This window comes from Streptomyces sp. NPDC001401, from assembly GCF_042895385.1.
Lineage (GTDB): Bacteria > Actinomycetota > Actinomycetes > Streptomycetales > Streptomycetaceae > Streptomyces.
This window is the reverse complement of the sequence record NZ_JBIAWI010000010.1, coordinates 167,169-224,238: the sequence shown is the minus strand read 5'-3', so window position 1 is coordinate 224,238 and position 57,070 is coordinate 167,169. Positions and strand designations below refer to the sequence as shown.

The 57,070-nt window shown below is 70.6% G+C and carries 54 protein-coding genes and 1 tRNA gene (2 of these 55 only partly in view); 13 read left to right on the top strand and 42 right to left on the bottom strand.

Annotation, left to right across the window (positions count from 1 at the left end; translation table 11 throughout):
• The 13 genes from ACFY10_RS30690 to ACFY10_RS30630 all read right to left on the bottom strand — a co-directional run.
• Positions 1-82, bottom strand: the 5' portion of a protein-coding gene (locus ACFY10_RS30690) for a hypothetical protein (RefSeq protein ID WP_390668444.1). Its footprint begins 467 nt before the window's first position; 82 of the gene's 549 nt are visible here — the first part of the coding sequence; the start codon lies at positions 80-82; its stop codon lies off the left edge, out of view.
• Positions 83-176: 94 nt separating this feature from the next.
• A complete protein-coding gene (locus ACFY10_RS30685) occupies positions 177-695 on the bottom strand; it encodes a hypothetical protein (RefSeq protein ID WP_390668443.1) in 519 nt (172 codons plus the stop codon).
• Positions 696-722: 27 nt separating this feature from the next.
• On the bottom strand, positions 723-2,162 hold the full coding sequence (locus ACFY10_RS30680; RefSeq protein WP_390668442.1) for a ParB N-terminal domain-containing protein: 1,440 nt from the start codon (positions 2,160-2,162) through the stop codon (positions 723-725).
• The gene (locus tag ACFY10_RS30675; RefSeq protein ID WP_390668441.1) at positions 2,159-2,932 is read right to left on the bottom strand and encodes a ParB/RepB/Spo0J family partition protein; all 774 of its coding nucleotides are present in this window, start codon (positions 2,930-2,932) and stop codon (positions 2,159-2,161) included. The genes ACFY10_RS30680 and ACFY10_RS30675 overlap by 4 nt, the downstream gene beginning before the upstream one ends.
• 60 nt (positions 2,933-2,992) lie before the next feature.
• Positions 2,993-3,976 (bottom strand): DUF2637 domain-containing protein, encoded by a 984-nt coding sequence (locus tag ACFY10_RS30670; protein ID WP_390668440.1) that lies wholly within the window; start codon positions 3,974-3,976, stop codon positions 2,993-2,995.
• Between the two features lie 208 nt (positions 3,977-4,184).
• On the bottom strand, positions 4,185-4,595 hold the full coding sequence (locus ACFY10_RS30665; RefSeq protein WP_390668439.1) for a hypothetical protein: 411 nt from the start codon (positions 4,593-4,595) through the stop codon (positions 4,185-4,187).
• On the bottom strand, positions 4,592-4,933 hold the full coding sequence (locus tag ACFY10_RS30660; protein ID WP_390668438.1) for a hypothetical protein: 342 nt from the start codon (positions 4,931-4,933) through the stop codon (positions 4,592-4,594). Before ACFY10_RS30660 ends, ACFY10_RS30665 begins: the two co-directional genes overlap by 4 nt.
• Positions 4,930-5,343: a hypothetical protein gene (locus ACFY10_RS30655; RefSeq protein ID WP_390668437.1), complete on the bottom strand. Its 414-nt coding sequence runs from the start codon at positions 5,341-5,343 to the stop codon at positions 4,930-4,932. The genes ACFY10_RS30660 and ACFY10_RS30655 overlap by 4 nt, the downstream gene beginning before the upstream one ends.
• 11 nt (positions 5,344-5,354) lie before the next feature.
• Complete coding sequence (locus ACFY10_RS30650; RefSeq protein ID WP_390668436.1) at positions 5,355-5,690, bottom strand: hypothetical protein; 336 nt, start codon at positions 5,688-5,690, stop codon at positions 5,355-5,357.
• Between the two features lie 259 nt (positions 5,691-5,949).
• Positions 5,950-6,318, bottom strand: coding sequence for a hypothetical protein (locus tag ACFY10_RS30645; RefSeq protein WP_390668435.1), 369 nt, complete (start codon positions 6,316-6,318; stop codon positions 5,950-5,952).
• A 63-nt stretch (positions 6,319-6,381) separates the two neighbouring features.
• On the bottom strand, positions 6,382-7,521 hold the full coding sequence (locus ACFY10_RS30640) for a ParB/RepB/Spo0J family partition protein (protein ID WP_390668434.1): 1,140 nt from the start codon (positions 7,519-7,521) through the stop codon (positions 6,382-6,384).
• A 172-nt stretch (positions 7,522-7,693) separates the two neighbouring features.
• Positions 7,694-7,870: a hypothetical protein gene (locus ACFY10_RS30635; protein WP_390668433.1), complete on the bottom strand. Its 177-nt coding sequence runs from the start codon at positions 7,868-7,870 to the stop codon at positions 7,694-7,696.
• Between the two features lie 101 nt (positions 7,871-7,971).
• A complete protein-coding gene (locus tag ACFY10_RS30630) occupies positions 7,972-8,217 on the bottom strand; it encodes a hypothetical protein (RefSeq protein ID WP_390668432.1) in 246 nt (81 codons plus the stop codon).
• A 139-nt stretch (positions 8,218-8,356) separates the two neighbouring features.
• Here ACFY10_RS30630 and ACFY10_RS30625 point away from each other — a divergent pair, with 139 nt between their 5' ends.
• Positions 8,357-9,388, top strand: coding sequence for a hypothetical protein (locus tag ACFY10_RS30625; protein WP_390668431.1), 1,032 nt, complete (start codon positions 8,357-8,359; stop codon positions 9,386-9,388).
• 18 nt (positions 9,389-9,406) lie between these two features.
• Here the strand turns inward: ACFY10_RS30625 and ACFY10_RS30620 are convergent, their stop codons facing one another.
• Together ACFY10_RS30620 and ACFY10_RS30615 are read right to left on the bottom strand one after the other, a co-directional pair.
• A complete protein-coding gene (locus ACFY10_RS30620; protein WP_390668430.1) occupies positions 9,407-10,360 on the bottom strand; it encodes a recombinase zinc beta ribbon domain-containing protein in 954 nt (317 codons plus the stop codon).
• A gap of 22 nt (positions 10,361-10,382) precedes the next feature.
• The gene (locus ACFY10_RS30615) at positions 10,383-10,607 is read right to left on the bottom strand and encodes a DNA-binding protein (RefSeq protein WP_390668429.1); all 225 of its coding nucleotides are present in this window, start codon (positions 10,605-10,607) and stop codon (positions 10,383-10,385) included.
• Positions 10,608-10,815: 208 nt separating this feature from the next.
• Between ACFY10_RS30615 and ACFY10_RS30610 the strand changes: the two genes are divergently transcribed.
• Entirely contained in the window at positions 10,816-12,345 is a 1,530-nt protein-coding gene (locus tag ACFY10_RS30610) for a tyrosine-type recombinase/integrase (protein ID WP_390668428.1), read from the top strand.
• Positions 12,346-12,499: 154 nt separating this feature from the next.
• On the opposite strand, the gene ACFY10_RS30605 is transcribed toward ACFY10_RS30610, so the two are convergent.
• From ACFY10_RS30605 to bldG, 11 genes are all read right to left on the bottom strand, one after another.
• A tRNA-Thr gene (locus tag ACFY10_RS30605) sits at positions 12,500-12,573 on the bottom strand.
• 107 nt (positions 12,574-12,680) lie between these two features.
• On the bottom strand, positions 12,681-14,264 hold the full coding sequence (locus tag ACFY10_RS30600) for an alpha/beta hydrolase (RefSeq protein WP_390668427.1): 1,584 nt from the start codon (positions 14,262-14,264) through the stop codon (positions 12,681-12,683).
• A 98-nt stretch (positions 14,265-14,362) separates the two neighbouring features.
• Entirely contained in the window at positions 14,363-15,568 is a 1,206-nt protein-coding gene (locus tag ACFY10_RS30595) for a DNA polymerase III subunit delta' (protein WP_390668426.1), read from the bottom strand.
• Between the two features lie 251 nt (positions 15,569-15,819).
• The gene (gene tmk / locus ACFY10_RS30590) at positions 15,820-19,011 is read right to left on the bottom strand and encodes a dTMP kinase (RefSeq protein ID WP_390668425.1); all 3,192 of its coding nucleotides are present in this window, start codon (positions 19,009-19,011) and stop codon (positions 15,820-15,822) included.
• A gap of 124 nt (positions 19,012-19,135) precedes the next feature.
• The gene (gene topA / locus ACFY10_RS30585; RefSeq protein ID WP_390668424.1) at positions 19,136-21,973 is read right to left on the bottom strand and encodes a type I DNA topoisomerase; all 2,838 of its coding nucleotides are present in this window, start codon (positions 21,971-21,973) and stop codon (positions 19,136-19,138) included.
• A gap of 247 nt (positions 21,974-22,220) precedes the next feature.
• Positions 22,221-22,418 (bottom strand): hypothetical protein, encoded by a 198-nt coding sequence (locus ACFY10_RS30580; RefSeq protein WP_390668423.1) that lies wholly within the window; start codon positions 22,416-22,418, stop codon positions 22,221-22,223.
• A gap of 369 nt (positions 22,419-22,787) precedes the next feature.
• Entirely contained in the window at positions 22,788-24,323 is a 1,536-nt protein-coding gene (locus tag ACFY10_RS30575) for a methyltransferase (protein ID WP_390668422.1), read from the bottom strand.
• Between the two features lie 43 nt (positions 24,324-24,366).
• Entirely contained in the window at positions 24,367-24,957 is a 591-nt protein-coding gene (locus tag ACFY10_RS30570; protein WP_390668421.1) for a small secreted protein, read from the bottom strand.
• Between the two features lie 193 nt (positions 24,958-25,150).
• Complete coding sequence (locus ACFY10_RS30565) at positions 25,151-27,559, bottom strand: sodium-translocating pyrophosphatase (protein WP_390668420.1); 2,409 nt, start codon at positions 27,557-27,559, stop codon at positions 25,151-25,153.
• A gap of 298 nt (positions 27,560-27,857) precedes the next feature.
• Entirely contained in the window at positions 27,858-28,289 is a 432-nt protein-coding gene (locus ACFY10_RS30560) for an ATP-binding protein (RefSeq protein ID WP_390668419.1), read from the bottom strand.
• Between the two features lie 119 nt (positions 28,290-28,408).
• The gene (bldG, locus tag ACFY10_RS30555) at positions 28,409-28,750 is read right to left on the bottom strand and encodes an anti-sigma factor antagonist BldG (protein ID WP_003975386.1); all 342 of its coding nucleotides are present in this window, start codon (positions 28,748-28,750) and stop codon (positions 28,409-28,411) included.
• Positions 28,751-28,911: 161 nt separating this feature from the next.
• Between bldG and ACFY10_RS30550 the strand changes: the two genes are divergently transcribed.
• A complete protein-coding gene (locus tag ACFY10_RS30550; RefSeq protein ID WP_390668418.1) occupies positions 28,912-31,350 on the top strand; it encodes a DEAD/DEAH box helicase in 2,439 nt (812 codons plus the stop codon).
• On the opposite strand, the gene ACFY10_RS30545 is transcribed toward ACFY10_RS30550, so the two are convergent.
• The 7 genes from ACFY10_RS30545 to ssd form a co-directional block, all read right to left on the bottom strand.
• A complete protein-coding gene (locus tag ACFY10_RS30545) occupies positions 31,250-31,690 on the bottom strand; it encodes an Rv3654c family TadE-like protein (RefSeq protein ID WP_390668417.1) in 441 nt (146 codons plus the stop codon). The genes ACFY10_RS30550 and ACFY10_RS30545 overlap by 101 nt on opposite strands.
• Positions 31,687-32,052 (bottom strand): TadE family type IV pilus minor pilin, encoded by a 366-nt coding sequence (locus ACFY10_RS30540; RefSeq protein ID WP_390668416.1) that lies wholly within the window; start codon positions 32,050-32,052, stop codon positions 31,687-31,689. Before ACFY10_RS30540 ends, ACFY10_RS30545 begins: the two co-directional genes overlap by 4 nt.
• Positions 32,039-32,248: a DUF4244 domain-containing protein gene (locus ACFY10_RS30535; RefSeq protein WP_390668415.1), complete on the bottom strand. Its 210-nt coding sequence runs from the start codon at positions 32,246-32,248 to the stop codon at positions 32,039-32,041. The genes ACFY10_RS30540 and ACFY10_RS30535 overlap by 14 nt, the downstream gene beginning before the upstream one ends.
• Before the next feature lie 99 nt (positions 32,249-32,347).
• Entirely contained in the window at positions 32,348-33,136 is a 789-nt protein-coding gene (locus ACFY10_RS30530; RefSeq protein WP_390668414.1) for a type II secretion system F family protein, read from the bottom strand.
• Complete coding sequence (locus tag ACFY10_RS30525) at positions 33,133-33,993, bottom strand: type II secretion system F family protein (protein ID WP_390668413.1); 861 nt, start codon at positions 33,991-33,993, stop codon at positions 33,133-33,135. The genes ACFY10_RS30530 and ACFY10_RS30525 overlap by 4 nt, the downstream gene beginning before the upstream one ends.
• Positions 33,986-35,155: a TadA family conjugal transfer-associated ATPase gene (locus ACFY10_RS30520; RefSeq protein ID WP_390668656.1), complete on the bottom strand. Its 1,170-nt coding sequence runs from the start codon at positions 35,153-35,155 to the stop codon at positions 33,986-33,988. The genes ACFY10_RS30525 and ACFY10_RS30520 overlap by 8 nt, the downstream gene beginning before the upstream one ends.
• 104 nt (positions 35,156-35,259) lie before the next feature.
• Positions 35,260-36,387, bottom strand: coding sequence for a septum site-determining protein Ssd (ssd, locus tag ACFY10_RS30515; RefSeq protein WP_390668412.1), 1,128 nt, complete (start codon positions 36,385-36,387; stop codon positions 35,260-35,262).
• 557 nt (positions 36,388-36,944) lie between these two features.
• On the opposite strand from ssd, the gene ACFY10_RS30510 reads away from it, so the two are divergent.
• The gene (locus ACFY10_RS30510) at positions 36,945-37,790 is read left to right on the top strand and encodes an HAD family hydrolase (RefSeq protein ID WP_390668411.1); all 846 of its coding nucleotides are present in this window, start codon (positions 36,945-36,947) and stop codon (positions 37,788-37,790) included.
• Positions 37,791-38,161: 371 nt separating this feature from the next.
• Here the strand turns inward: ACFY10_RS30510 and ACFY10_RS30505 are convergent, their stop codons facing one another.
• Entirely contained in the window at positions 38,162-38,986 is an 825-nt protein-coding gene (locus ACFY10_RS30505) for an oxidoreductase (protein WP_390668410.1), read from the bottom strand.
• Positions 38,987-39,087: 101 nt separating this feature from the next.
• On the opposite strand from ACFY10_RS30505, the gene ACFY10_RS30500 reads away from it, so the two are divergent.
• The gene (locus ACFY10_RS30500; RefSeq protein ID WP_390668409.1) at positions 39,088-40,068 is read left to right on the top strand and encodes an ATP-binding protein; all 981 of its coding nucleotides are present in this window, start codon (positions 39,088-39,090) and stop codon (positions 40,066-40,068) included.
• A gap of 3 nt (positions 40,069-40,071) precedes the next feature.
• On the opposite strand, the gene ACFY10_RS30495 is transcribed toward ACFY10_RS30500, so the two are convergent.
• Complete coding sequence (locus ACFY10_RS30495) at positions 40,072-41,343, bottom strand: hypothetical protein (protein ID WP_390668408.1); 1,272 nt, start codon at positions 41,341-41,343, stop codon at positions 40,072-40,074.
• 285 nt (positions 41,344-41,628) lie between these two features.
• On the opposite strand from ACFY10_RS30495, the gene ACFY10_RS30490 reads away from it, so the two are divergent.
• From ACFY10_RS30490 to ACFY10_RS30465, 6 genes are all read left to right on the top strand, one after another.
• A complete protein-coding gene (locus ACFY10_RS30490) occupies positions 41,629-44,058 on the top strand; it encodes a SulP family inorganic anion transporter (protein ID WP_390668407.1) in 2,430 nt (809 codons plus the stop codon).
• A 280-nt stretch (positions 44,059-44,338) separates the two neighbouring features.
• Positions 44,339-46,339 carry an acetate--CoA ligase gene (gene acs / locus ACFY10_RS30485; protein WP_390668406.1) on the top strand — a complete coding sequence of 667 codons (2,001 nt, stop codon included), beginning with the start codon at positions 44,339-44,341 and terminating at the stop codon, positions 46,337-46,339.
• A 158-nt stretch (positions 46,340-46,497) separates the two neighbouring features.
• Entirely contained in the window at positions 46,498-47,934 is a 1,437-nt protein-coding gene (gene nhaA / locus ACFY10_RS30480; protein WP_390668405.1) for a Na+/H+ antiporter NhaA, read from the top strand.
• Between the two features lie 56 nt (positions 47,935-47,990).
• On the top strand, positions 47,991-48,494 hold the full coding sequence (locus ACFY10_RS30475) for a phage holin family protein (protein ID WP_390668404.1): 504 nt from the start codon (positions 47,991-47,993) through the stop codon (positions 48,492-48,494).
• The gene (locus ACFY10_RS30470) at positions 48,491-49,459 is read left to right on the top strand and encodes an alpha/beta fold hydrolase (protein ID WP_390668403.1); all 969 of its coding nucleotides are present in this window, start codon (positions 48,491-48,493) and stop codon (positions 49,457-49,459) included. Before ACFY10_RS30475 ends, ACFY10_RS30470 begins: the two co-directional genes overlap by 4 nt.
• A gap of 127 nt (positions 49,460-49,586) precedes the next feature.
• Complete coding sequence (locus tag ACFY10_RS30465) at positions 49,587-49,769, top strand: hypothetical protein (RefSeq protein WP_078912721.1); 183 nt, start codon at positions 49,587-49,589, stop codon at positions 49,767-49,769.
• 26 nt (positions 49,770-49,795) lie between these two features.
• Here the strand turns inward: ACFY10_RS30465 and ACFY10_RS30460 are convergent, their stop codons facing one another.
• From ACFY10_RS30460 to nth, 3 genes are all read right to left on the bottom strand, one after another.
• Positions 49,796-50,995, bottom strand: a complete 1,200-nt coding sequence (locus ACFY10_RS30460; RefSeq protein ID WP_390668402.1) for a MarP family serine protease — start codon at positions 50,993-50,995, stop codon at positions 49,796-49,798.
• A gap of 119 nt (positions 50,996-51,114) precedes the next feature.
• Positions 51,115-51,810, bottom strand: coding sequence for an NUDIX hydrolase (locus tag ACFY10_RS30455; protein WP_390668401.1), 696 nt, complete (start codon positions 51,808-51,810; stop codon positions 51,115-51,117).
• 94 nt (positions 51,811-51,904) lie between these two features.
• Positions 51,905-52,891 (bottom strand): endonuclease III, encoded by a 987-nt coding sequence (gene nth, locus ACFY10_RS30450; RefSeq protein WP_390668400.1) that lies wholly within the window; start codon positions 52,889-52,891, stop codon positions 51,905-51,907.
• Between the two features lie 318 nt (positions 52,892-53,209).
• Here nth and ACFY10_RS30445 point away from each other — a divergent pair, with 318 nt between their 5' ends.
• Positions 53,210-53,884: a Crp/Fnr family transcriptional regulator gene (locus tag ACFY10_RS30445; protein WP_115906767.1), complete on the top strand. Its 675-nt coding sequence runs from the start codon at positions 53,210-53,212 to the stop codon at positions 53,882-53,884.
• An 88-nt stretch (positions 53,885-53,972) separates the two neighbouring features.
• On the top strand, positions 53,973-54,833 hold the full coding sequence (locus ACFY10_RS30440) for a nucleotidyltransferase domain-containing protein (RefSeq protein ID WP_390668399.1): 861 nt from the start codon (positions 53,973-53,975) through the stop codon (positions 54,831-54,833).
• Here the strand turns inward: ACFY10_RS30440 and ACFY10_RS30435 are convergent.
• The 4 genes from ACFY10_RS30435 to ACFY10_RS30420 all read right to left on the bottom strand — a co-directional run.
• Positions 54,806-55,636 (bottom strand): MBL fold metallo-hydrolase, encoded by an 831-nt coding sequence (locus tag ACFY10_RS30435; RefSeq protein WP_390668398.1) that lies wholly within the window; start codon positions 55,634-55,636, stop codon positions 54,806-54,808. The two genes, ACFY10_RS30440 and ACFY10_RS30435, sit on opposite strands and share 28 nt — an antisense overlap.
• Positions 55,633-56,526: an NUDIX hydrolase gene (locus tag ACFY10_RS30430; protein WP_390668397.1), complete on the bottom strand. Its 894-nt coding sequence runs from the start codon at positions 56,524-56,526 to the stop codon at positions 55,633-55,635. The genes ACFY10_RS30435 and ACFY10_RS30430 overlap by 4 nt, the downstream gene beginning before the upstream one ends.
• 70 nt (positions 56,527-56,596) lie before the next feature.
• The gene (locus tag ACFY10_RS30425; protein ID WP_390668396.1) at positions 56,597-57,061 is read right to left on the bottom strand and encodes a RidA family protein; all 465 of its coding nucleotides are present in this window, start codon (positions 57,059-57,061) and stop codon (positions 56,597-56,599) included.
• Positions 57,058-57,070, bottom strand: the final stretch of a protein-coding gene (locus tag ACFY10_RS30420) for a DUF4177 domain-containing protein (protein ID WP_003967454.1). The gene runs 146 nt beyond the window's last position; the window shows 13 of its 159 coding nt (coding positions 147-159); the start codon falls outside the window, past its right edge — the gene reads right to left on this strand; it ends in the stop codon at positions 57,058-57,060. The genes ACFY10_RS30425 and ACFY10_RS30420 overlap by 4 nt, the downstream gene beginning before the upstream one ends.

Here is a 57,070-nt window from a genome sequence, read left to right as displayed (position 1 = left end):
CCACGCCGGCCAGGCGTAGGTCGATGGCGTCCGCTCGCCGCCGCGCGATGGCGGCGCGCGCGGCCTTGTCGGGGCGTCCCACCGGCAGGATTCCTCTCGCTGCTGCGCGCCCCCACGCCGAGAAACATGATGGCACCACGGCCCGGCGACCTGACCTGATCGCCGGGCCGCCTGGCCTACGGGAGGGTCAACTGCTGGGGTGCGTCAGGATCGTCTGGCGGTGTCCAGCTGGAGGGCGGGGCGTCGGGTGCTCCCCGATTGGTTCGCAGCCACCATGCGAACTGCCAGTTGCGGCAGGTCCGGTACTTCCACTGACCCCGCCTGTGGGCAGAGGCAGGTATCGAGTGCTCGCCCCATCCGGTGATAGGGCGGGCGTTTTCGAGGGTCACCTGGAGGCCGCGCACCAGAGCGGGGCCTTCCCAGTGGTGGCCTTCGGCGTACTCGAAGGCCAGGTGCGCGTTCTTCGACCAGTCCCAGGGGTGGGGAAGAGCGCACAAGTACCAGGCCAGCGGCGGGTTCTCCGCTGGCAAGGTGGCGCTTTGCTGGGGGGCCTGCGGGTTGAGCTTGTAGCGGTCAGACCAGCCGAACGATTCCAGGCAGTGCCGGTCGAGATTCACGTGGCGAACCCCGGCCAGCCACATGATCAGGTACGGCGCGGCTGCTTTGATACCAACCCTTGCGGGCGGCTGTGGCATTACTTGAATCCCCCCTCTATATGAGACCTAGGGACTTTCCCTTTCTTTCACCAATTTTACCAAATTTTCCACGAGTTGCTTATGGCGGTCATGCCGGAATTCGTTCGGGTACGGCATATTAAATTCCTCACCGAGAGCCTTCTCATAATCGAGACCGGAAAGCCTGAGGGGCTTTTTGCAGACGGCGCGGAGCGTGGCGTTGGAGCGGCCGGCGACGGTCACCTCACCGAAGTACGCCTCCAGTAGCTCGGCCAGCGACTCGGGGGTGTGGAAGCGGATCCGCATCCACTTGCCCTGCATGAACCGCATGTCAACGTTCTCGCCGTCGAGGAACGTCAGGCGCGAGGATTCCCGACTGGTGGAATGCTGCGAGTTCTCGAACGCCTGCTCGGCCAGCAGGTTGCGGGTGCCGATGCACACGGTTCCGTCGGCTGCGCACAGCGCATTCACGGCGGTGAGCACCCAGTGCTGGTAGTCCAGCGACGTGGTGGCGTTGATAACGGAGTCGAGGACCACCATGTCGTACAGGCCGTGCTGGGCAAGCCGCTTCTCGATGGTGCGGATCATCGACACGACGCCCTTGATGTCGACGGCGTATTTGCCGGGCGTGGTGCGGTAGGGCTCGTAGTCGTCTATGAGGTAGCCCTCGGGGCGCAGCTTCTTCGCGTAATCGCCGTGCCCTGCGCCGAAGTCGACCACCCGCATGTCGGGGCGCTGCCGCAGCCGAGGCAGGGCCAGCTTCTCCCACACCTCAGACTTGTAGGCCAGCTTCCCCTTCTTGCGCAGCGAGGTGTACTGGCGTAGCCGCTTGGGCTGCACGATGTGCTGGTTGTAGACGGGAGCCTGGTCCTCCAGGCCGGTCCAGTCGTACACGCCGTACTCGCCGGTGAGGTCGGCGACCAGCTGCGCGGCGTCCAGGGACGGGCAGGTCCAGGCGAGGACGTCGAAATGGTTCTTCGCGGCGACGACCGCGTACTCGGCGTTGAGGGCGATGCGGCCTTGGTCGTCGATGACGACGCTGCCCCACGCGCCGTGCCCGCCGGTCATGAATGAGATGGCCTGTTGGAACGGCTTGTTGCGGGACTCGGAGACCTCGATCGTCTGCCACGGGATCCACGACCACTCGCCGATGGGGCCGGGCTCCGCGTACACGACGCTCGCCTCGGTCTCGACCCTGTTGTGGAGGAGGTTGAACTGGATTTCGTCGGACAGGCGGACCTTGGTGCCCAGCATCACCGCCGGCGTGTGCGTCATGCCGAGCGCGGTCATGGCCTTGGTTCGCTGGTGGCCTGCGACCAGGGTGCCGTCGGCGTTGAGGATGACCGGCTTGACGATGCCGTGCCGACCGATGGACGCCTGCAGCCGCTGGAAGGCCTCTTCGGACAGGTGGCGCGGGTTGTAGTCGGCGGGCCGCAGGTCCTTGAGCGGGTACGCCTCGTAGAAGGTTGTCGTGGGGGCGTCGCTCATACGTCCTCGTTCTCCTCGTCCTCGTCGTCTTCGTCCTCCACACCCTCGTCCTCGTCGGCCTCGCCGGCGGGCTCGTCCTGGCCGAGTGCGGGCTCGACGGCTACGGCCGGGGCCTCGGCGGTCTCGGTGTGGGCCTCCTGCAGCAGGTGCCAGCCGAAGCCGAGGTCGGAACGGGACTCGCCGACGTACTTCTCGTAGATGGCGTTGAGGGTTTCCACCTCGGCCGCGGTGATCTGCACGCGGATGGTGGACCACTGCAGGTAACCCCACTGCAGGTACTCCAGCTTGGCCATGGACCCGGTGCCCGCACCGTCGGAGGGCAGGTCGATAGTGTCGGGCAGAGCCCGGTTGTCGAGGAGCTTGTCCAGGGCGTTCTGGTCGTAGCCGGTGCCGCCGAGGTCGGGCAGGTCCTCCAGGATGTCGGCCAGCAGCTCGCTGTCGTATCCGGCGAGGTCGGAGGTGCGGTTGTCGACGACGACGATGCGGGCCGCGTCCTCGTCGTTGACGTCGACCCACGTCGCGGCGATCTGCTCCCAGCCCAGCTCCTTGGTGGCGGCCCAGGTGTGGTTACCGGCCAGGATCTCGTTGGGGCGGCCGGTGTGCGTGCCGCGGTTGACGACGATGGCCTTGTACTGGCCGTTGACGCGCAGCGATTCGGCGATGGCGTCGACGTCGCCGGTGCGCGGGTTGCGGTAGTACGCCACCAGGTCGTCGATCGGCACCGCAAGCGGCAGCAGCGACTCGGGGATGTGGGCGGGCGCAGCACTCACAGCAGGAGCCCTTCGTGTAGGAGCGTGCCCCCGCGCCCTACGCCCGCCCACCTTAGAGGATCAGGCGCTCAGCAGCTCCAGCTGCTCCTGCGGTTCGGCGTCGGCGTCGGCGTCGGCGTCGGCGGCCAGCTTGCGAGCCGCGCGCAGCAGGTCTCGTGCTCGCGTCTCACCCTTGCCTATGTCGACGGCCCACTGAGGTGCTGTCAGCTTGGGCCGGTCGCCCAGCGCGTCGCGGGTGAGGGCGATCCGCTCCTCCTCGGTGCTGCACGCCTCGTACAGCACCGGCCAGGGTCTGCTGGTGTCCGGCTGCAGCGGGGGCCGCTGCCGCTGCTGGCGCTGCGGCCCGTCTCCATCGGCCGCCTCGTCCTGCTGCTCGGGCTGCTGTTGAGGGTCGGGCTGCTGCTGCTCGCTGTCGTCGGCCTGCTGTTCGGGCTGCTTGCCGGTGCTGTCTGCCGCTGCCGTCAGTGCTTCGGCCGATGCTGGTGCTGTCTCGGGTGCTGCCGCTGGCGCTGCCGCCGCTTCGGCCGGTGCTGCCGCTGCCCCGGGTGCTGCCGCAGGCGCGGACTCGGCCGCCGGTGCTGGTGCTGGCGTGTGCTGCGGTACAGGCTCGGGCTGTGGGAGCAGTAGTGCGCGCAGCTCCTGCATGCCCATCTCCAGGGCGACCATCTGCGCGAGCGGCGCGACGGTGGCGACCGCCCATCCTCCTGCGGTGCGGGGGGCGTTGGAGACGTTGAAGGCCCAGCTGACGAGGGTGAAGCCGACCGTGACCGTCCAGTACGGCCTGGTGGATCGGCGGGCTGCCAGGGCGCGGACGACGCCGATGGAGCCCAGGACGATCCCGCCGTCGACGAGGACGGGGAACATCCACGCGGAGTGCTCGGGGACGGCGTTGTCGACGGCGATGCGGTGCAGGGCCTCGTACGACAGGCGGAAGCCCACGGACTCGAACGCGGCGACTGTGGCAAGGAAGACGGCGGTGACCAGCACTCTGGTCGTCCTGGTGCGGCCGGGTGGCGCCGGCACGGTACGGTACGGATCAGGCACGGGAGGCTCGCTCTCCTGCTGCTTAGGCCCCCGTTGGTGTGTCCTCACCGTCGGGGGCCGTCTCGTTGTTGGGTTGTGCTGCCCACCGTAGCGGTGCTGTTGAGGTGCTGCACGAGCAACAGCAGTGCCACCGGCCGCTGTTGGTGCCGACGGCGGTGGCGGGGCTGGTGCTGGTGCTGGTGCTGGTCGCGGTGCTGCTGTCCGCATGTCAGGCGCTGCTGTCGCCGTCCAGGCCCAGCACCGCTGTATGGGTGCGGATGCGCAGGTACTTCTGGGCCGTGGTGTGCCCGTCCCAGCGAGCGCGGGCGTCGCCGGCGGGGACGCGCTGGACGTGGTCGAACAGCAGCAGGTCGCCGGGCTGGATCGGCCAGGTGAACTGCCAGCCCCCGGCGCGCAGGAACAACCTGTACCAGCCGTCGCCGGCGTCGGGCGCAGGAGCCAGCACGCTGGGGTGGAGGGCGGCGAGCCACGCGGCGAGGTGGTTGCGCTCCCGCAAGGCGGCGTTCATAGCCGCTTCGTGCTCCTCGACCAAGCGGCGCCCCATCGACTCAGCTGCATCCAGAACCTCGTGCGGCTGGATGGGCGCGCCCCAGGTGTCCGTGTCGGGGAAGACGCTCATGTGGTGCTCCTGTCGTCGGCGGGGAGGGCTGCCGCCGTGAGGCGCTGACTGTGCGGGGCGGAGGTGGGCTGGCCGAAGCGGTTGACGCACCGACGGCGGGCGGGGGCCCGGCAGGTGGGGCAGTCGACGTCGAGGACAGGCCGGGCTCCGGCGGCGAGTCGGCGGGTGAGGCCGCCGACCTTGGCGGCCAGGCCCGCCTGGCTGGCAATCAGGTGCTCGACGCCGGCGCGGAGCCGCGCGGCCTCGGCCTGTGAGAGGGCGCGGCGTTCGGTGTGGCCGATCAGGTGCCATATCTGGTCGACGGTCGGCCGGTCCCTCTCGGGGCGGGCCCGAGTCATCGGCCTCGCGCCCTGTCGGCTGCGGTCCAGCGCCGCAGCAGGGTGCGGCGCTGGTGGGGGGTGAGTTGCACAGTCCGGGTGTAGACGGACACGACGAGGGCGGCGGGCACGCACCAGGTGGGCCAGGGGTCCTCGGTGGAGGGCTCCATCTCGCCGACCGGTTCAACGGTGTAGAGGTCGCCGTACCAGTAGCGGGAGGCGTAGTAGCGCGCGTATTCGCGGTCGCTGGTGATGTAGACACGGTCGGGACGGCCGGTGGGCGGGTCGATGGCCTGGCCGTCGCCCGTAGTGGCGGTCAGGCCCTTGGCGCGGGCCTCGCAGACCTTGCAGCCCTTGACCACGTGCGGGGGGTGCGGAGTGATGAGGTCCCCGGGCTTGAGCCCGGGGACGCCTCCGTGGAAGTAGCGCAAGGGGGCCTCGCCTACCGGTTGTTGCAGCCGCAGATGCCCTGCGGAGTGCACCAGCCGTCGCACGAGTTGCACCAGACGGCACCGGGGTACGGCGGGGTGTGCTGCCCAGTGCGCGACTGGCCGTTGACCGCGACAGCAGCCTCTTTGAGCTGGGCGTAGTGCTCGGCCGCGTCAGGGTCGGGGGTGGACTGGTGGGCGGGGGCCATCACGGATCTCCGAAAAGGGGTGGTTGGACGAGGTCGGTCGCGTTCGGCCATGACCTTGTCCAACGGCCCGTAGCGTTCCCTCATGAGCCGTTCGAACAGCACGGGGTCGGCGGCGTGATCGGAGCGGTAGGTAGCGGTCACGTGTCTTCTCCTGAGTACGCGGAACCCGCCCGGCCTGTCGGCTTGGGCGGGTCCATTCGCGGGTGCGTGGAGCGGCGTCCCCGTGTGGCGCCGCATGGGCGGTGCCGGCGTCTGGCGGGTAGGGCGCGGGGGGGTTGCCACCCGCCAGACACCGTTGGGGGATGCCGCATGCCACGGCACTGCTGAGGGGCCGGTTCCGCGGCTGCAGCCGTTCCCGATCAGCGAGCAGAACGTACCACGTTCGAGTGTTGTGGCACATCTATTGGCAGTCGGGGCAGGTGACCTTGCGGTCGCTGCCGTGCTCCAGCCTGTCGACGGTCGGGGCCGGGTAGACGGCACAGGCCGTGGAGAAGTGATTGCGGTCCTCGGCATACCGGGCCGCATGGACAGTGCCGTTGGGCTCGACTGCGCGACGCGGGTACTCGGCGAGGGCGTCGGCGCTGGCCGGGTGCGAATCGGCCTGGTCGGCCCACAGGACGGCGCCGAAGCCGTAGCCGTCCAGGGCGTCGGTGCCGCAGGCGTCGGGCTCGTCGACGAGGAACAGCGCGTCCTGGTTGGCCTTGGTGCGAGCACCGAAGTCGGCGGCCTTCATGCGCCGCCAGTCGAGGCGGCCATTGCTGTCACTCACAGGGGTTCCCTTCGTTGGATGGGGTACGGCCCGCCCTCGGGGCGGGGGGCGGGCCGAATCGAATCAGACCGCGGCCGGGGCGGCGGCCTTCTTGGTCGGCGCCGTCGGCTTGGCGGGGACCTTGCGCCGCGCCGGGGCCTGCTGCTTGGGGGCGGTGGGCTTGGCCTGCGTCCTCTTGGCCGAGGCCTGCGGCTCGGGCGCGGCGGGCTCGGCCTGGGCGGCGAGGCTCTTGTGTTCCGCGTCGGGGTTCAGGGCGATCTCGCGGGCCTCGGCGTGCGCCTTGGCCTGCCGAAGGTTCCAGCGTGCCTTCTGGACCGCGTCGGCCACGCGGTCCAGCTGCTCCATCCGCTTACCGACCTCGCCCTCCAGGGCCAGGGCGAGCTTCATCGGGTCGGCCTTGGCCAGCTCCTCCAGCAGGCCCTGGATCTGCTCGATTCGGTCGATGGTCTTGCGTGTCGCGGCGCGCTCGCGCTGCCGCTCCTCGCGCTCCTCGGGGCTCATGTCCTCCACGAGCATGGCGACCGTCTGGCCCTGCTGCTGCTTGAGCGCGTACGCGAAGTGGACCAGTTCGTTGTCGCCGGCGAAGGCGCCCTTGGCCCACTTCTTCATCACCGCGGCCTGGTTGCCGGGCGTCAGCGCCGCGATCTGGACGGCGGCCTGGGTGCCGATCGCGCCCGAGTTGACGTGCTGTTGGACTTCCTCGGTCAGGTCAAGCAGCGCGAGGCGCAGCATCACGTACTGCGTGGATTTGCCGAACTCCTTGGCGAGGGCCTTCACCTTGGCGGCCTCGTCGTCGGCGTCCTTCCCCGTGGCGCCCTTCTGCTTGGCGTCTTCCTGCTCGGCGTCTTCCTGCTCATCGAGGATCCGGCGGAACGCCTTGGCTTCCTCCATCGGCGTCATGTCGGCGCGGTTGATGTTCTCGGCGACCGACCGCTTGAAACGCTCCAGGACGCTCAGGTCGTCGTCGGTGACGATGCAGTTGATGTGGGTCAGCTCGGCGATCTGGTGGGCGCGCCAGCGGCGCTCGCCCGCGACGATCTCGTAGCCGCTGGCCTCGGCGTCGCGGCGAACCTCGATCGGCTGCATGAGGCCGAACCGCTTGATGGACTCAGCGAGTTCCTGCAAGGCGTTGGGCTCGAAGTATTCGCGCGGCTGACGCTCGTTGCAGTGGATCTCACTGATGGGCAGGGACTGGATCGTCACGGCTTCACTCCAAGAGGCCTGGTGGGGAGGGGGGCGCTTCCCCCCTCCCAGTCCTCTTATTCTAGCTGCATTAGCGATCTTGGGCGACATTTTTTCGGGGAATTTCCGCAGGTCAGAGCATGCGACGAGGCGGGCACCGAGGGGTGCCCGCCTCGTCGAATGTGAGGGTCGTTCAGCTAGCCTGCTCCAGCGCCACCGCGTCGCTGCGCGGCTCGTCATGCGGTTCCCCGTCGACGACCACGGCCAGCGCGCGCAGTGCCGCCGCGGCCTCACCGACACTCAGAGAGCGGCGGCCGGACTGCTCGGCCTCCATCGCGCGTCTCCGAATGCGAGCCGGATCGATCGCCACTGCACTATCCCTCCCCTATAGCGGTCCCCCGCCTTCGATCTCCGCCACCCACCCCGCATCCCCCAAGGCGCCCAGCCCCCACCGGGCGCACACCTGACGGACTACCAGGTGGTATCGGCTGGCTGGACCTCGACAGCGTCGGCGGCGATACCGCTGCCGCTGGCCGGAACGGCCCAAGTAGTGTCCTGGGCGCCATCGCTGCCGCCATCACCGGCCTGAACCGCCCAGGTGGTGTCCTGAGCTTGGATCCGGCCCGGTTCGGCATGCCCCAGCCCCACGCCAACGAGGGCAGTCAGCACGAAAAGGGCGACGATCGAAGTAGCGCGGAGCGCACGATTGATAACCACTTGTTCCCCTGAGGTTTCATGGCCTTAGCTAACCGGGCAGCACTGGAAGACGGCGACTTCCGGCCACAACTGGCCAGCCAAGTTGCCATGTTCGCGCCACGCGCCCGTCATATGACACCATGTAACGGGTGTAATGGAAATGCAAGGCGAGTCCTCACCGTACTTTCACCAGACCTACAAGTCGGGGGTTGGAAAGGTGCCACAAGTTCCCGACCTGCCGGATCTGTCCGATGACATGGCGGCCGTCTATCAGCGCATACTGCATGGCGAGTCAGTGCCGCTTGGGACACCCGGGTTGGCTGAACTGCTGGCCGGCGGCCTAGTGGTAGCAAATCGCCTTGCAGGCCGGGACACCTACAACGCCATCGATCCGAGGTATGCAGCATTGCAGGTGACGCGACAGATCCATGCCCAAATAGCCGCTCTTTCGACATACACGGGCGCTCTGCCGGATTTGCTTGCCGCTCTCCAGGACCAATTCGAGGCGGCCAGACCACCGCACGACTCAATCCAGCACCTCAAGGGCCGTCATGTGATCAACGAGCACATCGACCAGGAGCACAAGGCTATCCGCGCCGAGATCCTCACCGCGCAACCTGGCCAACGCACCCGTGAGGATTTGGAGTACTCCTACGACCGCGACCGCGGTGCTCTTGAACAGGGCCTGTCCATGCGGACGCTGTACCACAGCTCAGTACGCCGCGTGCCCACGGTCGGCGACTGGGCCAAGGCCATAGCTGCTGCCGGAGGCGAGATCCGCACATTCAACGGCCGTTTCCCCCGCAGCATCATCTTCGACCGCCGCGTGGCCTTCGTTCCTGTGCACACCAGTGAGGACGAACCTCCCACAGACGAAGCCGTCAAGATCAGCGACCCACTGGTCGTTGCGCGGATCGCCTACTCCTTCGAGCTGTTCTGGGAGCGCGCCGAACCGTGGTACGGCGGAAGCCGCGGCGAGGAGGTGGGCCTCATGACGACACCCACCCAGCGGGCAATCCTGCGCGAGCTGTGCCTGGGGCGCACACAGGCACAGGCCGCAAAGAACCTCGGGATCGGCCCGGCCTGGATCAACGAGCAGCTGGGCCAGCTTCGCAGGAAGCTCGGCGTGCAGACCCTGAACGAGGTCATCTACTGGTGGGCGACATCGCCCGACCACGAGTTGCAGGACTGACACGGCCAGCGCACCCGTCTATGCGGCAAGTTCGGTGTGCCAAGACAGCGTGACTCGATCGTCCACATCACGCACCCCGCGCGCACGCGCGGGGTGGACCTGCACCTTCTGCAGCATCAGCACGACCAGGGACCTCTTGGATCGGTACGGGGCGTGCTCCCACCAGCGCGCCAAGTCCTCGACGCCGCCGAGCGGCACATACACCGCCTGCTCCAAGTACCGCAGCCGCGCCCGGCTGCTCTTCAGGCTGTCCCCGATACGCCGGTCGGCGGCGACGAAGGCGGTCCGCGAGAGCTGCCCCTTCTCATACGGCTCGGCAAGCTCGGCTCGCGACTTCTCCAGTTCCTTGATCCGATCGCGCACCTGGTCGGCCTCGGCCGCCATGCGCGCGCGGGCCGCCTCCAGCGAGGCCTGTGCACCCGGGCGCGCCAGCTCACCTAGAACGTGCTCGGCGACGTAATCCTCAAGCAGCGACGCGGTGACGCGGACCTTGCCGCATCCACCACGCCCCTCGAAGTTGGTCGGGCAACGGTAGGACGGCGTGCCCGCGCTCGTGCGACCACCGGTCAACTGCTGCGCGCACTGGCCGCATTCACCGAGGCCGCCCGTAAGCAGGTACTCGTAGTCGTCCTCGCGGGGCTGGCCACTTCGGCGGCTACCGAGCCGGCTGGGTCGGTTCTCCTGGAGCCACACGAACTCCTCAGGTTCGATCAGCCTCTCTCGGCCGGTCTCGCGCAGCTCGCCGGTCTCAGGGTCCCGCTCCAGGCCGGCGATCGCCGGATTGTCCAGCAGACGGCCGAGCGTCATGGTGGTCCACTCGCCGCCCATCGTCCCCCGGTGGCCCTCTGCCGTCATCCAGGCCGCAGCCTCGGCCTGCGTCTGTCCGGCCCGGATGCGACCAACCGCCTCACGTACGACTTGCCGCTCCTCAACGCGGACGCGCGTCAGCGCCTGGTTGTCGAAGCCGTACAAGCGCGGCATGCCACGTTCCCCATCACTCAGCGGCCCGCGGTCCATCGTGCCGCAGCGGGCCAATCCCCAACGCCTCCCACAGGGCGGCCGTCGGTATGCGAATCGTGCTGCCCATAGTCAGCGTCCGCACAGGGAACTGTCCCGCCTTGATCAGGTCATACGCCTTGTTGTGACCAATACCCAACGCGCGGGCTGCAGTCACGACGTTGACCGTTGCAGGCAGGGTCAGTACCTCTTCCAGGCTCATCCCGCGGTGGTCGGCCGGCGGAGTGCTCGTCGTCGCCATGTTCGTTGTCGCGTTCTCCCCCGCGCCAACCTGCGCACACCATACACGGGCAAAGGAGGGCTGTCCCGAGCAACATCGGTAACAATGAGCGCATCAAGTGATAAGCGAGCGTGGGGGTGGCTAAGTGTTCGAGGAAAAGACGTTCAAACGGTGCGCCTGCAAGGGGCCGTTGACGGACGAGGACGGTAAACCCGTCCTCGACGACGATGGCAACCAGAAGATCGGCTACCTGGAGCGCGCCTGCCCCCGACTCAAGGAACGCACCCACGGCTCGTGGTACTACCAAATCGAACTGGAGCGCGACGGTACTGGTAAACGCAAGCGGGCCCGCGAGGGCGGCTTCGCTACGCAGACCGAGGCCGCCGCCAAGGCCGAGGAAGTCTGGCGGGCCTCCAAGGCCGGGGTGAACGTCCTGTCGGACGAGACCGTCGCCGAGTTCCTGGCCCGCTGGCTGAAGAAGAAAAGGACCGAGCTGAAGCGGACCACCGCCCACGAGTACGAACGCGACATCGACCTGTACCTGGTACCGCACCTGGGCGCGCTCAAGATGCGGGACCTGCGTGCCCGCCACTGCCAGGGCCTGTTCGACTGGATCATCACCGACAACGAGCGCCGCGGGGAGCACCGGACCAAGGTCGCCGAACTCAAGGAGGCCGCCGACGCGGCGTCCGCCGCGTGGCGCGTGGCGCCGACCGGCACGCCGGAAGAGAAGGCCGAGCGGGCACGCTGTCGAGGGGTGTGGACAGCGGCCCGCGACGAGTACCTGGCCCAGCGGAAGAAGCTGAAGCGCATCACCGGCCCCGCGACCATGGTCAGCATCAAGGCCACCCTGTCCTCGGCGCTTGGCGACGCACTGAAGGAGGAGCTGATCGCCAAGAACTACGCGGCGCTCGTGACACTCCCAAAGGTGACCAAGCCGCGCGCGCTCGCTTGGACCGCTCCGCGCGTCGCCCGCTGGAAGCGCACCGGGGAGAAGCCGTCTCCAGTGATGGTGTGGACCCTGCAGCAGACGGCCGAGTTCCTGGACTTCATCGTCGCCGACCGCCACTTCCCCGCCTGGCACCTGGTCCTGTTCCATGGCCTGCGCCGCGGCGAGCTGGCCGCGCTCGCCTGGGACGAGGTGGACCTGGCCGAGGAGGTCATCCACATCACCGAGCAGCTGGTGTCGATCTCGTATGAGGTCCACGAGGACGACCCGAAGGCCGACAGCGTCCGGGACATCAAGCTCAACCGGGACTCGGTGATGCTGCTGAAGGCGTGGCACAAGAAGCAGGCCGCCGAGCGCCAGGAATGGGCGGAGGCCGGCGTGCCTGCGAACTCCGGCAACCGGATCTTCACCAAGGAGGACGGCTCGGCATACCACCCGCAGTTCTTCACCGACCGCTGGGACCGGCTGGTGGAGCTGTCCGGGCTGCCGCCGATCCGCCTCCACGACGGCCGCCACGAGGCGGCGAGCCTGGCGCTGGCCGCCGGCGTCGCCCCGAAGGCCGTGCAGGCGATGCTCGGGCACGCGTCCATGCGGATGACGACCGACACCTACCAGACGGTCCTGCCCGAGATGCACGCCGCGACCGCCTCGGCCTCCCTGGACCTCATCACCGCGTTCCGGAAGGCGGAGAAGGCGGAGAAGAAGACCGGGAAGAAGGCCGGAAAGAAGGCGAAGAAGAAGACCAAGCCACAGGCCAAGAAGGCGGCCTGACGGGACCTGGGACCAGTCTCGTCCGCGCACGGGCCCCAGCGTGGCCCCATCGAGGCACTTTCAAGATCGATAAAGGCACTGGTTTAAACCATCTAGTGATCAAGGAAAGCATAAAGGGCCAGGTCAGAAGCTATGACCTGGCCCTTTTCTGCGGAGCCGCCTTCGGGATTCGAACCCGAGACCTACGCATTACGAGTGCGTTGCTCTGGCCATCTGAGCTAAGGCGGCGCGCCGTCCGCACTATGGTGCGATCAGCAACGTCGGTAAGTCTACACAGTTTCGAGGGGTGCTCCGAACCAGCCCCGGGTGGTGGATCCGCGGGGCTGGTGACAGGGCTACGAGCAGCGCTTTCCCGTTGTCGGAGGGGTTCCGCGGAGCAGGTATGCGTCGATCGTGGAGTCGATGCAGGTGCTGCCGCGGCCGAAGGCGGTGTGGCCGTCGCCCTCGTAGGTGAGGAGGCGGGCCGAGGTGAGCTGGCGGGACAGGGACTGGGCCCAGCGGTACGGGGTCGCCGGGTCGCGGGTGGTGCCGACCACGACGATCGGGGCCGCGCCCTTCGCCTTGATGCGGTGCGGTGCGCCGGTGGGCTGCACCGGCCAGTACGCGCAGTTCAGGGAGGCCCAGGCGAGGCCCCTGCCGAAGACCGGGGATGCCTTCTCGAAGGACGGGAGCGCCTTCTCCACCTGTTCGGGGCCGGCGAAGGCACCCGGGAGGTCCAGGCAGTTCACGGCGGCGTTGGCGGACATCAGGTTCGTGTAGCGGCCGCCCGCGTCGCGCTCGTAGTAGCTGTCGGAGAGGACGAGCAGGCCCGCGCCGTCCTTCTCCTTCATCGCCGAGGTCAGCGCCTGGCGCAGCTGCGCCCATGCTCCCTGGTCGTACATCGCCGCGATCACGCCGGTGGTGGCGAGAGCCTCGCCGAGCTTGCGGCCGTCGGCGTCGCCGGTGGGGATGGGGTGCGCGTCCAGCTTCTTGAAGAAGGCGCTGAGGTTGTCGCCGACCTGGGCGGGCGTGGTGCCCTTGCGGCCGAGCGGGCAGTCGGAATGCCGCACGCAGTCCTTCGCGAAGGACTGGAACGCCGTCTCGAATCCCGCAGTCTGGTCCCGGTTCAACTGGCGGCTGCTCAGCGAGGGGTCCATCGCGCCGTCCAGCACGAGCCGGCCCACCCGGTCCGGGAAGAGTCCGGCGTACGTGGCCCCGAGGAACGTCCCGTACGACGCCCCCACATACGTCAGCTTCGAGTCCCCCAGCGCCGCCCGCAGGATGTCCATGTCGCGGGCCGCCTCGACGGTGGAGACGTGCCGCAGCAGCTCCGCCGAGTGCTTCCCGCAGCCCTCCGCGAAGTTCCGGTACGCGTCGACGAGTTCGTTCGTCTCCTTCTGGTTGTCGGGCGTGGTGTCCGTCTGTGTGTACGTGTCCATCTGCCGCCCGTCGAGGCATTCGACGGGCTCGCTGCGGGCGACGCCGCGCGGATCGACCGCGACCATGTCGTAGCGGGCGCGGACCTTCGCCGGGTAGCCGATACCGGCGTACTGCTGCAGGTACCCGATCGCCGAGCCGCCCGGCCCGCCCGGGTTCACCAGCAGTGAACCGAGCGGCTTGCCCTTGCCCGTGGCTTTCTTGCGGGCCACGGCGAGCCGTACGTCCCCGGCGTCCGGCCTGGCGTAGTCGAGCGGTGCCTTCATCGTGGCGCACTCGAAGCCCGGGACACCGCAGGTGCGCCAGCTCAGCTTCTGCCCGTAGTACGGCGAGAGAGCGGACGGTGTCGACTGCGGCAGCGCGGCCAGCACCGCCTCCGCCGCATTGCCGCCGGTGCTCGCGGTGCCTCCGGAGGAGCAGGCGGAGACGAGCAGCGCGGCCGCGGCGAGGAGGGTGGCTGCGGTTCTGGGACGACAGGGACGGGAGCTGCGCCTGATGTACATCACGCGAGCGTAACTCTGCGCAGTGGTCCAGGTGCTGTCCGTGCACACCGTGGCCCGTATGAATTACGCCGTCAACTTCCCGTTGATCACCGGGCCGGTCAGCCCGCTCTGAGCGCCATCGTCATCGCCTCCACCGCCAGCAGCGGGGCCACATTGCGGTCAAGGGCCTCGCGGCAGGCGGCGATCGCCTCGATACGGCGGAGGGTGGACTCGGGCGAGCTGCCGCGGGCAAGGCGCTCCAGGGTGTCCTCGGCGTCCGCGTTGGCGATGGCCACACGGGTGCCGAGCTGGAGGGCCAGGACGTCGCGATAGAAGCCGGTGAGGTCGGTCAGGGCGAGGTCGAGGCTGTCGCGCTGCGTACGCGTTCTGCGCCGCTTCTGCTTGTCCTCCAGGTCCTTCATCACGCCCGCCGTGCCGCGCGGCATCCGGCCGCCCTGGGACGCACCCATGGCCGCCTTCAGCTCCTCGGTCTCCTTGCCGTCCCGCTCCTCGGCGAGCTGTTTGGCGTCCTCGGCGGCCGCGTCGACGAGCTCCTGGGCGGCCTTGAGGCAGCCGCCGACGTCCTCGACGCGGAGCGGGAGCTTCAGCACGGCGGAGCGGCGCTCGCGGGCGGCCGGGTCGGTGGCCAGGCGGCGGGCCCGGTCGACATGCCCCTGCGTGGCGCGCGCCGCCGCGGCGGCCACGGGCGGTTCGATGCCTTCGCGCCGTACGAGCATGTCGGCGACGGCGTCCACCGAAGGTGTGAGCAGGTTCAGATGCCGGCAACGGGAACGGATCGTGGGCAGGACGTCCTCGATGGAGGGCGCGCAGAGCATCCAGACCGTACGCGGGGCGGGCTCCTCCACCGCCTTCAGCACAGCGTTGGCCGACTTCTCGTTCAGCCGCTCGGCGTCCTCGACGAGGATGACCTGCCAGCGGCCGTTGGCCGGCGACGTGAAGGACTTGCGGACGGTGTCGCGCATGTCGTCGGCGAGGATCTGCGTGCCGACGGCGGCGACGGTCGTGACGTCCGCGTGCGTGCCGACGAGGGCGGTGTGGCATCCGTCGCAGAACCCGCAGCCCGGGACTCCGCCGAGCGCACGGTCGGGACTGATGCACTGCAGCGCTGCGGCGAACGCCCGCGCCGCCTGGGTGCGCCCCGCCCCCGGCGGCCCCGTGAACAGCCAGGCGTGCGTCATCTTCGACGCCTCGGGCGGCGGTGCATCGGTGGCGGCCGCGGTGACCAGCGCATCGGCGTCCCGGGCAGCGGCGCCGAGCTGCTCGGCCACCTTCTCCTGGCCGACGAGGTCGTCCCAGACAGTCATGCGCTCACCCCGCCCTTTCGTCACGTTTCACGTTGCGGGATCCATTGTGCGGGGCGGCACTGACAACGGCGGACGAGCAACCGGTGCCGCCCGGCCGGGAAGGCCGGGCCGGCCAGATCCACGCCCCGGCGCGAAAGCGCAGAGCAACGAGCCTGCCGGCCTCATGCCGCCGGCTGCCGCGCCCGGGCGCCGACGCCGGACGAGCCCGACCCAGGCCCCGGCGACCGCAGCGGGCAACGGGCCGACCGGCCTCAGCCCCGCCGCCCCCGACCGCGCCGCCCCCGGTCCGCGCCGTCGTCGTACCCGTCGTCACGCGGACCGAGCAGTTCGTCCGCCAGCGTCGGCAGGTCGTCCAACGGCGTCTCCTCGGCCCAGTCCGAGCGCGCCCGCCGCCGCGGCTCGCCCTCGGCGTCGACCTGAGGCATCTCCCGCGTACGGTCCTCGGCGCCCTCCGGCCGCGCGCCCGCGCGCTCGTCCCGGAAGAGCCCCGGCGGCACCCGATGCGCAGGATCCTCGCCCCGCACGGGAGGCAGCAGCGCGGTCTCGTCCTCGGCGCCGGAGGGCACCGGAGGCAGCACAGCCGTCTCGTCGGCCGCTCCCGGCACGACCGGCGGCAGCACAGCCGTCTCCTCCGCCGCCCCAGCGGGAGCCGGCGGCTGCGGCAGCTTCGCCGTCACCTCGGACTCGGACTCACGGGCCGGACGGTCACCGGTCTGCGCGGCGTCCTGCTTCTGCTCGCGCACCGGCCGCAGCACGGCCGTGTCCTCCACCGGCCCGCCCGACGCGTTCGTCGGCGTCACCGCGGGTGCCGCCGGCCGCCTGGGGCCCGCCTCCGCGGCGGCCGCGGCCTGCTCGGCGAGCCGCCTGGCCTCCTCGGCCCGCAGCAGCGCCTCCTCGGCCTTGCGCTGCTTCTCCAGGCGCCGCGCCTCGGCCTCGGCGTGCAGCCGGGCCTCCTCCTCGGCCTGCTTGCGCCGCCGGTCCTCCTCGGCCTTGCGGCGGGCCTCCTCCTCGGCGCGCGCCTTCTCCTCCGCGAGGAGCCGTGCCTGCTCCTCCTCGGCGCGGCGGCGGGCCTCCTCGGCGCGCTGCCGGGCCTCCTCCGCCTGCCGTTCGGCCTCGCGGCGCTGCGCCTCCTCCAGCTCGCGCCGCTTGCGCTCCTCCTCCTCGGCGCGCAGCCGCTCGAGCTGTTCCTGGCGCTCGCGCTCCAGCCGCTCCTCCTCGGCCTTGCGCGCGGCCTCCTCCTCGGCCTTGCGGCGGGCCTCCTCCTCGGCCTTCTTCCGCGCCTCTTCCTGGGCCTTCACCTCGGCCTCGGACAGCGGCAGCATCTGGTCGAGCCGGTGCCGTACGACGGTGGTGACGGCCTCGGGCTCCTGGCCAGCGTCCACCACGAGGTACCGCCCGGGGTCGGCCGCGGCCAGCGTGAGGAAACCGGACCGCACGCGCGCGTGGAACTCGGCCGGCTCCGACTCCAGCCGGTCCGGCGCCTCGGTGAACCGCTCGCGGGCGATGTCCGGCGAGACGTCGAGGAGCACGGTCAGATGCGGTACGAGTCCGTTGGTCGCCCAGCGGTTGATGCGGGCGATCTCGGTCGGGGACAGGTCGCGGCCCGCCCCCTGGTAGGCCACCGAGGAGTCGATGTAGCGGTCGGAGACGACCACCGCGCCCCGCTCCAGAGCGGGCCTGACCACGGTGTCCACGTGTTCCGCGCGGTCCGCCGCGTACAGCAGCGCCTCCGCCCGGTGGGACAGCCCCGCGCTCGACACGTCCAGCAGGATCGACCGCAGCCGCTTGCCCACCGGCGTGGCCCCCGGCTCGCGCGTCAGCACGACCTCGTGGCCCTTGCCGCGGATCCACTCGGCGAGCGCCTCGGCCTGCGTGGACTTGCCGGCCCCGTCGCCGCCCTCCAGGGCGATGAAGAAACCGGAGGCCGTGGGCGTCTGCACCGGGTCGTCGCCGCCCAGCAGCGCGTCCCGCAGGTCGTGCCGCAGCGGCACACCCGAGCGGTCGTCGACCTTGGCCAGGACCAGCGCGGCCACCGGCAGCAGCAGCGCGCCGACCAGCATCAGCGTGAACGCGGCGCCGCCGTGCGCGAACACGAACTTGCCGTTCTCAAGCCGATGCGGCCCGATCCCCGCCGCCACCACGGGCGCGATCACGGCGCCGAGCGCCACACACACGCGTACGACCGCGTGCAGGTGCTCCGTCGTGCGCGTCCGCCGGTAGTCCTCGGCCTCCTGGTCGAGCAGGGTGTGTCCGGTGTTGGCGGCCACACCCGCGCCGATACCGGCCAGCGCGACGATCAGCATGACCGTGGTGACGTCCGGGACGAGCCCGGCGGCCAGCAGCGCGACGCCGGTGAAGGCGATCGCCAGCGCGAGCAGCCGGCGCCGCGACAGGGTCGGCAGCACAGAAGGCGCCGTACGGATGCCGACGACGACACCGCCCGTCAGCGCGAGCACCAGCAGCCCGTACGTCACCGGGCCGCCGCCCAGGTCCTTGGCGTGCAGCACGCAGACGGCGACGGCCGCGGAGATCGCACCCGCGACGGCGGCGGCCGAGAGCACCAGCAGCGGGATGGCGCCCGTGCGGCCCTTGTCCACGCCCGTGCCCGTCTTGGGGCGGCGCAGCCCCTCGAGCGGCGACCGCGCGCGCGGGGTGCGCGTGTCGGGCAGCTCCAGGAAGGTCACCACGGACAGGGACGCGGCGAACAGCCCGGCGGCCACATACGAGGCGAGGGCCGCCTGGTGCTGGTCGAACCAGTCGAGCCCGGCGCCGAGCAGGTTGTTGAGCAGCCCCGCGACGACGAGCGCGGCAGCCGCCAGGGGAATCGCCACGAAACTCGTACGCAGCGACAGGCGGCGCAGAGCGTCCATGTGGTCCGGCAGCGGTCGTACCGTCGCGCCCTCCGGGGGCGGGGCCGGCAGCAGGGCGGGCGCCGCGCTCTCGCGGCACACCGTCCAGAAGCGCTCGGCGACTCCGGTGACGAAGGCCGTGACCAGCAGGGCGGCCAGCGCGCTGTCGGGCGTCCAGTCGATCCACAGCGGCGCGACGATGAGCGCGGCGACCCGGACACCGTCGGCGCCGACCATGGTCCAGCGGCGGTCGAGCGGGCCCTCCTGCGAGGTCAGCGAGGTCAGCGGCCCGAGGAGGACGGCCCCGAAGAGCAGCGTCGCCAGGATGCGCACTCCGAAAACGGTCGCCACTGCGAACGCCACGCCCCGGTACCCACCGCCGAACGAGCCCTCGCTGATCGCCGCCTGGAGTGCGAGGAGCACCAGCACCAGGAGGGCCAGGGTGTCCCCGACTCCGCCCACGAGCTGTGCGCTCCACAGCCGCCGCAGCTGCGGTCGGCGCAGCAGGGCGCGGACGGCGCGCTCGCGGGAGTCCGCAACAAGGGCGTCGTCGGGGGCCGGCTGGTGGGCCGTTGGCTGCTCGGCTCGCGTCATGCTTTCAGCCTATCGGGACCGACTGACAGCCCGCGGCGCGCGTCCGAACGTGCGCACGCCCCGACACCAAAGCGATATCGGGGCGTTCGTTTTGCGAAGCGTCCGTGGAGGAAGACGCCTCGGCTCAGTCGTCCGACGCCGTCTTCGAAGCCGTCGCCTTCTTCGCGGCGGTCTTCTTGGCGGCGGTCGTCTTGGCCGCGGTCGTTTTCTTCGCGGCCGTCGTCTTCTTCGCAGCCGTCTTCTTGGCGGCCGTGGCCTTCTTGGCCGGTGCCTTCTTCGCGGGCGCCTTCTTCGCCGTCTTCTTGGCGGGCGCCTTCGCCCGCTTCTCGGCGAGCAGTTCGAAGCCGCGCTCCGGGGTGATCGTCTCGACGCTGTCGCCGGAGCGCAGTGTCGCGTTGGTCTCCCCGTCGGTGACGTACGGCCCGAAGCGGCCGTCCTTGACGACGACCGGCTTCTCGCTGACCGGGTCGGTGCCCAGCTCCTTCAGCGGCGGCTTGGCGGCCGCACGCCCCCGCTGCTTGGGCTGGGAGTAGATCTCCAGCGCCTCTTCGAGCGTGATCGTGAAGAGCTGGTCCTCGGTCTGCAGCGAACGCGAGTCCGTGCCCTTCTTCAGGTACGGCCCGTAGCGCCCGTTCTGCGCGGTGATCTCCTGGCCCTCGGCATCGGCGCCGACGACGCGCGGCAGCGACATCAGCCGGAGCGCGTCCTCGAGCGTCACCGTGTCCAGCGACATCGACTTGAACAGCGAGGCCGTGCGCGGCTTGACGGCGTTCTTGCCGGTCTTCGGGGTGCCCTCGGGGAGCACCTCGGTGACGTACGGGCCGTAGCGGCCGTCCCGGGCGATGATCTGGTGGCCCGTCTGCGGGTCGGCACCGAGCTCGAAGTCGCCGCTCGGCTTGGCGAGCAGCTCCTCGGCGAGCTCCACGCTCAGCTCGTCCGGGGCCAGGTCCTCGGGCACGTCCGCCCGCTGGTGGCCCTCGGCGTCCTTCTCTCCGCGCTCGATGTACGGGCCGTAGCGCCCGACCCTGAGCACGATGCCGCTGCCCACCGGGAACGACGACACCTCGCGCGCGTCGATCGCTCCCAGGTCGGTCACCAGCTCCTTGAGGCCGCCGAGGTGGTCCCCGTCGCCGTTGCCGGCGTCGGCCGCGGTGCCGTTGGTGGCGCCCTCGCCGAAGTAGAACCGCTTCAGCCACGGCACGGCCTGCGCCTCACCGCGCGCGATGCGGTCGAGGTCGTCCTCCATCTTGGCGGTGAAGTCGTAGTCGACGAGCCGCCCGAAGTGCTTCTCCAGGAGGTTGACCACGGCGAAGGACAGGAAGGACGGGACGAGTGCCGTGCCCTTCTTGAACACATATCCGCGGTCGAGGATCGTGCCGATGATCGACGCGTACGTCGACGGGCGGCCGATCTCGCGCTCTTCGAGCTCCTTGACCAGGCTGGCCTCGGTGTAGCGGGCCGGGGGCTTGGTGGCGTGCCCGTCGACCGTGATCTCCTCGGCGCTGAGCCGGTCGCCCTCGGCGACCTGCGGCAGCCGGCGCTCGCGGTCGTCCAGCTCGGCGTTCGGGTCGTCGGCACCCTCGACGTAGGCCTTCAGGAAGCCGTGGAAGGTGATCGTCTTGCCGGACGCGCTGAACTCGACGTCCCGCCCGTCGGCGGCCAGGCCACCGATCTTCACCGTGACGGAGTTACCGGTCGCGTCCTTCATCTGGGAGGCGACGGTCCGCTTCCAGATCAGCTCGTAGAGCCGGAACTGGTCGCCGGTCAGGCCGGTCTCGGCAGGGGTGCGGAAACGATCACCCGAGGGGCGGATCGCCTCGTGCGCCTCCTGCGCGTTCTTGACCTTTCCGGCGTACGTCCGCGGGCTCGACGGCAGGTAGTCGGCGCCGTACAGCTGCGTGACCTGGGCGCGGGCGGCGGCCACGGCGGTGTCGCTGAGCGTCGTGGAGTCCGTACGCATGTAGGTGATGTAGCCGTTCTCGTACAGCTTCTGCGCGACCTGCATGGTGGCCTTCGCGCCGAAGCCGAGCTTGCGGCTCGCCTCCTGCTGCAGCGTCGTCGTACGGAACGGGGCGTACGGCGAGCGGCGGTACGGCTTGGACTCGACCGACCGCACCGAGAACTGCGTGTCCTCCAGGGCGGCGGCGAGGGCGCGGGCGTTCGCCTCGTCGAGGTGGAGGGTGTTCGCGCTCTTGAGTTGTCCCAGGGAGTCGAAGTCGCGGCCCTGCGCGACTCGCCTGCCGTCGACGGTCTGCAGGCGGGCGACCAGCGACGACGGGTCCGACGAATCTCCCGCGCGGCCGGTCGCGAAGGTGCCCGTCAGGTCCCAGTACTCAGCAGAACGAAACGCGATGCGCTCGCGTTCCCGCTCCACGACGAGTCGCGTGGCGACCGACTGGACACGGCCGGCGGACAGCCGGGGCATGACCTTCTTCCACAGGACCGGCGAGACCTCGTAGCCGTAGAGGCGGTCGAGGATGCGGCGGGTCTCCTGGGCGTCGACCATGCGCTTGTTGAGGTCGCGCGGGTTGGCGACGGCGTCGCGGATCGCGTCCTTGGTGATCTCGTGGAACACCATGCGCTTGACCGGGACCTTGGGCTTCAGCACCTCCAGGAGGTGCCACGCGATGGCCTCGCCCTCGCGGTCCTCATCGGTGGCGAGGAAGAGCTCGTCGGAGTCGGCGAGCAGGTCCTTGAGCTTCTTGACCTGGGCCCTCTTGTCAGCGTTGACCACATAGATGGGCTGGAAGTCGTGTTCGACGTCCACACCGAGGCGGCGGACCTCGCCGGTGTACTTCTCCGGCACCTCCGCGGCGCCGTTGGGAAGGTCGCGGATGTGCCCGACGCTCGCCTCGACGATGTAGCCGGGGCCGAGGTAGCCCTTGATCGTCTTCGCCTTGGCAGGCGACTCGACGATGACGAGTCGGCGGCCGCCGTGTGCGGTCTCGCTGGTCGGGGACAACTTCGCTCTTCTCTCCGGTCGACGCTGGGGCCTCCCCGGGGTTCTTGGTCCCGAGGGCGGGTCATGGTGACGCTGCGGAGTGTGACGGTACATCCCGCCCCCGTGTCAAACGGGAAAAGCCCGCAACGGCCACTCGAACGGTAACCCGACTACCGCCATTCCTGCCGCCCGGAGTACCCACCGGCCTTTTCGAGCCTGTCCGGAGGATCACCTCTCAATTGCCGGAGCCGCAGCTCCGGGGCCGCTTTCAGACCCGGGTGAAGCACCAGGTTCCGACGGCCAGCGCGATCACCGAGGCAAGACTCGCGAGAGTCGCCGATGCGACGGGGTTCACACCGTGGGCAACGGGCTCACCGTGCCGTACCCGGGTCACGGTCCATGCCAGCAGCGCCCCTCCGAACAGGGCGAACACCACTCCCGCGAAGATCGCCGGTCCGCTCTCCATGGTTTGCCGTGCCCCTTTTCTCCCGTTCGCGAGTGCCCAGCCCAGGGAGACTGACACGCGCGGACGGCGCACAGGCGAACCCGGGGTGAACGGGAAGCCGACGGACCTCTCGACTCACCCGGGCTCTCGCCCGACTCTCACCGGCGGCCCCAGCCGTCCCGTCCGCCACACAGCAGCACACGATGCGCTCGGGCCCCGGCACCCAGGTCGACTCGAATTAGTTGCTGCACAGCTTGTGCCGGCACAGCTTGTTCGAGTTGTCGACGACCTTCTCGCAGCCCATTTTTTCGGGGGCACGAACGGCCCCAATGACCGACCCGCAAATCCGTGCCCGCGTCCCGAAAACGGCCCACTTCGCCGCCCCCGCCCCTACGCCGGTTCAAGGAACCCCTGCTCCACCAGCAGCCTGATCTGCGCCGGTGTGCGGTCGCGCAGCAACACCGGATCCTCGCCGACCAGTTGGGCGATCGCGTCCAGGATGCGGCCCGCGCTCAGCGAGCCGTCGCACACGCCCGCGAAGCCCGCGCCGACCGTGTCCACCTTGGTGGCCCGGCGCATCCCGCGGTGCTGGCGCAGCACGACGTGCTCCGGGTCCTCGGCGCCGGGCAGCCCGACCTGCTCCTGCACGACCTCGGCGACGAGCTTGAAGTGCCCTGCGAGCAGCGCCGCGTCGTCGTGCGCCCGCAGATAGTCGAGGCGGTCGAAGTGCGCCCGTACCGTGTCGCCCAGCGGCTGCTCGACCGCGTGCGGCCACTCCTCCACGGTGATGGAGGGCACGGCGGCCGTCGTCTTCCGCAGGGTGATCCAGCCGAAGCCGACGGCCTTCACCTTGCGCGCCTCGAACTCGTCCAGCCACGCGTCGTACCGCGCCTGGTACTCGGCCGGGTCCCCACGGTGGTCCCCGGCGTCCCTGAGCCACAACTCGGCGTACTGCGTGACGTCCTGGACCTCACGCTGCACGATCCACGCGTCGCACCCGCGCGGCACCCACGACCTGAGCCTGTCCTGCCAGTCCTCCCCCTCCACGTGCTGCCAGTTGGCGAGGAACTGCGCGAACCCGCCCTCGTTCAGCCGCTCCCCCGCCTGCTGAACGAGCGTGCGGCACAGATCGTCCCCGCCCATCCCGCCGTCCCGGTACGTCAGCCGCGCGCCCGGCGAGATCACGAAGGGCGGGTTCGACACGATCAGGTCGTACTTCTCGTCGTCGCGCACCGGCTCGAACAGCGAGCCTTCCCGGAGATCGGCCGCCGGGGCGCCGGACAGCGCCAGCGTCAGCGCGGTGATGTGCAACGCGCGCGGGTTGAGATCGGTCGCCGTCACGCGCGTGGCGTGCTGCGCGGCGTGCAGCGCCTGGATGCCGGAGCCGGTGCCGAGGTCGAGGGCGGCGGAGACGGGCGTACGGACGGTGACGCCCGCGAGGGTCGTGGACGCACCGCCGACGCCCAGGACGACGCCCTCCTCACGGCTGCCGATACCACCGGCGCCGCCGACCGCACACCCCAGGTCCGACACGATGAACCAGTCCTCGCCGCCGGGCCCGCCGTACGGCCGTACATCCACGGTCGCGGCCACGTTGTCCTCGGAGGCTCCGCCGACCCGCACCAGCCAGCCGCTCTCCAGGCACGCCTCGACCGGCAGGACGTCAGCCACGCGCGCGTGCAGCACCGGCTGCTGCAGCAGGAACAGCCGTACGAGCACCTCCAGCGGAGTGTCCCCACGGGTCGCCCGGAGGGCGGGCACGGTCTCGCTGCGCGCCAGCGCCGCGTACGCGGGGGCGCCGAGCAGCTCGAGCAGCCCGTCGGCGGTGAAGGACGCCCCCAGGAGGGCGTCCCGCAGGCGTGCGGCGACGTCGGAAGGGCCGGAAGCAGGGGCAGCGGGCAGGGCGGGCAGACCGGAGATACTCACGCCCCCATTGTGGCGGGGACGAGGGGTCGGCTGCAGCTCCGGCTCAGCTCGCCGTCGCCGCAGGGGACGCGGACGCGCTCTTGCAGCTGGCCTGCTTGGCCATCGCCTTGCCGACGTCGCCCGCCTCGAGGGTCTTGAGGGCGTCGTTGCCACTCGTGCTCAGCTTGTCCAGCGAGGTCGCGATGCCCTTGAGGCCGTCGGCGAACTTGGCCTGGTCCTTGATGTCGAGCGCGTCGACCTTCGACTTCAGAGCGGTGTACGACGCGGCGATGCCGTCGAGCTCCTTGACCGCGTCCGTCTGCTTCTTCGCACCGTTGTCGACATCGGGCGCCCCGGCCTTCTGGACCGCGTCGCCGATCGCCTTGTAGGCATCCGACATGTCCTGGAAGGCCTGCGCGTCGGTCTTCCGGACCTGTTCCGGTGTGCTGTTGTCCGAGGTCTCCTTCTGGATCGCGGCATTGGCGGCCTCGATCTTCTTGGCCTGCGGCTGCACCGCGTCGCAGACCTGCTTGGCCCAGGCGTCCAGCTTGTCGTTGCCGTTGTCGCTGGTGCATCCCGACAGCGCCAGTACCAGTACCGCACCGCCGGACAGTGCGGCCGCGAGCTTCTTGTTCACCGGATTGGTCCCTTCCATGGCTCTCGGCCCCGGAACATACACGCCGGGCGGGCGTCGGCCGCATGCCGAACGACGACTATGACACCTTTTGTCACTACTTGCACCAGGCGAGAGAAGGCTCACGGTGAGGGTGTGAACGCACGGGACGGGCGGGCGACGCGTCAACACGCGCCTCCCGCCCGTCCCTTGAAGCCGGGCCTCGTAAGACCGCCTACGAAACCACCGCAGGATCGGCCGACTTGGCCACTCGCTCCTTCTTGTCGTCCTCGTCGCCCACGGCGATCCCGCGCCGCTTGGAGACGTAGACCGCCCCGACGATGACAACCAGGGCGACGACCGCGATCGCGATCCGTACCCCGAGGTTCTTGTCCTCGCCGTAGCTGAACTTGATGACCGCGGGCGCGATGAGCAGCGACACCAGGTTCATCACCTTCAGCAGCGGGTTGATCGCGGGACCCGCGGTGTCCTTGAAGGGGTCGCCGACCGTGTCGCCGATCACCGTGGCGGCATGGGCCTCGCTGCCCTTTCCGCCGTGGTGGCCGTCCTCGACGAGCTTCTTGGCGTTGTCCCAGGCGCCACCGGAGTTGGCGAGGAACACCGCCATGAGCGTGCCCGTGCCGATCGCGCCGGCCAGGTACGCGCCGAGCGCGCCGACACCGAGCGTGAACCCGATGAAGATTGGCGCCATCACCGCGAGCAGACCGGGCGTCGTGAGCTCCCGCAGAGCGTCCTTGGTGCAGATGTCGACGACGCGCCCGTACTCGGGCTTCTCGGTGTAGTCCATGATCCCGGGGTGCTCGCGGAACTGCCGCCGCACCTCGTAGACCACGGAACCCGCCGACCGCGACACCGCATTGATCGCCAGCCCCGAGAAGAGGAAGACGACCGCCGCGCCCGCGATGAGACCGACGAGGTTGTTGGGCTGCGAGATGTCCATCATCAGACTCATCGGCGCACCCGCTCCGAAGAGCTTCTCGCCGACGTCCTGCGCGCCGGTCGTGATCGCGTCACGGTACGACCCGAAGAGCGCCGACGCCGCCAGGACGGCGGTGGCGATGGCGATGCCCTTGGTGATGGCCTTGGTGGTGTTGCCGACCGCGTCCAGGTTGGTGAGCACCTGGGCGCCGGCGCCTGTGACGTCGCCGGACATCTCGGCGATGCCCTGCGCGTTGTCGGAGACCGGACCGAAGGTGTCCATCGCGACGATCACTCCGACGGTGGTGAGCAGGCCGGTACCGGCCAGCGCCACCGCGAACAGCGCGAGCATGATCGACGTGCCGCCGAGCAGGAAGGCCCCGTAGACGCCGAGGCCGATCAGCAGGGCGGTGTAGACGGCCGATTCCAGACCCACCGAGATACCGGCGAGGACGACGGTGGCCGGGCCGGTCAGCGAGGTCTTGCCGATGTCCATGACAGGACGGCGGTTGGTCTCGGTGAAGTAGCCGGTCAGCTGCTGGATCACAGCGGCCAGCACGATGCCGATCGCCACCGCGACGACCGCGAGGATCCGCGGGTCGCCGTCCTTGGCCCTGATGGCGGCATCGGTGACGCCGTCGAGGTCCGAGTACTTGGACGGGAGATAGATGAAGACGGCCGCCGCCACCAGCACGAGCGAGATCGCCGCGGAGATGAAGAAGCCCCGGTTGATCGCGGTCATGCCACTGCGGTCGGCCCGGCGCGGGGCGACCGCGAAGATGCCGATCATGGCGGTGACGACACCGATCGCGGGCACGATCAGCGGGAAGGCCAGTCCGGAGTCGCCGAAGGCCACCTTGCCGAGGATCAGCGCGGCGACCAGGGTCACGGCGTACGACTCGAAGAGGTCGGCCGCCATGCCCGCACAGTCGCCGACGTTGTCGCCCACGTTGTCGGCGATGGTCGCGGCATTGCGCGGGTCGTCCTCCGGAATGCCCTGCTCGACCTTGCCGACCAGGTCGGCGCCGACGTCGGCGGCCTTGGTGAAGATGCCGCCGCCGACACGCATGAACATGGCGATCAGGGCGGCCCCGAGGCCGAAGCCTTCGAGCACTTTCGGCGCGTCGGCCGCGTACACCAGCACCACGCAGGAGGCGCCCAGCAGACCGAGCCCCACTGTGAACATGCCGACGACGCCGCCCGTACGGAAAGCGATCTTCATGGCTTTGTGCGAGACGGCGGTGAGATCCTTTTCCGGCTCACCCTCCGCCGGGGTCGCTTCCCGGGCCGCCGCGGCGACACGGACATTGCTGCGCACGGCGAGCCACATACCGATATAGCCGGTGGCTGCCGAGAACGCCGCGCCGATCAGAAAGAAGATCGATCGTCCGGCGCGCTGATTCCAGTCGTCCGCGGGCAGCAGCATGAGCAGGAAGAACACGACCACGGCGAATACGCCGAGCGTGCGCAGCTGCCGGGCCAGATAGGCGTTCGCACCTTCCTGGACCGCTCCTGCGATCTCCTTCATGCTGTCGGTGCCCTCGCCCGCCGCGAGCACCTGGCGCACCAGGATGCCTGCGACCACGAGCGCGGCCAGCGCGACGACCCCAATGAGCGTCACGATGATCCGGTTGTCGTCCGTCAGTACTGCGGCTGCGAGGGTTGTGGGGTGGTCAAACTGATGAGGGGTAGAAAGCCCCGCCATTCGTCCTCCTTGACGCTTGGGCTGAGCTCAAGATGTGGACGGATTCTAGGTACCCGGCACCTGATCAAAACAGAGCACGGTAAACGGAATTGGCCTTCACATGCTCTTCAGCAAATGATCGACGTCACGCCACAGAACCCGAAAGAGGTAATGCCTCAAAGGCATTGACGCCTGCATTGACGCTTGATCAAATTATCGGGTGATTGATCGTGAATTCATTCACGAATTCCGGGGAGCGGCCGGAAAAACACCAAGGGCCCTGCTCAGCAGGGCCCTTGGACGTCGTACGAGGGTGAGGTCAGGGGAGCACCGCGGCGGGCGGTGTGGTCGGCCAGGTCATGCGGATCAGCCCGCCGTGCGCGCCGGCGGTCACCTCCACGTCGTCGACGAGGCCGCTGATGACCGCGAGGCCCATCTCGTCCTCCTCGGTCTCCACGTCCTCACCCGCCGAGCCCGGCGCCCCGTCTCCCGGGGACGAACGCGGTGCCTCGTCGCCGACCTCGATGGAGAACTGTTTCTCCTCCTCGACCAGCTGCACCTTCACCGGCGCCGTGATCCCGGCGCTCTGATGCAGTCCGACGGCACGGCTGCAGGCCTCGCCGACGGCGAGTCTGACCTCGTCGAGGACGGCCTCGTCCACTCCGGCCCTGCGCGCCACCGCTGCCGCCACCAGTCGGGCGGTCCTGACGTGCTCGGGCAGCGCGCTGAAGCGGAGTTCAACGGTGGCCATGCATCCCCCTCGGAACTTCGGGCGTGCTGTCGGGGGACCGGGCTGCCGAAAGCCCGGACCCCCTTGATGGAACTTCTTCCGTCCCGGGAGCGGTCCTTTCCCGCTCCGTGGGGCGGTGATCAGTCGGTGGCCGCCACCGCTTCCTCGACCGAGGTGTGGATCGGGAACACCTTGGTGAGGCCGGTAATGCGGAAGATCTTCAGAATGCGCTCCTGGTTGCAGACCAGGCGCAGCGAGCCCTCATGGGCACGCACCCGCTTCAGGCCGCCGACCAGCACGCCGAGCCCGGTGGAGTCGAGGAAGTCGACGCCCTCCATGTCTACGACGAGGTGGAAACTCCCGTCGTTCACCAGCTCGACCAGCTGCTCGCGCAGCTTGGGCGCGGTATATACGTCGATTTCTCCACCGACCTCGACGACCGTACGATCGCCGACGGTACGGGTCGACAGGGACAGGTCCACGGATCCTCCAGCACCTTGCTACTCGAGCGGTCGCCCCTCGGGACACCTCGGCAGAGCCCCCGGAACGGTTCGCCAGCCGCGATGGCATTCAATCACTTACGGCAGACGTGCACGACGCCTTGGTCCCATTGTCCGCCACGCCAGTGACACACTCGGTGCCGATGGCCAAGAATCACCGATCCGATCGATCCCCGACGGACCCCGTGTCCCGGCTCGCACCGGGCACGATCCTGGGCCGGCTCGCCTCCGGGCCGAGCCGGGCTTCGCGCATCACTCATACGGAGCACTTGCCCCCGCGCGAGGGCCGCCATGCCGTCTGGCCTGACCGGATTCGCTCGGAAGTCATCGCCGCGGTGCAGGCAGCCGGCATCGAACACCCCTGGGCCCACCAGGCACGGGCCGCCGAGCACGCGCTGGACGGCGACTCGGTGGTCGTCGCCACGGGCACGGCGTCCGGCAAGTCCCTGGCGTACCTCGTCCCGGTGTTCTCGACGCTCCTGGACGGCTCCGAGGCCCCGAACGGCCGCGGCGCCACCGCCCTCTACCTGGCCCCCACGAAGGCTCTTGCGGCAGATCAGTGCCGTTCCGTGAAGGAACTTTCACAACCTCTGGGAAATGCCGTACGCCCCGCGGTGTACGACGGAGACACTCCGTTCGAGGAACGCGAATGGGTCCGCCAGTACGCCAACTACGTCCTGACCAACCCGGACATGCTGCACCGGGGCATACTCCCGTCCCACCCCCGCTGGTCCTCCTTCCTGAAGTCGCTGAAGTACGTCGTCATCGACGAGTGCCACACCTACCGCGGTGTCTTCGGCTCGCACGTCGCCCAGGTGCTGCGCCGTCTGCGCCGCCTCTGCGCCCGTTACGGCGCCTCTCCGGTCTTCCTCCTGGCCTCCGCGACCGCCGCCGAGCCCTCGGTCGCCGCCCGCCGCCTGACCGGCCTCCCGGTGGTCGAGGTGGCCGACGACGCCTCACCGCGCGGTGAACTGGTGTTCGCCCTCTGGGAGCCCCCACTCACGGAGCTGCAGGGCGAGAAGGGCGCCCCCGTCCGCCGTACCGCCACCGCCGAGACGGCCGACCTGCTGACCGACCTCGCCGTGCAGGGCGTCCGCTCGGTCGCCTTCGTGCGCTCCCGGCGCGGCGCCGAGCTGATCTCGGTGATCGCCCAGGAACGCCTCGCCGAGGTCGACCGCTCCCTGGCCCGGCGTGTCGCGGCGTACCGCGGCGGCTATCTCCCCGAGGAGCGCCGCGCCCTCGAACAGGCCCTGCACTCCGGTGAACTCCTCGGCCTCGCCGCGACCACCGCGCTCGAACTCGGCATCGACGTCTCCGGGTTGGACGCCGTGGTGATCGCGGGCTATCCGGGCACGCGCGCGTCCCTGTGGCAGCAGGCGGGCCGCGCGGGCCGCTCCGGACAAGGCGCCCTGGCAGTCCTGGTCGCCCGCGACGACCCCCTGGACACCTTCCTGGTCCACCACCCCGAAGCCCTGTTCGACCAGCCCGTGGAGTCCACGGTCCTCGACCCCGACAATCCGTACGTCCTGGCCCCGCACCTGTGCGCGGCTGCCGCGGAACTGCCGTTGACCGACGAGGACTTCGAGCTCTTCGGTCCCGCCTGCGAGGAACTGCTGCCGCAGCTGGAGGCCGCGAAGCTGCTCCGCCGCCGGACGAAGGCCTGGCACTGGACGCGCCGGGAGCGGGCCGCCGACCTGACCGACATCCGCGGCGAGGGCGGCCGGCCGGTCCAGGTCGTCGAGTCCGGCACGGGCCGCCTGCTCGGCACGGTCGACGCGGGCGCCGCCCACACGACCGTCCACGAGGGCGCGGTCCACCTCCACCAGGGCCGCACCTACCTCGTACGCTCTCTGGACCTGGAGGACTCGGTCGCCCTCGTCGAGGAGGCCAGCCCGTCGTATTCGACGGTCGCCCGCGACACGACATCCATCACCGTCCTGGATACGGACACCGAGATCCCCTGGGGCGACGGGCGCCTGTGCTACGGCTCCGTCGAGGTCACCAACCAAGTGGTCTCCTTCCTGCGTCGTCGGCTCATCACCGGTGAAGTGCTCGGCGAGACAAAACTCGACCTGCCCCCTCGTACGCTGCGCACGCGCGCGGTGTGGTGGACCGTCACCGAGGACCAGCTGGACGAGGCCCGGATCAACCCGGAGATCCTCGGCGGCGCCCTGCACGCCGCCGAGCACGCGTCGATCGGCATGCTGCCCCTCTTCGCGACCTGCGACCGCTGGGACATCGGCGGGGTCTCCGTCCCGCTGCACCCCGACACCCTCCTCCCGACGGTCTTCGTCTACGACGGCCACCCGGGCGGTGCGGGATTCGCCGAGCGCGCCTTCCACACCGCCCGCGCCTGGCTCACCGCCACCCGCCAGGCCATCGCCTCCTGCGAGTGCGAGGCCGGCTGCCCGTCCTGCATCCAGTCCCCCAAGTGCGGCAACGGCAACGATCCGCTGCACAAGAGGGGGGCGGTGCGGCTGCTCACGGTGCTGTTGCGGGGTGCGCCGGAGGAGAAGGCCGGGGAAGAGCCGGTGGCGGGGGCGCCTGCGGCACCGGCCCCGCAGGCCCCGCCCGCGCCCTGACCTCCGTCGCGAACGGCCCCCGTCCCGACGCCGCCGTCACGTCCGAGATCTCGCCGACGATCACGCACCGCACGAGCCGAGTGCCCTGTGCCCGGGCCACCCGGCCGGCCCGGGTACAGGCCGCCGCGGTGCCGTCCGCCCAGTGGTCCGCCGCCGCGAGAGCCGCGAGGTCCGCACCGCCGGCCGCACGGTGCCGGACCACGACGGCCTGCCCCAGGGCGAGCACGGCACCGAACACCACGCACAGCACGGCGATCGCACCGACGCTCCAGACGGTGGCGGAACCACGGTCCCCGCCCCGGGCGACGGCCCACCGGCGCCCGAAGAAGCCGCCGGTCACGGCCCCACCCCCACGGTCTCCTCCGCCGCGGCCACGGCCTCCTCCCGTACGTCGAAGGGCAGACCGCGCAGCACCGGCGGCCTGGCCACCACGGCCACACGGACCTGGTCCCCCTCCCGGTCGACCGTTACCTTCGCGCCGCGCGGGGCCGCCGCACGGGCCACCTGGACGACCTTGTCGCCCGGGTCCTGCCGGGCCGCCGCACGCGCCCCGGTCCGCGCCGCGTCCACGCACTGGATCTGTGCGGCCACGACCAGCAGCCCCCACACCAGCGCCATCGCGAACATCACCAGCACGGGCAGCACCATGGCCGACTCCGCCGTCACGAACCCCCTGTCGCCGCCCTGCTCACATCTGCGCATCGAGTGCCCGCTTCACGATGCCCTGCAGCTCCTCGCTGACCTGCCCGCTGGTCACCACCTTGTAGAGGACGACGGCGAACGCCACCGCCGCCACGATCCCCATCGCGTACTCCGAAGTGACCATCCCCGCGTCCCTCCGCGCCGCACGCGCCCTGCACACCAGGGCACGCAGCCGCGCCCGTACCGCCTTGCACATCTCAACCCCCGTAAGGATCAGTCCTGTTGACCACGTGCCGTTCGACACCGGCTACTCACTGCTCGGCCACCCCTCAGGTGCCGTCCTCGCCCGCTCCCGTCATCCACCACCCCCTCCCAGCACCCCACCCGCGAGCCCGATCACCACGGGCAGCACGCCGACCGTGATGAACGCGGGCAGGAAACACAGACCCACCGGTGCGGTGACCATGACGGCCGCCCGCCGGGCCCGTGCCGTCGCGGTGCGGGACCGGTCGGCGCGGACGTCCGCCGCGAGCCGTGCGACCGGTGTGGCGGCGGGGAGTCCGGACACGTCGGCCCGTTCCAGCAGCCGGGCCAGGGCTCCGGCGCCCGGCAGCGCGGCCAGCCGCCGCCAGGCCTCGGCCGGTTCGCCGCCGAGCCGCACCTCTGCCGCACCCCGCGCCAGCGCGTCCCCGACGGGGCCGCCCAGGGCCTCGCCCACGGCCTGCGCCGCGACCACGGGCCCGGCACCGGCAGCGATGCACGCGGCCACCAGATCGGCCGAGAGCGGGAGTTGACGGGCCGCCTCGGCCGGGTCGTAAGCCTCCGCACCGCTCCCGGCCGCCTGCCGTCCACGCCACCGCCACAGCCCGCCCGCGACGGCCAGCCCCAGCACGACACCGACGAGGCCGCCGACCAGCACCCACCCGGCGCACACCACCCCCACCGCGGGCAGCCACCGCCGCGCGGCCTCCCGTACCTCGAAGCGCGGCCTGGCCTGCATCGCCTCGCCGTCGGCCACCAGCTCGGCCAGCCGCCTCCGCACTCTCCGCGCACGCCGTACGGCCCCGAGCCGGCGCAGCAGCCACCCGAGGACGAGCAACATCCCCACGGCCGCCCCCAGCCTGTGGACAACTTCCGTGCTCACGCCGCCTCCGCTCCCCGCACGATCCGCATCGCCCACCACATCCCGAGGCCTTCCAGCAGACCGCCGACCAGCAGGCAGCCCAGCCCGGCTCCGGTGTGCAGCAGCACATGCAGGGGGTCGGCCCCGAGGGCGGTCCCCAGGGCGAGGCCCAGAGCGGGCAGCCCCGCGAGCATCACCGCCGTGGACTTCGCTCCCGCCAACTGGGCGCGCAGATCCGCGCGTTGGTCCCGCTCCGCCCGCAACGCCCCTTCGAGCCGGTCGAGTCCGGCTGCGAGGCCGGCGCCCTGGTCCACGGCCACCCGCCAGCACGCCGCGAGGCCCAGCAGCCCCTCCGCGCCCGGTTGCCGTGCCGCCATCGCGAGCGCGCCCGGTACGTCGCCGCCGAACCGCGCCGCCGCCAGCACCGCGGCCTGCGCGCCCCCGAGCCCGCCGGAGTCCCGCGCGGCACCCGGCAGCGCCTGTCCCGGCTGCCGCCCGGCCCGCACCTCCCCGGCCAGGGCCGCGCACAGAGCGATCACCGCGTCCCCGCGGCGCTCCCGGGCCCGCCGGGCCTCCCCGGCCAGCCGTACCCGCCGCAGCAACGGCACCCCGGCCGCCCCCGCGACGACCGGCAGCACCGACGCACCCAGCAGTGCCAGCACCACCCCGACGGCCGGCGCCCACCACTCGGGCCGCAGCCGCCCGCGGATCCGCCGCAGTCCCCCCGTCACCTCCCGCCAGGCCGGAGGTCCGGTGCCCACCACCCCGCCGCCCGCGAGCAACAGCTGCGCCCGTCGCGCTCCGGAGTGCCATCCGCCCATCAGCAGGGCCGCCGCACCGACACACAGCACGGCCGCCCCCATCGCCGTCTCACCCATGACGTCCCCCTTCGAAGGACTCGCTGTCGAGCAGCCCCCTCAGCCGCTCCCAACCCGGCTCGTGCACGAACGCCTCCGCGCCCCACCGCAGCGCCGGCACCGTCCGCACCAGCCCCGACGGGTCCCGCTCCAGTACGTGCACCTCGGCAATCCGCCGCCGCCCGGCCCGGTCCCGCACGAGATGCAGGACCACCGCCAGCGCCGCCGCCAACTGGCTGTGCAGGGCGGCCCGGTCGAGCCCGGCCGCCGTACCGAGCGCCTCCAGACGGGCCGGTACGTCGGTGGCGGCATTGGCGTGCACGGTGCCGCAGCCGCCCTCGTGGCCGGTGTTCAACGCGGCCAGCAGATGCACCACTTCGGGCCCGCGCACCTCGCCCACGACCAGCCGGTCCGGCCGCATCCGCAGCGCCTGCCGCACCAGGTCCTGGAGCGAGACGAGGCCCGCTCCCTCCTGGTTGGCGGGTCTGGTCTCCAGCCGTACGACGTGCGGATGGTCCGGCCGCAGCTCCGCCGAGTCCTCGGCGAGCACGATCCGCTCACCGCGCCCGACCAGCCCCAGCAACGCGCTCAGCAACGTCGTCTTGCCACAGCCGGTCGCGCCACTGACAACGAACGACAGCCGCGCCTCGATCAGCGCCCGCAGCACGCGGTCCCCGCCCGGCGGCACCGTGCCCGCCGCGACCAGCTCGTCGAGCGTGAACGCCCGCGACCGTACGACCCGCAGCGACAGACACGTACAACCCACGGCCACCGGCGGCAGCACCGCATGCAGCCGCGTCCCGTCGGGCAGCCGGGCATCGACCCATGGCCGCGCGTCGTCGAGCCGCCGCCCGGCCACCGCGGCCAGGCGCTGCGCGAGACGTCGTACGGCGGCCGTGTCCGGGAAGGAGACCGAGGTCAGCTCCAGTCCGCCGCCCCGGTCCACCCAGACCCGGTCCGGGGCCGATACCAGCACGTCGGTCACCGACGGATCGGCGAGCAGCGGTTCCAGCGGCCCGCTGCCGACCAGTTCGGACCGCAACTGCTCGGCCGCACCGAGGACTTCGGCGTCCCCCAGGACCCGCCCCTGCTCCCGCAAGGCCTGCGCCACGCGCGCGGGTGTCGGCTCGGCCCCGCTCTCGACCAGCCACTGCCGTACGCCGTCCAGCAGCCCTGAGGGCATGTCCGAAGCAACGGCCGCCGATGCCGAGCCGTCGCCCGGCCGCCACACCGCCCTGGATGCTCCCCGCACCGAGCCGCCCGCCCCTTCGCCTGCCGAATACGTGCTCACGCGCTCCTCGCCTCCGTCAGCGCCCGCTCCCAGAACTCCTTGCAGAAGCGCGCCAGGGGCCCGCGGCCGTCGGCGGCGGGCGGCGTCCTGCCCTCCCCCGGGCGCAGCAGCCCCGACTCCACGGGCAGTTCACCGGCCAGGGGCAGTCCGAGCAGCCGGGCCACCTCCCGGTCGTCGAGTCCGGGCGCGTACGGCCCTCGTACCGCGACCCGCAGGTCGCGCAGGACCATGCCGACGGCGGACGCCACCCGCCCGGCCGCAGCGACGGCGCGCAGCTCGCCGGGGGCGACCAGGAGGCCGAGATCGAGCTGGGCGAGGGCCTCGGCGACCCCGTCGTCGATGCGGCGCGGCAGGTCGACGACCACGGTGCCGCCCCGCCGTCTGGCCGCGGCGAGCACCGCCCGTACGGCCTGGGCCGGGACGGCGATGCGGTCGCCGCGGTCCCAGCTGAGCACCCGCAGAGAGTGGAGCTGCGGCAGCGACTCCTCCAGGGCGCCGCCGCCGACCCGCCCACGGGAGGCGGCGAAGGCGGGCCAGCGCAGCCCCTCGGCGCTCTCGCCGCCGAGCAGTACGTCGAGTCCACCGCCCAGTGGATCGGCGTCCACGAGCAGGGTGCGCAGCCCCTCGCGTGCGGAGGTGACGGCAAGGGCGCACGCGAGCGTGGACGCTCCGGACCCGCCGCGGCCCCCGATGACGCCCACCGTGAGGGCGGGCCGGCCCACGCCCTCGGCCACATCGGCGATGCGGTCGACCAGCCACTGCTCCCCGTCGGGCAGCATCAGGACGTGGTCGGCGCCGATCTCGACGGCCCGGCGCCAGACCCCGGAGTCGTCCTGGTCGCGGCCGACCAGCACCACTCCTCGTCTGCGTGCGGCCCCGCGCACCCGCCGCGCGGCGTCGTCGCCGACCAGGACGAGCGGTGCGGCCTCCCAGCCGCCCGCGCGCTCCGGCACCGAGTGGTGGACCTCGGGTGTCGCTCCTGCCGCGGCGCACAGGCGCAGCAGGTCGTCGAGGAGTTCGACGTCCTCCGTGACGATCAGTGGTCCGGCCTGCCGCCCCGAGGCGGCGGGCGGCGGTTCGTGTGTGACGGCTCCGGCCACGGTCTTGGTCCCCCTTCGCTGCATCTCTCGCGCAGCCCCTGCGGCCCCGCGATTCCCAAACGTGTGAAGAACCGGCAACCGGTCTCCATATGAACGGCCGATACGAACCGGCCAAACCCGCCCGACAAACCGGAACCGGCTCTGAACTCGGCGCGAGCGGGACGCGTTTGAATCACGGTGCAGCGATCCCGGAAATCGTGTGGATCTTGGTCGATAACTGTGGACAAGTCGGCTGTTGTGAATAACGCCGTCACCCATACCGGTGACCCCTGTGCCAACCCGTGCGCGACTTCCACAGAGCAGCCTGACGGCTACGCACAGTGACGGATCACGGGCATGCGGAAGACGCGGCTGCAGCCGCCTCATGACGGCCGTACGGCCGCGCCAGGAAGAGGAAGAAGAGGGAAAACCCGTCCGGACATGCGACGACCCCCACCGGGGGGGAGAGTGGGGGTCGTCTCCACGGCCGACTCGGGGGGGGAGGAGCCGGACCGGGTTAGCACGGTCGCGAACGATCCGTGACTTCCATGGTGTACCCGAGACCCTTCTCAGGCAAACCCACGCGCCCCACCTTACGCCGAATGGGCTGCGCCTATGCTCGGGGCGTGGAAAACCACTCCTTGCCCCGCACAGCGGCCTTCTTTGACCTGGACAAGACGGTCATTGCGAAGTCGAGCACGCTCACGTTCAGCAAGTCGTTCTACCAAGGCGGACTGATCAACCGCAGGGCCGCCTTGCGTACCGCATATGCCCAGTTCGTCTTCCTCGTCGGCGGCATGGACCACGACCAGATGGAGCGGACGCGCGAGTACCTGTCCGCGCTCGTCCGCGGCTGGAACGTCCAGCAGGTCAAGGAGATCGTCGCCGAGACCCTGCACGACCTGATCGACCCGATCATCTACGACGAAGCCGCCTCCCTCATCGAGGAGCACCACACCGCCGGCCGCGACGTCGTCATCGTGTCGACGTCGGGTGCCGAGGTGGTGGAGCCGATCGGCGAACTCCTCGGCGCCGACCGGGTGGTGGCGACCCGCATGGTCGTGGGCGAGGACGGCTGCTTCACCGGCGAGGTGGAGTACTACGCGTACGGCCCGACGAAGGCCGAGGCGATCAAGGAGCTGGCCCGGTCCGAGGGGTACGACCTCGAGCGCTGCTACGCCTACAGCGACTCGGTCACCGACCTGCCGATGCTGCAGGAAGTGGGCCATCCGCACGCCGTGAACCCGGACCGGACGCTGCGGCGCGAGGCGCTCGCGCGTGGGTGGCCGATTCTCGATTTCCATCGGCCGGTCCGGCTCAAGCAGCGGATCCCGACATTCTCCGTACCGCCCCGTCCGGCCCTCGTCGCGGTCGCGGCAATAGGCGCCGCGGCGGCCACAGCGGGCCTCGTCTGGTACGCCAGCCGCCGCCGGGCGGCGATCGTCTGACCTGCCGATTCGCCGACACCAAGACCGCGTTCGAGATGTCGTCGCCCGTTTACAGCCTATTTGAGACTAAAAGTAAAGAAGTACAGCCAGGGGTTCCGCTTGCTTCGGACCTGGAGTACAAAGGGGTTAACGGCCCGCGAGACCAAGGACATCCGAAAGGATCACCTTAATAACGCATTTGGCCCCACGGACCGAAGCATGAACACCGGGCACCCACGCGACGTCGACCCGTCGATTACGGGCCAGCCACACCAGGTGACGGGCAGAGTTCCCGACCTGATGGGCAACATATCGAGGACGCTTGGTAACTGGGTGAGCATGCCAGCGGCGGTACGAATCCTCGTACCGCCGCAACCCTTTTCCCGGACTTTTTACGCCGCCCCGCGCTGCAGCGCCTCACACACGGCCGTCGACTCGCGCACACCCAGCTCGACCGCCCTGCCGCAGTGGGCGATCCAGGCGGCCATGCCGTCCGGCGTACCGGAGACATACCCCTCCAGCGCCGCCAGATAGGCCGCGCGCCCCAGCTCGGCATGGCCGACCTCGGCCGGGCAGACGGACTTCGGGTCGAGGCCGCTGCCCACCAGGACGATGCGCTCGGCCGTACGCGCGACCAGGCCGTTGTGGGACGTGAAGGGGCGCAGCGCGAGGAGTTCGCCGTGGACGACGGCGGCCGTCACCAGGGCGGGCGCGGAGCTGCCGGTGATGATCAGCTCCGCCAGGCCGTCCAGCCGGCCGTGCACCTCGTCCGCGCCCGGCAGCAGCAGCTCGACCAGCGGCTCGTCGACGGACTCGCCCGCCAGCCGCGGCCGCCCGACCTCCTCGCCCTTGCTCGCGGCCGCCACCAGGTGCAGCCGGGCCAGCACCCTCAGGGGCGACTGCCGCCACACGGACAGCAGTTGGCCCGCCTCCGCGGTCAGCCTCAGGGCCGCGCCCATCACGCGCGCGTCGTCGTCACCGCTGAAGTCGGTGCGCCGACGCACCTCCTCCAGGGCCCAGTCGGCGCCGGACAGCGCCGCCGAACCGCGGGCACCGCGCAGCGCGGCCTCGGAGGTGATCTCGTTGCTGCGGCGCCGCATGACCCGGTGCCCGTAGACCCGGTCCACGGCCTTGCGCACGGATTCCACGGACTCGGCCACCCCGGGCAGCGAGCCCAGGGCCGCGAGCGGATCGGCGTTCGCGCCTGTCGTACTCATGAGTACGACCCTAGCCACCCCAGGGGCACGCCCCACGAATGAGTGGTCTTCTTCACGCCCACCTGCCACATACAGCTACCACCCGACTACCCTTCGTGAACATGAAAATTGCTTTCGTCGGGAAGGGCGGCAGCGGCAAGACGACCCTGTCCTCCCTGTTCATCCGCCATCTCGCAGCCACCGGAGCGCCGGTCGTCGCCATGGATGCGGACATCAACCAGCACCTGGGCGCCGCGCTGGGCCTGGACGAGGCGGAGGCCGCCGCGCTGCCGGCGATGGGCGACCGGCTGCCGCTGATCAAGGACTATCTGCGCGGCTGCAACCCGCGCATTACCTCCGCCGAGGCGATGATCAAAACCACCCCGCCCGGCGAGGGCTCGCGGCTGCTGCGGGTGTGCGAGGACAACCCGGTCTACGACGCCTGCGCCCGGCCGGTGGAACTCGACGGCGGCGCCGTCCGTCTGATGGTCACCGGCCCCTTCACGGACGCCGACCTGGGGGTCGCCTGCTACCACTCCAAGACGGGAGCGGTGGAGTTGTGCCTGAACCATCTGGTGGACGGGCAGGGCGAGTACGTCGTGGTGGACATGACGGCGGGCTCGGACTCGTTCGCCTCCGGCATGTTCACCCGCTTCGACATCACGTTCCTCGTCGCCGAGCCGACCCGGAAGGGGGTCTCCGTCTATCGCCAGTACAAGGAGTACGCCCGCGACTACGGCGTCGTCCTGAAGGTCGTCGGCAACAAGGTGCAGGGGCAGGACGACCTCGACTTCCTGCGCGCCGAGGTCGGGGACGACCTGTTGATGACCGTCGGGCACTCGGACTGGGTGCGCGCCATGGAGAAGGGCCGCCCGCCCCGGTTCGAGCTCCTGGAGGACGCCAACCGCCGTGCCCTGCGCGCCCTTCAGGTCGCTGCGGACGCGACGTACGAGCTGCGCGACCGGGAGCGCTACACGCGCCAGATGGTGCACTTCCACCTGAAGAACGCGGCCTCGTGGGGCAACGCGCGCACGGGGGCCGACCTGGCGGCGCAGGTCGACCCCGGGTTCGTGCTCGGTGAGGGCGTCAGCGCCTCTGCGTGACGGCTACCCCTTGGCGGCCGGCGCCCCGGGTACGCCCTTCGGGGCCGGGGCGGGGTGGCCCGACAGGAAGGACGCCCAGCCCTGCTCGGGGGCCTGGCCGACATTCAGGGTGCGCAGCTTCTGCAGGGTCTGCGGGTCCTGGGCGTCCAGCCAGTCGGCCAGTTGGTGGAAGGACACGCAGCGCACGTCGGGCTTGTTGCAGACCTTCTCGATGACCTCGTCGAGGGCCCGCATATAGGTGCCGCCGTTCCAGGACTCGAAGTGGTTGCCGATGACCAGGGGTGCGCGGTTGCCCTGGTAGGCGCGGCGGAAGCCCTTGAGCAGGCCGTCGCGCATCTGGTCGCCCCAGTAGTCGAACTTGTCGGGGTCGCCCTGGGTCTGCGTGCCGGACTGGTTGACCATGAAGTTGTAGTCCATGGTGAGCTGCTCGTAGGGGTGTCCGGGGAAGGGCACGAGCTGCATCGACAGGTCCCACAGCCCTTCCCTCTTCTTCGGCCAGACCTGGTCGTTGACTCCGCTGGTGTCGTAGCGGAAGCCCAGCCGGCTCGCGGCTTTGACGAAGTTCTTCTGGCCCTCCAGACAGGGCGTGCGCGCGCCGATGAGCTCCTTGTCGTAGTCGAAGGGCAGCGGGGCCGCCCTGTCCATGCCGGAGTTGGTCCTCCAGCTCTTCACGAACTTCTTGGCCTGCGCGATCTCGCTCATCCACTGTGCGACCGACCACTGGCCGACCCCGCCGTTCGGGCCGCAGAAGTGGCCGTTGAAGTGGGTGCCGATCTCGTTGCCCTCCAGCCACGCCAGACGCAGCTGCTGCACGGTGTCGGCGATGCCCTTCTCGTCGTTGAAGCCGATGTCCGAGCTGCCCGGTGAGTGTTCCGGGGGCTTGTAGAGGTCGCGCTTCTCCTCCGGCAGCATGTACACGCCGCTGAGGAAGTACGTCATGGTCGCGTGGTTGGCCTTGGAGAGCTTGCGGAAGTGGGAGAACAGCTTCTGGCTGTCCTCGCCCGCGCCGTCCCAGGAGAAGACGACGAACTGCGGGGGCTTCTGGCCGGGCCGCAGACGCTCGGGTCTGGGCAGGTACGGCTGGGCTCCGGTGTACGCGGTGGAGCCGTCGCCGATCAGGCGGACCGCGCTCCCCGCCACGTGGGCCGGACGGGCCTTCTGCGGACCGAGCGCACCCGCCTTGGAACCGTTGGAGCCGATCGCACAGCCGGCGACCCACGCGCCACAGGACACGGTGATCACGACGCCCACGGCGATCCTCTGGGTGGCGGTCATGTTCCGCTCACCTTCTTCCTTCTCGACAAGGCCGCCAAGGTCGCACGGGACCGAGAAGGAATTAGTACGACAAGCCGATGAAATGACCGCTTCACTCATTGGAGTGATTTATTACCCCATTTGCCAGGAAAGTCTATGCCTGGCCTTTACTCTGAATTACGATCCATTTACCGAGCGTTGATTCATCCCGCCGCTGCACGCCGTGACCCACGGCCGCGACCGACCCCCGCTCATCGACGGGGACGACCTGATCCGCGACCGCGCTGCCCGGAGGAGACGGGAAACATGTCAGCCTGCGCCCCCACCCGCGCCACCGACTCGAGTCGCACCAAGTGCGACCACCAGCCCCACAGCCCCCCGCCGAACCCAGACCGCCGCTTCCACATCGCGGGCGCCGACCTGTCGGCCTCGGTCGCGGTCTTCCTGATCGCCCTCCCGCTGTCCCTGGGCATCGCCCTCGCCACCGGCGCCCCGCTCCAGGCCGGTCTGGTGGCCGCCGGGGTCGGCGGGCTCGTCGCCGGCCGGATCGGCGGCTGTCCGCTCCAGGTCAGCGGCCCCGCCGCGGGGCTCACGGTCGTCACCGCCGACCTCATCCACCGCTACGGCTGGCGTACGACCTGTGCCGTCACGGTCCTCGCCGGACTCGCCCAACTCGGCCTCGGCTGCCTGCGGGTGGCACGCACCGCGCTCGCCGTCAGCCCCGCCATCGTGCACGGCATGCTCGCCGGAATCGGCGTCACCATCGCCGTCGCCCAGCTGCACATCGTCCTCGGCGGCACCCCGCAGAGCTCCGTCCTCGCCAACCTCCGGGCCCTGCCCGCCCAGTTGGCGAACCTGCACCCCGCCGCCGTGACCGTCAGCCTGCTGACCCTGACCCTGCTGCTGCTCTGGCCGCGGATCCCCGGCCGGGCCGGACACCTGTTGCGCCGGATCCCGGCCGCGCTCGTCGCCGTGGCAGGCGCCACCGCGGCCGCCTCGCTCTCGGGGTTCGGCGTGCCCAAGGTCGACCTCCCCTCCTGGAGCAGCCACGCCCTGGCCGGTCTCCCCGAGGGCCCGGCGCTCGGCCTGACCGCGGCCGTGCTCACCACCACGCTGGTGTGCAGCGTGCAGTCGCTGCTCGGTGCGGTCGCCGTGGACAAGCTGGTGGCCGCAAGACCCGGCCTGACCGCCCGCGTCGGACGCGCCGACCTGGACCGCGAACTCCTCGGGCAGGGCGCCGCCAACATCGTCTCCGGCACACTCGGCGGACTGCCGGTCGCAGGCGTCGCCGTAAGAAGTTCGGCGAATGTGAACGCGGGTGCGGTGAGCCGGAACTCCACGATGCTGCACGGCGTTCTCGTAGTAGTCGCCGCGCTGCTGATGGTCCCGCTCCTGGAGCTCATCCCGCTCGCCTCGCTCGCCGCCCTGGTGATGGCCGTCGGCATCCAGATGGTGTCCCTGCACCACATCCGCACGGTGACCCGCCACCGAGAAGTGCTGGTGTACGCCGTCACCACACTCGGCGTGGTGTTCCTCGGCGTCCTGGAGGGCGTGACCCTCGGGATCGCCGTGGCCGTCGCCGTCGCCATGAACCGCCTCGCCCGCACCCGCATCACGCACGAGGAGAAGGAAGGAGTCCATCACGTACATGTCCGAGGGCAGTTGACGTTCCTCGCGGTGCCACGGCTCAGTCGGACCCTGCATCTCGTACCCCAAGGCGCCCACGCCGTCGTGGAGTTGGACGGGTCGTTCATGGACCACGCGGCGTACGAGTCCCTGCAGGACTGGCAGAACACGCACACCGCACAGGGCGGCTCCGCCGAGCTGACCGGCCGCCGAGCCGGTACCAGAGCCCTCACCGAGCCCACGCCGCTCGCCGAGGAACCCGGCGAGTCCTCCGTCGGCTGCCGCTGTCGTCCCTGGACGCCCTGGCGCAACCACCAGTGCGAGCGCCCGCAGTCCGCGCCGGACGCCGATCCCCCCGGCGCTGCCGGTGGGTCGACCGGACCGAGTGGGCCCGACGGCTCCGGCGGCCGGAGCGGGCATCAACTGGCGCGTGGCATCAGCGCGTTCCAGCGCAATACCGCACCGCTCGTGCGGGGTGAGCTGGCCCGGCTGGCCCGGGAGGGGCAGCGGCCGTCCCAGCTCTTCCTCACCTGCGCCGACTCGCGGCTGGTCACGTCGATGATCACCTCCAGTGGTCCCGGCGATCTGTTCGTGGTGCGCAACGTGGGCAACCTCGTTCCTCCCCCGGCCAACGCCGGGATGTGCGCCCAGCCCGGAGAGGAGAGCGGCGACGACTCGGTGGCGGCGGCGATCGAGTATGCGGTGGACGTGTTGAAGGTGCGGTCCATCACGGTGTGCGGGCACTCCGGGTGCGGGGCCATGCAGGCCCTTCTCGACGCCGAGCCCGGCGGCGCCCGGACGCCGCTGAAGCGGTGGCTGCGGCACGGGCTGCCGAGCCTGGAGCGCATGGCCGACGAGAGCCGGCCGTGGGCCCGGCTCGCGGGCCGGGCGCCGGCCGACGCGGTCGAGCAGCTCTGTCTGACCAATGTGGTCCAGCAGTTGGAGCACCTGCGCGCCCACGAGTCGGTGTCCCGGGCCCTGCGGGACGGCGCGCTGGAGCTGCACGGGATGTACTTCCACGTGGGCGAGGCACAGGCGTATCTGCTCACGGGGGCGGCGGACGGGGACGAGGTGTTCGACCACGTGGAGGCGGCAGACCTGTCCGCCTGACCGGCACCGTTCCGCCACGGGTGTGCGGCCCCTTTCGGGGCGGGTCGCGCACCCGTGGCGTGTCCGGCACCGGGGCGTCCCGACTCGCCCGGGCCACGAAACACGTGACCGTCTCCGCGCAGCAGCGGTGCACTGGGGTGTGAGAGGCGTTACAAGTGCTGAACTCCGCCGCGTCGGCGTCCGTGGGTACGGATGACTCCGGGCGCCTGAGCACCTCGCCCACAGGTCTAAACCAATTTTCCGTCGACCCTTGTCATCGGCCCCCCGGGTCTGATGAGCTGTGGCCTGGGACACAACGGACACCCTGGGAAAGGCAGATGCCGTGAGCAACGAGAGCCTGGCCAACCTGCTCAAGGAAGAGCGCAGGTTCGCGCCCCCCGCCGACCTGGCCGCCAACGCCAACGTCACGGCGGAGGCGTACGAACAGGCCAAGGCTGACAGGCTGGGCTTCTGGGCCGAGCAGGCCCGTCGGCTGACCTGGGCCAAGGAGCCGACCGAGACGCTGGACTGGTCGAACCCGCCGTTCGCCAAGTGGTTCAAGGACGGCGAACTGAACGTCGCGTACAACTGCGTGGACCGGCATGTCGAGGCGGGGAACGGCGACCGCGTCGCCATCCACTTCGAGGGGGAGCCCGGCGACAGCCGTGCCATCACTTATGCCGAGCTCAAGGACGAGGTGAGCAAGGCCGCCAACGCGCTGCTGGAGCTGGGTGTTCAGGCGGGCGACCGGGTCGCCGTCTACATGCCGATGATCCCGGAGACGGCGATCGCCATGCTGGCCTGCGCGCGGATCGGCGCCGCCCACTCGGTCGTCTTCGGCGGCTTCTCGGCGGACGCGCTGGCGACCCGTATCGAGGACGCCGACGCCAAGGTCGTCATCACCACCGACGGCGGCTACCGGCGCGGCAAGCCGTCCGCGCTCAAGCCGGCCGTCGACGACGCCATCGCGCGCGTGGACCGGGTGCAGCACGTGCTGGTCGTCCGCCGTACCGGCCAGGAGGTCGCCTGGACCGAGGGCCGCGACGTGTGGTGGCACGAGATCGTCGAGCGGCAGTCCGCCGAGCACACGCCGGAGGCGTTCGAGGCCGAGCACCCGCTGTTCATCCTGTACACGTCCGGTACGACGGGTAAGCCGAAGGGCATCCTGCACACCTCCGGCGGCTACCTCACCCAGGCCGCGTACACCCACCACGCCGTTTTCGACCTCAAGCCGGAGACCGACGTGTACTGGTGCACGGCCGACGTCGGCTGGGTCACCGGGCACTCGTACATCGTCTACGGGCCGCTTGCGAACGGCGCGACGCAGGTCATGTACGAGGGCACGCCGGACACCCCGCACCAGGGCCGTTGGTGGGAGATCGTGCAGAAGTACGGGGTGACGATCCTGTACACGGCGCCCACCGCGATCCGTACGTTCATGAAGTGGGGCGACGACATCCCCGCGAAGTTCGACCTCAGCAGCCTGCGCATCCTCGGCTCCGTGGGCGAGCCCATCAACCCCGAGGCCTGGATCTGGTACCGCAAGCACATCGGCGCCGACTCGAAGCCGATCGTCGACACCTGGTGGCAGACCGAGACCGGCGCGATGATGATCTCGCCGCTGCCGGGCGTCACCGCGACCAAGCCGGGATCCGCACAGACTCCGCTGCCGGGCATCTCCGCGACCGTCGTGGACGACGAGGCCAACGAGGTGCCCAACGGCGGCGGTGGCTATCTGGTCCTCACCGAGCCGTGGCCGTCCATGCTGCGCACCATCTGGGGCGACGACCAGCGGTTCCTCGACACCTACTGGTCGCGTTTCGAGGGCAAGTACTTCGCCGGTGACGGGGCGAAGAGGGACGACGACGGCGACATCTGGCTGCTGGGCCGAGTGGACGACGTCATGCTCGTCTCCGGGCACAACATCTCCACCACCGAGGTCGAGTCCGCGCTCGTCTCGCACCCGTCGGTCGCCGAGGCGGCCGTCGTCGGCGCGGCGGACGAGACGACGGGTCAGGCGATCGTCGCCTTCGTGATCCTGCGCGGCACGGCGAACGCCGAGGACGAGGGCCTGGTCAACGACCTGCGCAACCACGTCGGCGCCACCCTCGGCCCGATCGCCAAGCCGAAGCGGATCCTGCCGGTCGCGGAGCTGCCGAAGACCCGCTCCGGCAAGATCATGCGGCGCCTGCTGCGGGACGTCGCCGAGAACCGCCAGCTCGGCGACGTGACGACGCTGACGGACTCGACGGTCATGGATCTCATCCAGGAGAAGCTGCCGGCGGCGCCCAGCGAGGACTGAGCCCCCGAAGTCACTCCGTCCCGAAGGGGCGCCCGGCGCGAGAACGCGCCGGGCGCCCCTTTTAGGTAAACTAAGCAAAACAACGTGATCCTCAAGGTGTGCCGGGAAGTCTGGTCGGCGAGTAGCCCTGCCCTGCCCACCGACCGGAGGTCTCCCCCGTGGCCGCGCCCCGCACCGCCCCCGCCCGCAAGCTCTTCGGACGGCTCTCGCTGCCCGAGCGGAACTTCGTCGCGGACGCGCTGCGCACCGAGACCGTCGGCGGGGTGCTGCTGCTCGTAGCCGCGATCACGGCGCTGATCTGGGCGAACGTACCCGCACTGCGCGACAGCTACGAGAGCGTCAGCCACTTCCACCTCGGCCCCGAGGCTCTCGGCCTGCATCTGTCGCTCGCGCACTGGGCCGCCGACGGGCTCCTCGCGGTCTTCTTCTTCGTCGCCGGCATCGAGCTCAAGCGCGAGCTGGTCGCCGGTGATCTCCGCGACCCCAGGGCGGCCGCACTCCCGGTCGTCGCGGCCCTGTGCGGCATGGCCGTACCGGCGCTCGTCTACGCCCTCACCAACATCACCGGTGGCGGCTCGCTCCAGGGCTGGGCGGTGCCCACCGCCACCGACATCGCGTTCGCGCTGGCCGTGCTCGCCGTCATCGGGACGTCGCTGCCGAGCGCTCTGCGGGCCTTCCTGCTCACCCTCGCGGTCGTCGACGACCTCTTCGCGATCCTGATCATCGCGGTCTTCTTCACGAACACCATCGACTTCGCCGCGCTGGGCGGCGCCGTCGTGGGCCTCGCCGTCTTCTGGCTGCTGCTGAGGAAGGGCGTACGCGGGTGGTACGTGTACGTTCCGCTCGCGCTCGTCATCTGGGCGCTGATGTACAACAGCGGCGTCCACGCCACCATCGCGGGCGTGGCGATGGGCCTGATGCTGCGCTGCCACCGCCACGAGGGCGAGGAGCACTCCCCCGGCGAGCACATCGAGCATCTCGTACGTCCCCTGTCGGCGGGCCTGACCGTCCCCCTCTTCGCCCTGTTCAGTGCCGGTGTCGCCATCTCGGGCGGCGCGCTCGGCGACGTTTTCACGAAGCCGGAGACGCTGGGCGTCGTGCTCGGGCTCGTCGTCGGCAAGGCGCTCGGGATCTTCGGCGGTACCTGGCTGACGGCCCGTTTCACCCGGGCCTCGCTCAGCGACGACCTCGCCTGGGCGGACGTGTTCGCGGTGGCGACGCTGGCCGGTATCGGCTTCACCGTGTCGCTGCTGATCGGCGAGCTCGCCTTCGCCGGGGACGCCGTACTGACGGACGAGGTCAAGGCCGCCGTGCTGCTGGGCTCCCTCATCGCGGCGGCCCTGGCGACGGTGCTGCTGAAGATACGGAACGCCAAGTACCGCAGGCTGTGCGAGGACGAGGAGCGCGACGAGGACCTCGACGGCATCCCGGACATCTACGAGCAGGACGACCCGGCGTACCACCTGCGGATGGCCGCGATCTACGAGAACAAGGCCGCCGAGCACCGCCGGACCGCCGAACTGAAGGCCGCCGAACGACGCGCGCTTGCCGAAGTACCGGGCGGGGCAGGCGAGGACGACGACCGTCCGGCATGATCTGACGGGACGGTACAAAAGGACCGTACACAAGCAGTAGGACGAGGGAGACCGCGATGAGCGCACCCGACGGCAGCCCGGTCGGCGCCGAACGCAGCATCGGCCAGCTGTTCGCCTCCGCGACGACCGAGATGTCGGCGCTGGTGCATGACGAGATCGCACTGGCCAAGGCGCAGCTCAAGCAGGACGTCAAGCGCGGCGCGACGAGCGGCGGCGCGTTCACGGTGGCCGCCCTGGTCCTGGTGTTCTCCCTGCCGATGCTCAACTTCGCGCTGGCGTACGGCATCCGGACCTGGAGCGACTGGAACCTCGCGATCTGCTTCCTGCTGTCCTTCGCGGCGAACGTACTGGTCGCGGTCGTCCTCGCCCTGATCGGCGTGGTCTTCGCGAAGAAGGCGAAGAAGAGCAAGGGCCCGCAGAAGGTCGCCGCGTCGATGAAGGAGACGGCGGGCGTGCTGCAGAAAGCCAAGCCGCACCCGCGGCCGGAGCAGCCGGAAGCCCCGGCGCTCGAGGACCGGGCCCCCGCGGCCATCGAGGCTGTGGCACGCTCGACCTCATGACGGGTTCCTCCACCCCTGCGGGGCAATCACCTTGGGCGCAACCCACCTCGGTCGTACGACCGGACGCCCTGCCCGACGGGACAAAGGTGACGCACCGGGACGTGGCCGCCAACGGCGCCCGCTTCCATATCGCCGAGGCCGGCGACGGGCCCCTGGTGCTGCTGCTGCACGGCTTCCCGCAGTTCTGGTGGACCTGGCGGCACCAGCTGACCGCGCTGGCCGACGCGGGCTTCCGGGCCGTCGCCATGGATCTGCGCGGCGTCGGCGGCAGCGACCGCACCCCGCGCGGCTACGACCCCGCGAACCTCGCGCTCGACATCACCGGCGTGATCCGCTCCCTGGGCGAGCCGGACGCTGCGCTGGTCGGCCACGACCTGGGCGGATATCTGGCGTGGACGGCGGCCGTGATGCGCCCGAAGCTGGTCCGGCGGCTCGCGGTCTCCTCGATGCCGCATCCCCGACGCTGGCGCTCCGCGATGCTCTCGGACGTCAAGCAGACCCGCGCGGGCTCCTACATCTGGGGCTTTCAGCGCCCCTGGATCCCCGAGCGGCAGCTGACCGCGGACGACGGCGCGCTCGTCGGTGAGCTGATCCGGGAGTGGTCGGGGCCGAACCTGCCGGACGACGAGGCGATTCAGACGTACCGCCGTGCGATGTGCATCCCGTCGACGGCGCACTGTGCGATCGAGCCGTATCGCTGGATGGTCCGCTCCATGGCCCGCCCGGACGGCATCCAGTTCAACCGCCGCATGAAGCGCCCCCTCCGGGTCCCGACCCTCCATCTGCACGGCTCACTCGACCCGGTGATGCGCACACGGAGCGCGGCCGGATCCGGCGAGTACGTCGAAGCACCGTACCGCTGGCGGCTGTTCGACGGACTGGGGCACTTCCCGCACGAGGAGGATCCGGTCGCTTTCTCTACAGAACTGGTCAATTGGCTGAAAGACCCCGAGCCCGATCGGTGACCGAGCCGATGCGCCCGGTATCCGGATCTGAACGTGTGTCCTACGAACGGCCAATTGCCCGGCGCATAGGCCAATTGGGGGCCCAGGGGGCGGTTATCGACCTTGGGGCAGGGGCAGACGTCGAGGTATGGGCTGGACGCACGACTACAGTGACGCAGCACGCAATCGCCGCTCGGCCAGTGGCCTGAGCTCCCACCAGCGAGGCGGTGCACCGCAGATGGCGGGCACGGACCTCAGGGTGGGCATTCCGCGCATTCTGCGCCGCCGGGCCCGCTGGGTCTCGGTACGCCTGCGCCATCCCCGAGGCTGACGCGCCTCCTCCCACCACCCGGCGGCTCACAGCGCGCAGCTGTCGCTGTCCACCTGCTGGTTCGCGGTACGCCCCTTGGCGATGTCCTCCTGGATCTCGTCCGCGGTGAGGGCGTACCCCGTGTCGGCGTCGTCGAGGGACTTCGCGAACACCACGCCGTACACATTGCCCCTGGGCGTGAGCAGCGGGCCGCCGGAGTTGCCCTGGCGGACGGTCGTGTACAGCGAGTAGACGTCCCGGCGGACGGTGCCGCGGTGGTAGATGTCCGGGCCGTTGGCCGGGAGGCGGCCACGCACGCGTGCGGCTCGGACGTCGTACGACCCGTTCTCCGGGAAGCCCGCGATGATCGCGCTGTCGCCGCTGCGGGCGTCCGTGGTCGTGAAGTTCAGGGCGGGCGCCTTGAGATCGGGTACGTCGAGTACGGCGATGTCGCGGTGCCAGTCGTAGAGGACGACCTTCGCGTCGTACTTCCGGCCCTCGCCGCCTATCTGGACGGTGGGCTCGTCGACGCCTCCGACCACGTGCGCGTTGGTCATGACGCGGCGGTCGCCGAAGACGAAGCCGCTGCCTTCCAGGACCTTGCCGCAGCTCTGCGCGGTGCCCATGACCTTGACGATGGAGCGCTTCGCGCGCGTCACCACGGGGCTGTTCGCGAGAGCCGGGTCGGGGGGACGGACATCGTTGATCGGCTCGTTCGAGAACGGGCTGAAGACCTGCGGGAAGCCGTTCTGCGCGAGGACCGAGGAGAAGTCCGCGAACCAGGTGTCGGCCTGGTCGGGAAGGGCCCGGGCGACACCGAGGAGCACCTTGGAGCCGCGGACCTCCTTGCCGAGGGTCGGCAGCGTCGTACCGGCCAGGGCCGAGCCGATCAGCCACGCCACGAGGAGCATCGCCACGACGTTGACGAGGGCGCCGCCGGTCGCATCCAGCGCGCGGGCCGGGGACCAGGTGATGTAGCGGCGCAGCTTGTTGCCGAGGTGGGTGGTCAGGGCCTGTCCGACGGAGGCGCAGACGATGACGACCACCACCGCGACGACGGCGGCGGTCGTGCTCACCTCGGCGTTGTCGGTCAGCGCGTCCCAGATGACGGGCAGGGTGTAGACGGCGACGAGACCGCCGCCCAGGAAGCCGATCACCGACAGGATTCCGACGACGAACCCCTGGCGATAGCCCACGATCGCGAACCACACGGCGGCGACCAGCAACAGGATGTCCAGCACGTTCACCGGTTCGAGCCTCGCCTCATCACTCTGCGGTCACCTCAGGTCGGCCGGGGGCCGGCCCGCCGCGCAGCGGCAACCGATCACAGTGTCCCCCGGAAAGACACAGCACGGCAGACACCCTGTCATGACCGCCAGTCGAGCGGGACCTGCTTGGCCCGGTCCCAGGGCCGCTCCCAGCCCGCGTAGTGGAACAGACGGTCGATGATTCCGGCTGTGAAGCCCCAGACCAGGGCCGATTCGACCAGAAATGCCGGACCTCGGTGGCCGCTGGGGTGGACCGTGGTGGCCCGGTTGTCGGGATCCGTGAGATCCGCCACGGGGACGGTGAAGACCCGGGCCGTCTCGTTCGGATCGACGACCCCGACCGGGCTCGGCTCGCGCCACCAGCCCATCACGGGGGTCACCACGAAGCCGCTGACCGGGATGTACAGCTTGGGCAGCACACCGAAGAGCTGCACGCCGGAGGGGTCGAGTCCGGTCTCCTCCTCGGCCTCGCGGAGAGCGGCCCGCAGCGGCCCGTCGGCCTTCGGGTCGCCGTCCTCGGGGTCGAGGGCACCGCCGGGGAAGGACGGCTGCCCGGCATGCGACCTGAGTGAACTCGCCCGCTCCATCAGCAGCAGCTCGGGGCCGCGCTCGCCCTCGCCGAACAGGATCAGTACGGCGGACTGCCGCCCCGCCCCGTTCTCCGGCGGCAGGAAGCGGCTCAGCTGCAGCGGCTGCACCGTCTCCACGGCATGCACCACCGGGTCCAGCCACTCGGGCAGCCCCTCCTTGCTGAGCACCACCGGCCCACCCCGCGTATTGCTCGCGCGCGTCATCGCCACCCCCGTCCTGCCGGGTCCAACGCCTCGAAGGCCCCAGATCGTTCCTGAGCCGGCCGTGTCCGGCCCCGGAGCCGTACCGCATCGCCCGTCATCCGGCCCCCAGCGGCGGCGCCGGTTTGCCGCCCGCGTCCAGGTACGACTGCGGGGGCTTGAGGCGCTGACCGGGGAAGCCGCCCTTCTCGTACTTGAGCAGCTTCTTCGCCTTCTCCGGGTCCGTCTCGCCCTCGCCGTAGGCCGGGCAGAGTGGAGCGATGGGGCAGGCGCCGCAGGCGGGCTTGCGGGCGTGGCAGATGCGGCGGCCGTGGAAGATCACGTGGTGCGAGAGCATCGTCCAGTCGCTCTTGGGGAAGAGCGCACCGACGGCGGCCTCGATCTTGTCCGGGTCGGTCTCGTCCGTCCACTGCCAGCGCCGCACCAGCCGCTGGAAGTGCGTGTCCACGGTGATGCCGGGCCGCCCGAAGGCGTTCCCCAGCACGACGAAGGCGGTCTTGCGACCCACACCGGGCAGCTTGACCAGGTCCTCGAGCCGGCCGGGGACCTCCCCGCCGAACTGCTCCACCAGCGCCTTCGACAGCCCCATGACCGACTTGGTCTTGGCCCGGAAGAAGCCGGTCGGGCGGAGGATCTCCTCGACCTCCTCGGGGTTGGCGGCGGCGAGGTCCTCCGGAGTGGGGTACTTGGCGAAGAGCCCGGGCGTCGTCTGGTTGACCCTGAGGTCGGTGGTCTGGGCGGACAGGACCGTGGCGACCACGAGCTGGAAGGGGTTCTCGAAGTCCAGCTCCGGGTGGGCGTACGGATACACCTCGGCGAGCTCGCGGTCGATGCGGCGGGCACGACGGACCAGGGCGGTGCGCGACTCGTCCTTCGGCGGCTTGGCGACGGACGACTTGGCGGGAGGGACGTCCTTGGCCACGGCGGACGGCTTCTTGGCCGCAGCCGCGCCCTTCTTCGCCGCGGTCGTCGCCTTCCTGGGCGCGGCGGCCGCTTTCTTGCCGGCCGCAGCCTTTTTGACGGCAGCCTTCTTCACCGCGGCCTTCTTCGCGGCAGCCTTCTGCACCGGAGCGCTTTTCGTCACTTTTGCCGGTTTCTTTCCTCCACCGGGGTTCTGTTCGCCCACAGCGGAATCACGACGTACAACCACCCGCCCAGCCCCCTTGGCCTGTGCTCTCACCGGCGATTTGGACACCCGGCCAGCCTAAAGCCCGGCACTGACATCCGCCCCGGACCCGGGAGATCGGCCCCCAATTGGACCCCTGCCGCTTACCTCGGGACATGTGTACGGCATCCTTGTGACAGATCACACTGTTTGGACCGTCCGGCAAAATGGGGAGCACGGTCCCCTGGTACCAAGGGGGAGCAAGATCCCCTGAGCAGGTCGACAAGGAGAGAACTCGTGGACGACGTTCTGCGGCGCAACCCGCTCTTCGCGGCGCTCGACGACGAGCAAGCCGCGGAGCTCCGCGCCTCCATGAGTGAGGTGACCCTCGCGCGCGGTGACTCGCTCTTCCACGAGGGCGACCCCGGTGACCGGCTGTACGTCGTCACCGAGGGCAAGGTGAAGCTCCACCGCACCTCCCCCGACGGCCGCGAGAACATGCTCGCCGTCGTCGGCCCCAGCGAGCTGATCGGCGAGCTGTCGCTGTTCGACCCGGGCCCGCGCACCGCCACGGCCACCGCCCTGACCGAGGTCAAGCTCCTCGGACTCGGCCACGGCGACCTGCAGCCCTGGCTGAGCGCCCGCCCCGAGGTGGCCGGCGCCCTGCTGCGCGCCGTCGCCCGCCGGCTGCGCAAGACCAACGACGCGATGTCCGACCTGGTCTTCTCCGACGTCCCCGGACGCGTCGCCCGCGCCCTGCTGGACCTCTCGCGCCGCTTCGGCGTGCAGTCCGAGGAGGGCATCCACGTCGTCCACGACCTGACGCAGGAGGAGCTGGCCCAGCTGGTCGGCGCCTCGCGGGAGACGGTCAACAAGGCGCTGGCCGACTTCGCGCAGCGCGGGTGGCTCCGCCTGGAGGCGCGGGCGGTCATCCTGCTGGACGTCGAGCGGCTGGCAAAGCGTTCGCGGTGACCGTCCCTGGGGGCTGCCGCCCCCAGACCCCCGCTTCGGCCTAAAGGGCCTCGTCCTCAAACGCCGGACGGGCTGGTGTAGTGACCCCATGTCCGAAAACGCGACCTCCAGAGGCCTCGACGCCCAGGGCTGCATCGAGCGCGAAGGGTCCCTCGCGCGCGTGCCGCACGCCTTCCGCCCCGTCGTGGCCGCCGCGCGCGACCGGCTGATCGAGGTGTTCGGGGCGCGGCTGGACAGCGCGTACCTGTACGGGTCCATTCCGCGCGGCACCGCGCGCGTGGGGCGCAGTGATCTGGATCTGCTGGTCGTGCTGCGGGAGGAGCCGTCCGAGGCGGACCGGGAGGCCACCCGGGCGCTCGGTGGAGCCGTCGGCAAGGGGTTCGCACAGATCGACGGGGTCGGCATCCTGCTGTACAGCCGGACGCGGCTGCTGAGCGAGGCGGAGACGTACGACCTGGGCTGGTTCGTCGCCTGTCTGTGCACGCCGTTGCTCGGCGAGGACCTCGCCGAGTACCTGCCGCGCTATCGGCCCGACTCCGTGCTCGCCCGCGAGACCAACGGGGACCTGGCCCTGCTGCTGCCCCGCTGGCGGCAGCGGATCGCGGAGGCCGAGAACCCTGAGAGCACCGAGAACGCCGACGACGCCCGGCGGCCGCTCGTGCGCTTCATGTCCCGGCATCTCGTGCGTACCGGGTTCACGCTCGTGATGCCCCGCTGGAACGGCTGGACCAGCGACCTTGCGGAGATGGCCGAGGCCTTCGGCGCGTACTACCCGGAGCGGGCCGAGCAGATGCGGGCGGCGGCCGTCCTCGGGTACGAGCCGACGGGTGACGCCGCCGTACTGCACTCGTACGTCGACGACCTCGGCCCGTGGCTCGCCGAGGAGTACGCGCGCGTGCACGGCGTCAAAGCCCCAAGGGCTCAGATGAGCCCGTGCTCCACCAGGTAGTCCAGCTGCGCCCGCACCGACAGTTCCGCCGCCGGCCACAGGGACCGGTCCACGTCCGCGTACACGTGCTCGACGACCTGGGACGGCGTGCGGTAGCCGTCCTCGACGGCCGTCTCGACCTGGGCGAGGCGGTGGGCGCGGTGGGCCAGGTAGAACTCGACGGCTCCCTGGGCGTCCTCCAGGACGGGGCCGTGGCCCGGGAGCACCGTGTGGACGCCGTCGTCGACCGTCAGCGAGCGCAGCCGTCGTAGCGAGTCCAGGTAGTCGCCCAGGCGGCCGTCGGGGTGCGCCACTACGGTCGTGCCGCGGCCCAGGACGGTGTCGCCCGTCAGGACGGCCTGGTCGGCCGGGAGATGGAAGCAGAGGGAGTCCGAGGTGTGACCGGGGGTCGGTACGACCCTCAGTTCCAGGCCGCCGACCGTGACCACGTCCCCGGCCGCGAGCCCCTCGTCGCCCAGCCGCAGCGCCGGGTCCAGGGCGCGCACCTTCGTGCCGGTCAGCCCGGCGAAGCGGGCGGCGCCCTCCGCGTGGTCCGGGTGGCCGTGGGTCAGCAGGGTGAGCGCGATGCGCTTGCCGGCCTTCTCGGCCGTGTCCACGACGTTGCGCAGATGCCCTTCGTCCAGGGGGCCGGGGTCGACGACGACGGCCAGGTCGGAGTCGGGCTCGGCGAGGATCCACGTGTTCGTGCCGTCGAGGGTCATCACCGAGGCGTTGGGCGCCAGGACGTTGAAGGCCCGGGCGGTGGCGGGGCCGGTGAGAACCCCGCCCCGCGGCTGGCCGGGAAGGGCTGCTGCGTCCGTCATGCGGAGGCTCCACCGGTCGGAAGGTCGGTCGGACTGTCGGTCGGGATGTGCTTCGTGAACTCGTCGTGGCCCGGCCACGACAGCACGATCTCGCCGTCCTTCAGCCGGGCCTGCGCGAGGACGGGGGTGAGGTCGCGGTCGGGGGCCGCGGCGAGCGCGTCGGCGGCCGTGGCGCAGGGGGCCAGCTGGCGCAGGGTCGCGATGGTGGGCGGCATCATCGTCAGCTCGCCCTTGTCGTACGAGGCTGCCGCGTCCCCGGGGCGGATCCACACCGTGCGGTCGGCCTCCGTGGAGGCGTTGCGGGTGCGCTGGCCGTGCGGGAGGGCTGCCACGAAGAACCAGGTGTCGTAGCGCCGGGATTCGAACTCCGGGGTGATCCAGCGGGTCCAGGCGCCGAGGAGATCCGAGCGCAGGACCAGGCCGCGGCGGTCGAGGAACTCGGCGAAGGAGAACTCCCTCGCGGCCACGGCCGCACGGTCGGCCTCCCAGTCCTCGCCCGTGGTGTCGCCCACCACGGAGTCGGCGGACGGTCCGGCGAGCAGGACGCCCGCCTCCTCGTACGTCTCGCGTACAGCCGCGCAGACGATCGCCTGGGCCGCTCTCTCGTCGACGCCGAGCCGTTGCGCCCACCACGCGCGCGTGGGGCCCGCCCAGCGGACATGGTGCTCGTCGTCGCGGGGGTCGACGCCGCCGCCCGGATATGCGTACGCGCCTCCGGCGAAGGCCATGGAGGCGCGTCTGCGCAGCATGTGGACGAAGGGACCGCCGTCGGTGTCCTTCAGGAGCATGACGGTTGCCGCGCGCTTGGGGACGACCGGGGTGAGCGTGCCGTCCGCGAGTCCGCGGATGCGTCCCGGCCAGTCCTGCGGGAACCACTGCCCATTCGCCATGGGCGGAGGCTATCCCGTGGTGCGCGAATGTTCGAGAGGTCCCCGAGGTCAGAGCACCGGCTACGGCCGGCTACGGGACGAGCTCGACCTGGATCTCGACCTCGACCGGTGCGTCCAGCGGCAGCACCGCCACGCCGACCGCACTGCGCGCGTGCACACCCTTGTCGCCGAGGACCGCACCGAGCAGTTCGCTGGCGCCGTTCACCACACCGGGCTGGCCGGTGAAGTCAGAGGCCGAGGCGACAAAGCCCACGACCTTCACCACGCGCGCGATGCGGTCCAGGTCACCGGTGACGGACTTCACGGCGGCCAGGGCGTTCAAGGCACAGGTGCGGGCCAGCTCCTTGGCCTCCTCCGCCGTGACCTCCGCGCCGACCTTGCCGGTGACGGGCAGCTTGCCCTCCACCATCGGGAGCTGTCCGGCCGTGTACACGTAGACACCGGACTGCACGGCCGGCTGGTACGCGGCCAGCGGCGGCACGACGTCGGGCAGGGTCAGGCCGAGCTCGGCCAGCTTCGCCTCTACGGCACTCATGCCTTCTCC

Bases quoted from the DNA above. Each gene is read 5' to 3' on its own strand.
- ACFY10_RS30685 (WP_390668443.1), bottom strand. From the start codon at position 695: ATGCCACAGCCGCCCGCAAGGGTTGGTATCAAAGCAGCCGCGCCGTAC.
- ACFY10_RS30680 (WP_390668442.1), bottom strand. From the start codon at position 2,162: ATGAGCGACGCCCCCACGACAACCTTCTACGAGGCGTACCCGCTCAAG.
- ACFY10_RS30665 (WP_390668439.1), bottom strand. From the start codon at position 4,595: ATGAGCGTCTTCCCCGACACGGACACCTGGGGCGCGCCCATCCAGCCG.
- ACFY10_RS30660 (WP_390668438.1), bottom strand. From the start codon at position 4,933: ATGACTCGGGCCCGCCCCGAGAGGGACCGGCCGACCGTCGACCAGATA.
- ACFY10_RS30625 (WP_390668431.1), top strand. From the start codon at position 8,357: ATGCAAGGCGAGTCCTCACCGTACTTTCACCAGACCTACAAGTCGGGG.
- ACFY10_RS30615 (WP_390668429.1), bottom strand. From the start codon at position 10,607: ATGAGCCTGGAAGAGGTACTGACCCTGCCTGCAACGGTCAACGTCGTG.
- ACFY10_RS30600 (WP_390668427.1), bottom strand. From the start codon at position 14,264: ATGTACATCAGGCGCAGCTCCCGTCCCTGTCGTCCCAGAACCGCAGCC.
- ACFY10_RS30595 (WP_390668426.1), bottom strand. From the start codon at position 15,568: ATGACTGTCTGGGACGACCTCGTCGGCCAGGAGAAGGTGGCCGAGCAG.
- tmk (WP_390668425.1), bottom strand. From the start codon at position 19,011: ATGACGCGAGCCGAGCAGCCAACGGCCCACCAGCCGGCCCCCGACGAC.
- ACFY10_RS30580 (WP_390668423.1), bottom strand. From the start codon at position 22,418: ATGGAGAGCGGACCGGCGATCTTCGCGGGAGTGGTGTTCGCCCTGTTC.
- ACFY10_RS30570 (WP_390668421.1), bottom strand. From the start codon at position 24,957: ATGGAAGGGACCAATCCGGTGAACAAGAAGCTCGCGGCCGCACTGTCC.
- ACFY10_RS30565 (WP_390668420.1), bottom strand. From the start codon at position 27,559: ATGGCGGGGCTTTCTACCCCTCATCAGTTTGACCACCCCACAACCCTC.
- ACFY10_RS30560 (WP_390668419.1), bottom strand. From the start codon at position 28,289: ATGGCCACCGTTGAACTCCGCTTCAGCGCGCTGCCCGAGCACGTCAGG.
- ACFY10_RS30550 (WP_390668418.1), top strand. From the start codon at position 28,912: ATGGCCAAGAATCACCGATCCGATCGATCCCCGACGGACCCCGTGTCC.
- ACFY10_RS30540 (WP_390668416.1), bottom strand. From the start codon at position 32,052: ATGCGCAGATGTGAGCAGGGCGGCGACAGGGGGTTCGTGACGGCGGAG.
- ACFY10_RS30535 (WP_390668415.1), bottom strand. From the start codon at position 32,248: ATGTGCAAGGCGGTACGGGCGCGGCTGCGTGCCCTGGTGTGCAGGGCG.
- ACFY10_RS30525 (WP_390668413.1), bottom strand. From the start codon at position 33,993: ATGGGTGAGACGGCGATGGGGGCGGCCGTGCTGTGTGTCGGTGCGGCG.
- ACFY10_RS30520 (WP_390668656.1), bottom strand. From the start codon at position 35,155: ATGCCCTCAGGGCTGCTGGACGGCGTACGGCAGTGGCTGGTCGAGAGC.
- ssd (WP_390668412.1), bottom strand. From the start codon at position 36,387: ATGCAGCGAAGGGGGACCAAGACCGTGGCCGGAGCCGTCACACACGAA.
- ACFY10_RS30510 (WP_390668411.1), top strand. From the start codon at position 36,945: ATGGGCTGCGCCTATGCTCGGGGCGTGGAAAACCACTCCTTGCCCCGC.
- ACFY10_RS30505 (WP_390668410.1), bottom strand. From the start codon at position 38,986: ATGAGTACGACAGGCGCGAACGCCGATCCGCTCGCGGCCCTGGGCTCG.
- ACFY10_RS30500 (WP_390668409.1), top strand. From the start codon at position 39,088: ATGAAAATTGCTTTCGTCGGGAAGGGCGGCAGCGGCAAGACGACCCTG.
- ACFY10_RS30495 (WP_390668408.1), bottom strand. From the start codon at position 41,343: ATGACCGCCACCCAGAGGATCGCCGTGGGCGTCGTGATCACCGTGTCC.
- ACFY10_RS30490 (WP_390668407.1), top strand. From the start codon at position 41,629: ATGTCAGCCTGCGCCCCCACCCGCGCCACCGACTCGAGTCGCACCAAG.
- ACFY10_RS30475 (WP_390668404.1), top strand. From the start codon at position 47,991: ATGAGCGCACCCGACGGCAGCCCGGTCGGCGCCGAACGCAGCATCGGC.
- ACFY10_RS30470 (WP_390668403.1), top strand. From the start codon at position 48,491: ATGACGGGTTCCTCCACCCCTGCGGGGCAATCACCTTGGGCGCAACCC.
- ACFY10_RS30465 (WP_078912721.1), top strand. From the start codon at position 49,587: ATGGGCTGGACGCACGACTACAGTGACGCAGCACGCAATCGCCGCTCG.
- ACFY10_RS30455 (WP_390668401.1), bottom strand. From the start codon at position 51,810: ATGACGCGCGCGAGCAATACGCGGGGTGGGCCGGTGGTGCTCAGCAAG.
- ACFY10_RS30440 (WP_390668399.1), top strand. From the start codon at position 53,973: ATGTCCGAAAACGCGACCTCCAGAGGCCTCGACGCCCAGGGCTGCATC.
- ACFY10_RS30435 (WP_390668398.1), bottom strand. From the start codon at position 55,636: ATGACGGACGCAGCAGCCCTTCCCGGCCAGCCGCGGGGCGGGGTTCTC.
- ACFY10_RS30430 (WP_390668397.1), bottom strand. From the start codon at position 56,526: ATGGCGAATGGGCAGTGGTTCCCGCAGGACTGGCCGGGACGCATCCGC.
- ACFY10_RS30425 (WP_390668396.1), bottom strand. From the start codon at position 57,061: ATGAGTGCCGTAGAGGCGAAGCTGGCCGAGCTCGGCCTGACCCTGCCC.